Here is a 57,009-nt window from a genome sequence, read left to right on the forward strand (position 1 = left end):
CTGGAGCGCCGCATAAAATCGCTGATCTGCAGCCCACTGAAATGGCGGCCTGAGCGGCCCGTCGGCAATTCGTGGCTCGGCCCGGCAACAAAATCGCCTAGAGCGGTAGCAGACCAAGCTCCTTGCATGATGGCTCCGGCCGTGTTGATCGACTTGATTAGCTTATTAAACTGCTTGGGATCTACTTCCAACTCCATGTGCTCCGGAGCCACGAAGTTTGCAACCGCAGCCGCTTCCTCGTAGTCGCTAACCACAACCGAGAAAAAGCCATCTTTCAAAACCGACTTGATGGCATCCTTGCGTGGGAGGCTTTTCATTTGCTCGCGGATCGCAGTGCGAATCGCTTTCGTCTTTTCCTTAGAGAGGCTAACCAAAAAGATCTTTTCGCGACCAGATCCGTGTTCGGCTTGGGCCAGCAAATCGGAGGCCACGAAATCTGGATCTGCGTGGTCGTCGGCGATAACGAGCAATTCACTCGGTCCTGGAAGCAAATCGACGCCTACGGTTCCAAAAACCTGACGCTTCGCTTCCACTACGAATGCGTTGCCAGGTCCATAGACCTTAAGCGTAGGACGAATTGTTTCTGTGCCGTAAGCGGCCGCACCGATGGCCATCACTCCACCAAATCGGTATGCTTCAGTCACTCCACTCAAATACATCGCAGCGAGACAGCCATCGTTCACCTTCCCGTTTTCGCCACAAGGGGTGAACGCTACGATCTCCTTAACTCCAGCCAGTTTGGCCAAAGAAGCTGTCATAACGACGGTCGAAACTAAATCGCGAGGGATGTAGAGCCCGACTCTCTCCAGAGGATAGAACCGCTCTCCGATCGTAGCGCCATGGGCGTTTTTCGCGGTCCAAGACTTTGGTAGAGCGTGCTTGTGAAACTCTCTGACGGACGAGACCGCATCTTTGATGGCCTGCACGTCTCCCTTCGGAAGACGCCTAACGGCCGCTTTCATTTCCTCTCGGCTGATAAGAAAGGCCTCTGGATGCAGCTTAACTCCGTCAATCCGCTCCAAAGCGGCCGCTACGCCTTGGCCTCCACCTTGACGCACCTCGCCTAAAATGGCGGATACGGTATCGACTATGGTTTGCGGAACTTCCGCTGATTTACAAAAAGCGGATAGCTTATCCCAAAAGGTCCGTGAACTGTAGGCTAGATCTGCCATGTGCTGTTTATTTGTCGCCTTGCTTCCTCAAGGCAAAGTCTAATTTCCGAGAACAGAAAACGGATAAGTTTGCCTGCTACTCTCCTGCGCTTGGAACCCGGAAACGTTCCGCATCCATTGGCCCATTTAGGACAATGTTCGAAAAGGAAATCTCCATGCTCTGCTGTCCGTACTGAGTGACCACTCTGACAATTGTGCGCTCTGGAAACTTGATTCCTCCGGCTTCGATTTCGCCTTCATAGGAAAAGACAATCCCCTTGTCGTTAACCATGTGTAGCACGCGGCCGGTTTCCGGATCGATATAGCGACGAAACCAAATCCTATCACTGTGGATGTAAAGCAGCACGATTGTATCCTGCCCATCTACCACACTCGTACCAAGATACTCGATACGGCCTTTTCGGGTGGGAGGAGTTTTTAAAAACGAAAGGTAGTCGCTAACAGTAGCAGCCAAATGCCTCACATCGTCGGGCTCATAGAAGCTCATCGTGTAAGAATTGGGAGTGCGTAGGTCCTCAATTTTCCTCCAAGCTTCGTTTCTATCCAAAGTGGAGGTCTCCTTGGTCCCTTGGAAGACAGAGATGAATTGGTGGTAATTCGGGCTTTTGTAGTAAGCCTCGACCGTTCCGGAGGCCCCATTTCCATAGACGAGAACGCCATCCATCTTAATCGAAGACACGCCATCCAATGCTTTCTCGGCTCCTAAATAGGAGCGAGCGAGTTCTACTGCTTCATCCTTCTTCTGAGCTCGCTCCGCATCTGAAAGTTCGGGAACAGGTTCTCCATCTTGAGCGTGGAGGGACAGAGCAGAAGAAAAGAGAAACGCGATCGAACAAAGCGTTTTTAAACGAGAGATAATCATAATCTTTTTTTTTGAGGCTTGGGCTTGATACAGTAAAAAGCGGAACGAGTTCACAAACTCGCTCCGCCAAAATTTCCGATTAGACGGGAAGCGATCCTGCTACTCCCACTCGATTGTGCCCGGAGGCTTCGAGCTCAAATCGTATACGACGCGATTGACGCCTTCCACTTCATTGATGATTCGAGTCGAAACGCGTTGCAGCACTTCATAAGGAACGCGCGACCAATCAGCGGTCATTGCGTCCTTGCTCTCGACGATTCTGAGGGCGATCACATTGTCATAGGTACGCTCGTCTCCCATCACACCGACAGTGCGAACCGGTAGGAAAACGCAGAACGACTGCCAGACTTTGTAGTACAATTCCGACTCCATCATCTCTTCGTGCAGCACTGCGTCTGCCTTGCGAAGGATATCGAGATTCCGCTTGTTGATTTCGCCCAAAACTCGAACTCCCAAACCGGGACCTGGGAAAGGCTGGCGCCAAACGACTTCCTTAGGAAGGCCAAGGGCGGACCCCAGCGCACGAACTTCGTCTTTGAACAGTTCACGGAGCGGTTCGAGCAACTCAAACTTCATGCTCTTAGGCAGACCACCTACGTTGTGGTGGCTCTTGATAGTCGCCGCTGGATTACCGTCGATCGCAATGCTTTCAATCACATCGGGATAAAGCGTTCCCTGAGCGAGGTACTTGGCATCTCCAATTCGCTTAAGCGAATCCTGGAAAACGTTAACAAAGGTCTTGCCGATGATCTTACGCTTCTTTTCAGGATCAGTGACACCCTTCAAAGCCTTTAAGAACTTGCTACCGGCACGAGCAACCCGAACATCCATGTTGAAGTTGCGCTTGTAGAGGTCGACTACCAACTCGCGTTCATGGAGGCGAAGCAAACCGTTGTCTACGAACACGCAAGTCAGCTGACGTCCGATAGCCTTGTGTATGAGCGCCGCTGCTACGGAAGAATCGACACCACCACTCAAACCAAGTAGCACGCGATCAGTTCCTACCTTTTCACGGATTTTCTCGATGGACTCGCGAGCCAAGTCAGCCATCGACCAGTCGCCTTTGCAGCCACAGATCTTACGGAGGAAGTTCTCCAAAATATTGATTCCGCCCTCTGAGTGATCCACTTCAGGGTGGAACTGGATTCCGTAGATTTTGCGCTTCTCGTCTGCGATAGCAGCGTAACTGGAGTTTTCAGTCGAAGCTATAGCTGAAAAGCCAGTCGGCATCTTCGCTAGACGATCGCCGTGCGAATTCCAAACGCGCAATTTGGTGGGCAAGCCACGGAACAGACTACCCTTTTTCGCAACCTTCAAGGTTCCATGCCCGTATTCGCGTTCCTTGCTCTTCTCAACCTTGCCGTCTAGCAAGTGAGCAATCAACTGCACACCATAGCAGATCCCCAATACAGGAACACCGAGCGAAAAAATCTTGGGATCAGCTTTCGGCGAATTAGCAGCTAATACGCTGGATGGACCACCAGAAAGGATAACTCCAATCACTCCGTCTTTCTTAAGCTGCTTGGCGCTCGTCTTGTAGGAATAGATCTTAGAGTAGACATTGCACTCACGTATCCGCCTAGCGATTACTTGAGTATATTGGGATCCAAAATCGAGGACCGCGATCGTTTGGTGATTCATAGTAGAGGTGTGGATTAGGCTAGGATTCTCAGACTGTGATCGTTGTGGGGGATCTCAGAATTAGTCTAAAAAGATAGTTCGAAGTTATTGTATTGGCATTTTGGGCATTCCTCGCCCTCGGATACATCGCGTTTTCGAACAGAATACAAATTGCCACATTTCACGCAGTGGAAGATGCGACGTTTTCTTCTTACGTCGAAAACCCTCTTTTCCCTACGCTCATAATAACACCATAATCCGGATACAACAACGAGAGCTGAGCCGGTATATAGAATTAGAAACCAGGTGAAAGGATGCACGAATGTACTCGGTTTTTAAAACGCGAAAATGCGTTCTTCGCGGAAGAACGCATTCTCAAAAAAGTTAAAGATGAGCGATGGACCAGGCCTTACTTGGCTTCGTCTTCCTGCTTTTCTGCTTCACCTTCGGTTGCTTCTTCCGCAACGACTGGAGCTTCTTCCGCTACAGGAGCCTCAGCCTTCTTAGCCTTGGGCTTGGACTTCTTCGCATAACCTTCGTCGTCTGCGTCGATTAGTTCGATCAAAGCCATTTCAGCTGCGTCGCCACGGCGTGTACCGATCTTGTAGATGCGTGTGTAACCGCCGTTACGTTCCTTGAACTGCTCAACCTTTTCTTCGAAAAGTTCATTCACAGCCGCTACGTCGCGAACGCGAGAAATCGCGATACGACGATCATGCAAGGAACCCTTCTTGGCCAAGGTGATTACCTTTTCTACGAAAGGACGAAGAGCCTTCGCCTTCTTGAGGGTAGTCTTGATGCGGCCGTGTTGGATAAGGGCGGTTGAGAGGTTGGCGAGAAGAGCTTCGCGGTGCTCCTTCTTTACGCCGAGTTGATTACGATGCTTGCGGTGACGCATGGCGGTCTAAGAGTAATAGGTTACGTTTATAGCTCCTTCTTGGAATCGAGGAGGCGTTCGTCAAATTTCATTCCAAGCGAGAGTCCGAGAGACTCCAACTTGTCTTTGATTTCATTGAGGGACTTCTTACCGAAGTTACGATACTTGAGCATTTCTTGCTCACTCTTCATCGCGAGTTCACCCACAGTGGTGATGTTCGCGTTGTTGAGACAGTTGGCAGCACGGACAGAAAGCTCGATTTCGTTAACGCTCATGTTGAGGAGCTTACGGAGCTTATTCTGCTCTTCGCTTACTTCTCCACCTTCGTCTTCGAACTCATAATTTTCGTCGGAAACGTTATCAAACACGTCCAAGTGATGCTTGAGGATCGCTCCTGCTTGCTTCAAAGCATCGTCCGGTGTGATACGTCCGTCAGTCCAAACTTCCAATAGGAGCTTGTCGTAGTCAGTGATTTGACCAACGCGGGTCGCTTCAACTGAGTACTTTACCAAGCTAACTGGGGAAAAGAGGGAGTCGATTGCGATAACCCCGATAGGATCATCTTCATCCTTATTCTCCTCACCTGGCCAGTAGCCACGTCCTACCTTTACTTCCAATTCCGCCGTGAATGGCATCTCACGATCGAGCGTGCAGATGATTTGGTCTGGGTTGACTATTTCTACGTTGGAATCCGGTTGGATATCCGCCGCAGTGATCGCTCCAGCACGGTTGGTATTGATCATCAGCTTAACCCCTTCGCGCTTATGGCAAACGAGGAGCACCTTCTTGAGGTTCAAAACAATGTCAGTGATATCTTCGACGATACCATCTACACTCTGAAACTCATGGCTAACGCCTTCGATCTTAACCGAAGAGATAGCAGCACCTTCGATGGAGCTGAGGAGTACGCGACGCAATGAATTGCCAATCGTGTGACCATAACCCGCTTCGAAGGGTTCTGCATGAAACATCGCATAGGTAGATGAGGATCCCTCCTCTACTTTTACGAGGCGGTTTGGCAGTTCGAACTTTCCAATACGTTTCGGCATGTTGCGTTAAGGTCTACGAATGACTAAATTAAGTTGGTCGGAATAAAAGGTAAGGATGGAAAACAGTCGCAATTAGAAGCGGCTGTAGAACTCAACGATCAGCTGTTCGTTGATGCTTGGCTCGAGTTCTTCGCGGGTTGGCTCGCGGTTTACGACTCCACGGAATGCTTCGTCTTGGCGAGTCATCCAGTCCGGAACATTGCGGAGACGATTCGCTTCCATATTGCGAGTAGCCAACTGGCGGGAGGAAGTGGTGTTGCGAACTTCGATTTCGTCACCAACTTTAACTTGGAAGCTAGCGATGTCGACTTTCTGTCCGTTCACGCAGATGTGACCGTGGTTGACGAACTGACGAGCAGCCTTGCGAGTCTTGGTAAAACCGAGGTTGTACACGATGCTATCCAAGCGAGTCTCGAGTAACTGGAGGAAGATGGTACCAGTTACGCCACGAGTTGCCTTAGCACGGTCGAAAGTACGGCGGAACTGCTTCTCCATCAGCCCGTACATGAAGCGAAGCTTCTGCTTTTCGCCTAGACCAATCGAGTATTCGGACTGCTTACGGCGGAGGCGTGGTCCGTGCTGTCCAGGTGGGTAGTTGCGCTTCTCTAGAGACTTCGACGAGCCGAAAATTGGCTGTCCGAAACGTCTGCTGATCTTTGTAGTTGGGCCGGTATAGCGAGCCATGATCTTCTTAAATTTTGAGAGTTCAGAGTTTGAAGCAATCCGCGATTAGACGCGACGACGCTTTGGTGGACGGCAACCGTTGTGCGGTATCGGCGTAGTGTCGGTAATTGAAGAGATTTCCAAACCGAGAGTTTGGAAGGCGCGGATGGCGGAATCACGTCCCATACCTGGGCCCTTCACCTCGATGACGACTTCCTTCAGACCGTGAGCCATTGCGGCTTTGGCAGCATTCTGCGTTACGACTTGAGCGGCGTAAGCAGTGGACTTGCGGGAACCACGGAAATTCATTTTTCCGGCGCTAGCCCATGAAATAGTGTTACCCTTCAAATCAGTGATCGTGACGATCGTGTTGTTGAAGGTCGCGCTAACCTTGGCGATGCCAGTGGTTACGTTCTTGCTGCCCTTCGCCTTACGGATCTTGAGATCTCCGATCTCCTCCTTGAGTAGGTCTTGTGCGGTTGGCTGCTTCTTTACACCACCAATCAGCTCTTCCTCGACAGGAGCCTCCGCGGAGACGTCCTTAGCTTCTTCTTCTTCAGCTTTTACGTTTTCTTCAGACATGACGTGATGGTCCTAAATTATTTGCGGAGTGAACCCTGCGTTTTAACCTTACCCTTGCGAGTGCGAGCATTGGTCTTGGTGCGTTGACCGCGAACCGGTAGACCACGACGATGGCGAAGGCCGCGGTAGCTATTGATAGCCTGCAGACGCTTCATGTTGGCTGTGAGCTCACGACGGAGATCACCCTCTACCACGAACTGCAGATCCTGAATCTTGCTCATGATAGCATTGATCTGCTCTTCGTTAAGATCCTTAGCGCGCATGTCTGGGTCGATACCAGTTTCTGCGAGTATGGTCTTTGAACGAGTTGGTCCGATACCGTAAATGTAACGGAGAGAATATTCGAGCTTCTTGTTGGCTGGAATGTCAACGCCTAGGATACGTGGCATAGTGTTCTAGCAAGTTATTGGTTAAAAGGTATTTGTATCAGTCAACAGCTATGAGGAGAATGACTTTTTTCTCACCGTTGAAACAATGTTCGATTAAGTCGTTAAATTGGCAGAGAGGTCGCCAAAGGAAAAAAGAGCAACGGAATGGACCCTCTTCACCCGAAAGTAAAGAATTAATTTGTTGCGATCTGTATGAAATATGCCGCGAGACCAACGAGAAAGATGGCCAACACTGCAGCATAGAGGGCTCCGACGTTTTTGAGTTCAGTTGCGCCGGTAAGTGCAGCGTCCGAGCCTTTAGCTTGGTTGCGTCCACGAATGCGACCTTTCTTAAGGAAGCCATCGTAGTGGCGCTGTAGCAGATGAGTCTCGATTTGCTTCATTGTATCCAAAGCAACACCCACTGTGATCAACATACCTGTTCCCCCGAAGAAGATCGCGACACGCATCGGAATCTCGTAGAGGAAAAGCAAAACGTCCGGAAATACCGTAATGATCGTCAAGAATATGGCGCCCGCTAGAGTCAGACGTGTCATGACGAAATCGAGAAATTTCGCGGTGGGCTGACCAGGACGCACTCCCGGAACGTAGCCACCGTACTTTTTCAAATCATCAGCAATCTGGATAGGACGGAACATAACCGAGACCCAAAAGTAGCTGAAGAAGAGAATCATCAAACCAAAGATGACGTAGTAGGTGGTGGAACCACGAACGAGGAAATTGGCCGCATCGACCATCCATGGCAAATTGAGGGACGCCCCAATTTGTGAGATGATCTGCTGTGGAAAGGACAATAACGCCGAAGCAAAGATGACAGGCATAACACCCGCGTAATTCACCTTCAGCGGCATGAATGAGCTTTGTCCTCCGTAAACCTTACGGCCAACAACACGCTTAGCATACTGGACCGGAATCTTGCGCATCGCTTGAATCACCGCTACCAATCCGGCGGTAACCAAGACGAGCAACCCAGCCATCAGGATACCATGTCCGAAAACGAGCTTCTGCACGCCAACAGGACCAAAGAACAAGTCATAGGTGGCCTTCGCAGCGCCAGGAAGGTCTGAAATGATACCAATGGTGATCAGTATCGAAATACCATTTCCGATCCCAAGCTTAGTGATCTGCTCACCGATCCACATCAATAGCACCGTACCAGCGGTAAGGAACACAGTGGACGAAACGAGGAACCAGAACTTATTGACGATAACGATTTGACCGTAGGTGTCTCCAGAAAAACCAGGAAACAGCGTGCCCGGGTTTTGCAAACCGAGGATGAGCAAAACCGCTTGAACAGCACAGATTACAACCGTGGCGTAGCGAGTATACTGAGAAAGCTTTTCGCGCCCTGACTCCCCTTCCTGCTGCAAACGGGCAAGAGCGGGAAAAACGGCACCCATCAACTGAAAAATGATAGATGCCGAAATATACGGCATGATCCCCAAAGCGAATACGGCACCACGCAGAAACGCGCCACCGGTGAACATGTTATACAAACCTACCAAACTGCCACCGCCTGTCGCGGTTTGATCAGCGAAATAATCCTGCAGCGGTTTCATATCGAGACCTGGAAGCGGGATATTAGCGCCGATACGCGCGATAAACAGAAGAGAGAGCATCAGAAAGATTTTCTGACGTAGCTCAGGAATCTTCAGACAGTTGGTAAATGCGGATAGCATGCCTATTGGTTTCGGGGATCAGTACAAGATTTACGCTTCGGCTACGATAGCTTCACCACCAGCCTTTTCGATCTTCTCCTTAGCGGAGCCGCTGAACTTGGCAGCCTTGATCTTGAGAGCTTTGGTGATTTCGCCTTCGCCGAGGATCTTGAGTGGCTTGTCGTTCAAACGAACGAGCCCAGCAACCGCAAGAGCGTCGCGATCAACCTCAGTTACCGAATCATCAAGCCTGGCGAGTTCGCCGACGTTGACGGTTTCGTATTCAGTACGGAAGTTCTTGTTGTTGAAGCCGCGAATAGGAAGACGACGGAAGATAGGCATCTGACCACCTTCGAAACCGATACGGATACCTCCCCCGGAACGAGCCGTCTGCCCCTTGCCACCGCGACCAGAAGTCTTACCGTGGCCACCGCCTTCACCACAACCGACGCGCTTGCGACGGTGGGTTGCACCTTTAACGTTAGATAGATTGTGGAGTCTCATTTTGAGCTTTTCCTTTCAAAGTTTAGATTAACCGCGCAGGCGCTTGTAATCCTCGAGAGTCTTGAGCTGCTTTAGCCCGTCCAAGGTAGCAAGAACGATTGCGTTAGGGTTGTTAGAGCCAAGAGACTTGGTGAGTACGTTCTGAACGCCTGCAGCCTCTAGTACGGCACGCACACCGCCACCAGCGATGATACCGGTACCCGTTGTCGCAGGACGCAAGAGAACCTTACCTCCATCGAACTCGCCGAGTACTTCGTGAGGGATGGTGTCACCCTTGAGCTTAACTGGCTCGAGGTTCTTACGTGCTTGCTCAGTGCCCTTGCGGATCGCTTCAGGAACTTCGTTCGCCTTGCCGTAGCCGATACCGACCTTGCCAGCTTGGTCACCTGCCACCACGAGAGCGGAGAAACTGAAACGACGTCCACCTTTAACAACCTTGGCACAACGATTGATGAATACTACCTTTTCGGAGATTCCATCGTCTTCGCGCTCTTCACGTTGTCCACGAGGTCCGCCACGGTTGCCACCTGGTCCACGGTTTCCACCTGGTCCACGATTACCACCTGGTCCACGATTGCCACCTGGTCCACGGCTACCGCCTGGTCCGCGATTACCACCTGGTCCAGACTTAGCAGGACCGTTAGAATTTTGCTGTGTCATCATAGGGCAATTAGAAGTCTAGGCCGGCCTCGCGAGCGGCTTCTGCGAATGTTTTGACGCAGCCATGATACTTACGTCCGTTACGGTCGAAAACGACCTTGCTAACTCCAGCTTCCTTGGCCTTTTCGCCAAAGAGCTTACCAAGGGCAGCTGCACCGGCGTTGTTTGCCTTGAGGTTCTGTGAACGCACGTCTTTGCCGAGGCTGGAAACGAAGGTTACGGTGGTGCCGGATTCGTCGTTGATCGCTTGAGCGTAGATGTGCTTGTTGCTGAGATGAAGGCTAAGGCGTGGACGCTCTGAAGTGCCAACTACCTTTTTGCGTACGCGCCAGCGGCGCTTTTGCAGGAGCTCGTTTTTCTTTTGAATTTTCATCTGTTAACTCTTCTTTCTGAGTTTGAGGTTAGCATCTAAGCCCTAGCTTAGACGGACTTACCTTCCTTGCGGATTACGTGTTCGCCAACGATGCGAACGCCCTTGCCCTTGTAAGGTTCGATTGGAGCGAACTTCTTGATAGAAGCTGCTGCCTGTCCGACCATGTGCTTGTCGATGCCTGAAACCTTAACTTTGGTACCGCCGTCAACAGTGATGGTAACACCCTCTGGGATGTCGTAGTTACAATCGTGCGAATAGCCGAGCTTTAGGTTCAAAACCTTGCCCTTGAGGTTCGCCTGGAAACCAACGCCGGAGATCTCAAGATCCTTTGAGTACCCTTCGACTACGCCCTGCACCATGTTGCTGATGATAGAGCGGGCTGTTCCGTACATGGAGTTGGCGAAACGTGTTGAGTCCGCTGGGCTGACCTTGACCTGCCCGTCTTCGATGACGACCGCGACTGCTGAGTTGAAAGTTTTTTCGAGCTTACCCTTCGGGCCTTCGACCTTAACGGTGGTTCCGCTTACGTCGACTTTGACACCCGCTGGGATCTCTACTGGTAATTTTCCGATTCTGCTCATTTCTGGAGTCCCTTTCTTACCAAACGTTGCAGATCAGTTCGCCACCAAGTTTCTGGCGGCGAGCTTCGCGATCGCGCATGACGCCCTTCGGCGTGGTGAGGATACAAACTCCAAGTCCGTTGAGGACGCGTGGAATTTCGTTGCTCTTCGCGTAAAGGCGAAGACCTGGCTTAGAGACGCGCTCGATTCCATTGATGGAGGCCTCGCCGTCTACGTACTTGAGAGCGACGACGATGGTCTTGTGACCCTTGGCGTCGGTGCCCTCTTTCACTTCGCTTACGAAGCCTTCGTCGAGAAGGATCTTGGCGATAGCAGCCTTGAGCTTTGAATGCGGCGCTGCGCACTCGGCCTTTCCGGCCGAAGACGCGTTTCTAATGCGCGTTAAGAAGTCGCTGATTGGATCAGTGTGCATACTATTATATTAGGTTGAGGGCCACGCGATATCCAAACTCGTGGCCCGAGATGATTTTTTTGGAAAAGCGGACGATTTGATCGCCAAAAGGCAGATCGTCAACGCCCAATCGCTTACCAGGACGACTTAGTTACGCCTGGGATCTTTCCTTCCAGAGCGAGCTCACGGAAAGTAAGACGAGAAAGTCCGTAGCGGCGGATGTAAGCGCGAGGACGTCCAGTGATGTTGCAGCGATTCTTCACACGAATTGGAGAAGAGTTGCGAGGCAACTTGCAGAGCTTGCGCTGTGCTGCGTAGAACTCTTCGTCGGTGCTGTCCGGATTGGCCATGATAGCCTTCAGGTTAGCACGCTTTTCAGCGTACTGAGCGACCAGACGTTCGCGCTTCTTGTTACGGGCGATAGCTGATTTCTTTGCCATGTTCTAAATAAATTAAGCTGCGGTTTCCGCTTCCTTCTTTTCTTGCTTGCGGAAAGGCATTCCGAGAAGCGTGAGCAACTCCTTACCTTCTTCGTTGGTGGACGCGGAAGTCACGATGGTAAACTCGAGACCGGACTGGTACTTGAGAGCATCGGTGGTGATTTCCGGGAAGATTGTGATATCGGTGATGCCGAGTGAGTAGTTGCCATTGCCGTCGAAACGGGAATGAACTCCACGGAAGTCACGAATGGAAGGGAGGCCTACTGCGAGCAAACGGTAGAGGAAGTCCCACATGCGGTTGCCACGAAGGGTAACCTTGCATCCGATTGGCATTCCTTCACGAAGCTTGAAGTTCGCGATGCTCTTGCGAGCGTAGGTGCGGACCGCTGCTTGACCAGCGATGGCGCTGAGGTTCTTGACCGCCTCTTCGAGGACGGACTTGTCTGCGGAAGCATTGACGCCGATGTTCAAAACGACCTTTTCGATCACAGGGATCTGCATGTCGTTCTTAAAGCCCAAAGACTTCTTGAGGCCTGGCGCAACTACGTCAGCGTAGTGCTTCTTGAGTACTGGAGTTTGTTGAGAGCTCATTGGTTTTTACGAATTCGGATTTCCGTCCCGAATTTCTTGGTTCTCGTGTCTATACTAGACTGATTAATATTAGGTGAATTACTTGGAGCGGCGGGAATCCCACTTCTCTGCAGCCATGAGGTTGGATACGTGGATGGAGCCTTCGCGTTCTACGATGGCGCCTTCCGGCTTTTCCTCTGACTTCTTTTCGTGACGCTTGACCATCATCAAACCTTCGACGATCGCGCGGTTCTTGGAAGGAAGCAGCTGCAAAACCTTGCCGCGCTTCCCCTTTTCCTTGCCAGCGAGTACGATTACTTCCTCGCCCTTTTTAATGTGTGCCTTGGCCATCTTAGAGAACCTCCGGTGCTAGGGATACGATTTTCATGAACTTCTTACCACGAAGTTCGCGAGCGACTGGGCCGAAGATGCGAGTGCCCTTCGGGTTGCCGTTGTTGTCGAGGATAACGATAGCGTTGGAGTCGAAACGCAGGTAGCTTCCGTCCTTGCGGCGGATTGGAGCTTTGGTGCGAACGACTACCGCCTTAACGACAGACCCCTTCTTCACAGAGGAATCAACGCTAGCTTCCTTGATGTTTACGACGATAACGTCGCCTACATCAGCGGTCTTCTTGTTTTGACCAAGTCGACGGATCATGCTGGCGCGCTTGGCTCCAGTGTTGTCCGCGATTTGGAGAGATGAACGTAGTTGAATCATTTTAAGTTACCCTCCTCTGCTTATGCTTCCGTACCGGATTCCGCTGCGTGAGCTTCCTGTTCGGCTTCGACCTCTGCGAGTGTCTTCTTGCCGAGCATTGGAGCGCGCTCAACGACAGAAACGAGGCGCCAGCGCTTTAGGCGGCTGAGTGGACGTGTCTCCATGATCTCAACTTTGTCGCCTAGACGAGCTGTGTTTTCCTCGTCGTGTACGTGAACGACGGTCTTACGGTTGATCACCTTGCGGTAGCGAGGGTGAGCCTTCTTGTAGCTGTAGGTGACCTTGATGGACTTATCGCCCATGATGCTGGTCACTACGCCGGTGAGATCTTTTCTCTTGTTACGTGAATTTTCCATTGCCTGGTAGTATTAGGTGTTAGGCGGACTTCTTCTCAGCGGCGATCTTCGCGGAACGGATGGTTTCCATCCGAGCGATATCCTTGCGAGCTTCCGTGATCTTGTGGGTCTTCTCCACTTGGCCAGTCTGTTTCTTGAGACGTAGATCGAGCAGTTCGGCGCGGGTATCGCGGATCTTCTTTTCGATCTCGGCAACGGAAAGTTCCTGAATGTCTTTTGTCTTCATTTTCTTGTAGTTCCTTCCGGTTTAGTCGCGGTCGCGCTCGATGAAACGAGTTCTGAACGGGATCTTTGCATCTGCGAGTGACATCGCCTGACGAGCTACTGCAAGTGGTACACCTGCAAGCTCGAAAAGGATGGTACCTGGCTTGATGGCAGCGACGTAGTGGTCAACTGGCCCCTTACCCTTACCCATACGAGTTTCGAGAGGCTTCTTGGTGATTGGCTTGTGCGGGAAAACGCGGATCCAAAGCTTACCCTTACGCTTCATGTGACGAGTGATAGCGACACGAGAAGCTTCGATTTGACGACCGGTGAAGTGACCACGGTCGAGAGCTTGGATTGCGAAGTCACCGAAAGCGATGGTGTCGCCACCCTTCGCGTTTCCGCGGAGGCGACCCTTCATTACCTTACGGTATTTAGTGCGAGATGGTGTTAATGGAGGCATGGCTTGTTACCCTTTCGGCTTAGTCTTCCTTGTTGAATACCCAGCACTTGATACCGATAATACCGTAAACGGTACGCGCTTCGGCAGTGCCATAATCGATTTCTTCACGGAGCGTGTGGAGAGGCACGGAACCCTGACGCTGTACTTCCGTACGAGCGATGTCCGCGCCGCCGAGACGACCACCAACTTGAATCTTGATACCCTTCGCGCCCAAAGACATGGCCATCTGGACAGCCTTCTTCATGGCGCGACGGAAAGCGATACGACGCTCAAGCTGCAAGGCCACGTTCTCAGCTACCAAAGTAGCGTCGAGCTCGGGCTTCTTGACTTCTTGAATGTCGAGAAGGATCTCCTTGCCAGTTGCCTTGGCGAGCTCGTCCTTGATCTTTTCGATTTCCTGTCCCTTACGACCGATAACGATACCAGGACGGGCGGTGAAGATCTTGACGCGGACGCGGGCAGAAGCGCGCTCGATGAAGATGCGCGGTACGCTGGCGAACTTGAGCTTTTCCATCAACTTCTCGCGAATGATGTAGTCCTCGTGAAGCGTGTCCGCAAAATCGTTTTTGCGAGCGAACCAGCGTGACTGCCAGTTACGATTTACAGCGAGGCGAAATCCGATCGGATGTGTTTTTTGACCCATTTTGCGTAATTCCTTTAGGCGTTATCAGACAGTACGATGCGGATGTGAGACATACGCTTCTTGCGCTTGGCAACCCCACCACGAGCAGCAGCCTTGAAGCGCTTGAGCGCGGGGCCTTGTTCGACGGTAGCGAGCTCCACGGTGAGTGAATCACCGGAGAGGTCGTGGTTGTTTTCAGCGTTAGCGATTGCGGACTGAAGTGTCTTAGAAAGAAGGAAAGCCGACTTTCTCGGGATGAACTTGAGCAGTTCGAGAGCGTCGTTGGCGTTCTTTCCGCGGATGGCGCGAGCGACCTCGATCACCTTCTTAGGCGACATCCGAGCGTATTTTGTGCGTGCTTGTACTTGCATTGCTATTCGATGCTCCTCGCTTACTTCTTACCACCACCGTGGGCCTTGAAAGTACGAGTCTGTGAGAACTCGCCCAACTTGTGGCCAACCATGTTTTCGGTCACGTGGACAGGGATAAACGCCTTGCCGTTGTGTACGTTAATATTCAATCCAACGAACTCAGGAGTGATGGTTGAACGGCGGGACCAAGTCTGGATCGGCTTGCGATCGTTGGCGGCTTGGGCAGCGTCCACCTTCTTGAGAAGGCTGGGGTCTACGAAAAATCCTTTTTTTATGGAACGAGCCATTTTCTATTTCCTCGCTTATCTGTTCTTCATTTTCCGTCCGTTGCGACGGACGAGGATGAGGCTGTTGCTCTCCTTCGACTTGCGACGAGTTGGGAAACCCTTCGCCAACTGACCCCAAGGGGATACCAGCATCTGGCGTCCGCCACCACCCTTGGACTTCGCTTCACCACCACCATTGGGGTGGTCAACCGGGTTCATGACAACACCACGAACACGAGGACGCTTGCCGAGCCAGCGGCTGCGACCAGCCTTGCCTACCACTACGTTCTTCTTCTCGGCGTTGCTGACCAAACCAATCGTCGCCATGCACTTCTTAGATACGAGGCGGATTTCACCACTTGGCATCTTGATTTGAGCGGAATCTCCATCGATACCGATCAACTCGACTGCATTGCCCGCTGCACGAGCGATCTGCGCACCCTTACCTGGGAGCAACTCGACGGCGTGCAACTTGGTGCTTGGTGGAATGAACTCGAGAGGCATCGCGTTGCCTGCGTCGAAAGCGATCATCTTTTGCGAGGACAAAACCGTGTCGCCTGTCTTCACTCCGGCTGGAGCGATGATGTAGCGCTTTTCACCATCTGCATAAGCGATCAAGGCGATGTAAGCAGAACGATTTGGATCGTACTCGATGGCCTGTACCTTAGCTGGGATATCAAACTTGTTACGCTTGAAATCGATGATGCGGTAAAGCTGCTTGTGACCGCCACCGCGACGACGCATCGTGATACGTCCGTAGCAGTTGCGACCCGCTTGCTTGCCCTTTGACTCGGTAAGCGCCTTTTCAGGACGCTTGTTCGCTACATCCTTAACCTGGATCGCCGCAAAGCGCTGGGTCGGAGTAACTGGATTAAAACTTTTGATAGCCATTGTGTCTGGTCTCCTCGTTTAGGCGGTGAAGTCGATCACGTCGCCCTGCTTGAGGGTCACGATCGCTTTTTTCAAACCGGATCCACTAGAGGTCTTACCGGTCTTGCGGTTGCGGCTTGGCTTGCCGATCTGGTTGATCACGTTCACGCGCTTAACAGTGACGTCGAATGCCTTTTCAACAGCAGCCTTGATGGTGTCCTTGGTTGCGGTCTTGAAAACCTGGAAGGTGTACTGACCAATCTCGGAAGATTGGATGTTGCTCTTCTCGGTTAGGTGAACGGATTTGATGATCTTATCTGGCTGAATCATTTCGAGCCTCCTTTCGCACGCTCGACGAGAACTTCGAGACCTGCACGTGTAACGATGATTGTTTTGAACTGACAGAGGTCAGTTACGCTTACGAGTGGCGCTTCCTCGAGGTCTACACCGGCGAGGTTACGCAGCGACAAGATTGCGGTTTCGCTGAATTCCTTGTCGATAACGAGCACCTTTCCTACGGGGGCGATGCCGCGGACGATGGATTCGGCAACCTTAGTCTTGGCAGGAGCGATGTCCAAAGCGTCTACCACCACGAGAGACTCGTCGGAGATGCGGTCGAACAAGGCGCGGCTGAATGCCAAGGTCTTTACCTTCTTGTTAACCTTCTTGGAGTAGTCGCGAGGACGTGGTCCGAAGACGATACCACCGCCAACCCAAATTGGGGAGCGAGTAGAACCTGCACGAGCGCGGCCGGTGCCCTTCTGGCGCCATGGCTTCTTGCCACCGCCGCGAACTTCGCCGCGAGTCTTGGTGTTTGCACTGCCTTGGCGAGCGTTGGCCGCCTGAGCTACAACTACTTCTTTTACAGCTTGCAGGCCCTTGTCACCTTCGAAGACGGGAAGTCCGTCTACTTCAGTTTCGCCGTTTGCGCTGCCGTCGTTTTTGAAAAGCTTAAGTTTCATGGTCGATCAGTCCTTTCCTATTTCTTGGCTTTGATCGAAGAACGGATCATCACAGTGTCGCCATTTGCGCCTGGGATGCCACCCTTGACCAAGATCAGGTTCTTCTCGGCGTCGATGCTGACGATCTCGAGATTTTGAATAGTGCGTTGCTTCGCACCCATGTGACCCGGCATCTTCTGGTTCTTGAAAACGTGTCCTGGCCATTGGCAAAGACCGATCGAACCGATGCGGCGGTGGAACATGGAACCATGAGAAGCAGGTCCGCCCTTGGTGTTGAATCGCTTCATAACACCCGCGAATCCCTTACCTTTAGTGTTTCCGATGATGTCGACCTTCTTGCCGACCTCGAACTTGGAAACATCGAGGACGTCGCCAGCAGTCGCGTCAATCGCGTCGCTGCTGCGGACTTCCTTGATCACGCGTGGAGCGTGAGCAACGCCAGCCTTCTTGGCATGCCCGAGAGCTGCCTTGCTTGCGTTCTTGTCCTTCTTGGTTTCGAAACCGATCTGGATCGCATTGTATCCGTCGGACTCAACCGTCTTAACTTGTAGCACTGGGCAAGGACCTGCCTGCAGTACGGTGACAGGGACAACCTGGTTGTCGCTGCCATAAACCTGGGTCATTCCCAGCTTTTTGCCTAATAGCGTATAGTTCATATTTCTAAGAGGTAGGTGAAGACATTCGCCTTCGTTTTTATTAGACCCACATTAGCGCCCGGCGGAGTTGCCGAACGAAATTACTGTGTATTCTAGAATCCGGATAGATTAGACGTTGATGCTGATATCTACGCCGGAAGGTAGGTTTAGCTTCTTGAGTTCGTCCACGGTCTGGGCAGTTGGCTCGATGATGTCGAGCAAACGCTTGTGCGTGCGGATCTCAAACTGCTCCATAGACTTTTTGTCTACGTGCGGAGAGCGGTTAACGGATATCTTCTCGATACGAGTCGGAAGGGGTACAGGCCCAGAGACACGAGCTCCGGAACGCTTAGCTGTATCCACGATTTCTGACGCGGACTGATCGATTACTCGATAGTCGAAACCTTGAAGTCTGATGCGGATTTTTTGTCCTGTCATGATTGTTCGGTAGAAAAGTTGCGGCGGGGATTACCAACCTTGGTTTAGAATCTCTTCGAGGAGCTTTGGCGCAACAACCTCGTAGTTTGACCACTCCATGGTGTAACTGGCACGTCCCTTGGAGAGTGAACGAACGTCTGTCGCATAACCAAACATGGTTTTGAGAGGGACGGTCGCGTATATGTAACCCAGATCTCCTTTTGTCTCCAAATTTTGGATCTGGCCTCTGCGGCGATTTAGGTCTCCGACCACATCGCCTTGAAATTCGTTAGGAGTAACAACCTCCACCTTCATCACCGGTTCGAGCAAAACTGGCGAGGCCTGTTTCATCGCTTCTTTCAGAGCGAAGATACCAGCCATCTTGAATGAGGTTTCGGAGGAATCCACTTCATGAAAAGAACCATCAACAAGGCGAACCTTGAGGTCGATCACCGGATAGCTCGCTACCACACCGTTCAGTGTAGCCTCGCGGATACCATCCATAGTTGGCTTGATGAACTCACGAGGTATAGAGCCACCAACAGTTTCGTCGACGATCTCAATCCCCTTGCCCACTTCCTGAGGTTCGATCTCGATCACCGCGTGACCGTATTGCCCCTTACCTCCGGTCTGACGAATAAACTTACCTTCAGCCTTCGCCTTGGCAGTAATCGTTTCGCGGTAGGCGATTTGTGGTTCTCCCGAGCGTGCGCTTACCTTGAACTCGCGGAACAAACGGTCGCGAATAATTTCAAGGTGCAACTCGCCCATACCGGAGATGATAGTTTGTCCAGTTTCAGGGTTGGAACTGACAACAAAAGTTGGATCCTCTTCGGCAAGACGCGCCAAACCTGCAGCCAGCTTATCTTGGTCTGCGGAGGTCTTTGGCTCGATCGTCATGGAGATGACTGGCTCTGGGAAACTAGGTGGAATCAGAGAAACGTCATAACCCTTGGGTACGAGCGTATCGCCTGTCGCCACATTCTTGATACCAACCAAAGCGCAGATGTCGCCTGAACGCACAATCTCGAGATCTTCGCGACTATCCGCCTTCATCTGAAGGATGCGGCTGACTCGCTCACCCTTGCCAGTGCGAGGGTTGAACAACATATCGCCCTTTTTGATCGAGCCAGAATAAACCCGAACGAAAACGAGCTTACCAACGTAAGGATCGCTCCAAAGCTTGAAAGCCAAGGCAGAGGATTTTGCTGCATCGTCCGCCTCGATTTCGACGATAGATTCGTCTTGGGCGTGGCCTTGAGTGGCTGGCAAATCAAGCGGGCTTGGCAAGTAATTCACAACCGAATCAAGTACACTCTGCACACCCTTATTCTTGAAGGCTGAACCTGGGATAACACCCACGAATTTGAGAGCTATGGTAGCCTTGCGGATCGCTAGAATCAGCTGCTCGACGGAAATCTCTTCTCCTCCGAGATAAGCCTCAGCCAATTCATCGTCAAAGTCCGCAACGGATTCGATAAGCGACTCGCGTAGCGCCGAAGCTTCATCTGCTAACTCGGTAGGAATTTCAGCGTCAATGGTCTGAACTCCCATTTCATCGGATTCGTCGAACAAGAAGGCCTTGTTGCGAACGAGGTCGACCAAGCCTTTGAAGTTTTCTTCGGAACCGATGTTCAGGAAAAGCGGATGGGCGTTTGCGCCTAGCTTTGCCCGCATGTCTTCCAAAGTCGCTTGGAAGTTAGCTCCCACACGGTCCATCTTGTTGACGAACGCAATGCGAGGTACCTTGTACTTGTCGGCTTGGCGCCAGACGGTTTCGGATTGCGGCTGAACGCCTGCTACCGCGCAAAAAACCGCGACAGCTCCATCCAAAACGCGAAGGGACCGCTCTACTTCGGCGGTGAAATCGACGTGCCCGGGGGTGTCGATGATGTTAACCAAGTGGTTAACGTTTTCGAAAGGTCCGTACTTTGCCTTCCAATTGCAGGAAATGGCAGCGGAGGTGATGGTAATACCACGCTCACGCTCCTGCTCCATGAAGTCCGTGACGGCGTTTCCGTCATGAACTTCCCCTACTTTGTGAACTACACCTGTATAATAAAGAATGCGCTCTGTAGTCGTAGTCTTCCCCGCGTCAATATGGGCGGCGATGCCTATATTGCGCATCCACTCCATCGGCACCGGTCTGTCGGCGCCGTTTCGTGGCGAATGAGCTGTAAGGGAGACTGACATTTACAAAGAACAAAACAGGCTAAGCTGCAGAGAGCTGCGGTTGATTACCAGCGGAGGTGGGCAAAGGCTCGGTTAGACTGAGCCATCTTGTGAGTATCTTCCTTCTTCTTAACAACAGTACCCGTGTTGTTGTAAGCGTCGACGATCTCGGCAGCGAGAGCATCTTTCATAGGAAGACCACGACGGGAAGCGGCACTGTTCACGATCCAACGGAACGCGAGCGACTCCTGACGATCGTAAGAGATCTCGACTGGTACCTGATAAGTTGCACCACCAACGCGGCGGCTCTTAACTTCGAGGCGTGGACGAGCGTTTTCCAAAGCACCGAGGAGGAGATCAATCGGATCACCCTTACCGAGCTTTTCGGCAACCTTTTCGAATGCGGAGTAGACGATACGCTCAGCGACAGTCTTTTTGCCGTCACGCATGACGGTGTTAACGAGGCGACCTACGAGTACGCTGCCGTAGCGGGCGTCTGGCTTAGCTGGTCTTTTAGTAGCTCTTCTGCGACGTGACATGGCTTAAAATAGTTGGCTTACTTCTTATCCTTAGGACGCTTAACTCCGTATTTGGAGCGGCTGCGGCGACGCTTATCCACACCCTGGGCGTCAAGAGTGCCACGGACGATGTGGTAACGAACACCTGGAAGGTCCTTAACACGACCACCACGCACGAGAACGATGCTGTGTTCCTGAAGGTTGTGACCTTCGTCAGGAATGTAAGCGATCACTTCGTAACCGTTGGTCAGACGAACCTTAGCTACCTTACGGATAGCGGAGTTCGGCTTCTTAGGCGTACGCGTCATAACTTGTACGCACACACCGCGTCGGAACGGGTTTGCTTCGAGGGCACGTGACTTGGACTTCGCCTTGATCACTTTGCGGCCCAATCGGACTAACTGGTTAATTGTAGGCATGGTGTGAAATTTTGAGAAAAGAGCGTGAACGTATCGTTTGAAGGTGGTTCGGCAAGTATTTTCTCACCGAAAGAGAACAAAAAGCAGCTCCAGCCCGTTCACCGGCTGAATCTGCTCATTTTCCTACACTGTTGTTTGGGCGGGGAGCCCTTTGGGAGCCCCCTATGTGACGGGAAATTTTAAAGGACGAACGGTTTGGGGCGCTGTCCCCTCGTCTTCAAGAAGAATTGTCACAGAAAACACACTTTTTCGCTTCCAGCACGAGGCAACCGTCTAAATCCGGCCTTTGCACCCTCAAACCAACACTAGTCCAGGCGGCAAGGCCTCGCCAAAGCTGGTATTCTGGTCTGAAACCGAACGGGCCACGTATATTTCCAAAGGACGAAGTTTGGAATGTTCGACGCCAGACTTCTCAAGCTTGGATCGGATTTTGCGAGCGAGTCCGCTGGAGAGGTCCAGATGCCTATCGTCCACGATCCGCCCTGCCCTCAGAAACAAGTTTTTTGCTCCCGCGAAACGCGAGTTCGTCCAATCCTCCTTTTTGAGGAGTCCGAAAATAGTCTCCACTCGGTTTGGCGGCACGACCCGATCCAAACCTGTCCGAAAAGGCAGCCGGGAAAGCAAGATTGCCATACCCGTCAGGAAGGACCCGACTTCCCCAGAACTCTGCATCGAAATTCTCAACCTCTGCGACAATTCCTCGAACAATCGGCCTTTCCTTTCCAAATCGACCGCCTCCAAACTACAGAGTAGCCGAATACGTTCCGGCTCGGACTTGGGGGATCCGATAAGCAATTCGAAATGCTTGTCGAAAAGACTAGCCTGTTCTTCCTCCGAAAGCCCGAAGCAAACTCGCCTCAGAAAGATGAGCTGTTGCACCTCTACTCTTCGTGGCTGGGCGGCCGGATCGCCTAACAATTCAAAAAACAAATCCAGTCGCCTGCGATCCCTAGGTGTACCGAACCCGGGTCTCATCAAATAACCCGCGAGCTGGAACCAGGCTTCAAGCGCAGAATTGTTCTCAACTGGGACCACTCCCTTCGCTAGCAATCCGTCGATGAGGGCCCTACAAAGCGGTAAATTCCAGTCCGGTTTGGGCAAAGCCAGACTCGACTCCAATTCTTTGAAGATCCTCGATGCTTTTAGGTTCGGATCCTTGCTGAACAATCGCCCGAGGAGAATCGACTCGGCTTTTTGAGCACGCTTTAAGTCGTAAGCCTGCACCCCTTTGTCAGCCTGTGTCGATGCAGTGGTCGCCACCGAAACATCCCCACGCAGGTTAAATTCCAACTCCCACTCCCCTTCACGCTCGGGATCCGTGGACTCGCACACCACCGTGACCAGGCCCAATTCGTTTAAACACGCACGTAGACGAACCGGAACCGAGTCGCTTCCGTCCATTTCCACTTCCGTCTCGAGCGCGGGCAGAGTCCGCAGACGACTGGCATCCGAGAAGCGTCGCTCTCCCGCTGAAAGACTCATGTCAGCATCCCCAAGCGCTGCTTCGAAGCGAGCCACTTTATTCAGCTGCAAATGGAGGCCGTCAACTTCAGCGACGAAGACCTCGAGCGGCTGTGCCCCTTTGGGCAAAACACAGACATATTCTGCCCTCTCATCAATCGCCAGCTTAAGCAATACACAGCGGGATGCCCCGGAATCGATCACCCTTTCTTTTCTATAGGATAGTGCACCGAAGTAAGCAGCGCCGCGGGCAACCGCCAAATCAGTTTCCGAGCTTGCCATCAAAAAAGGTGTTTCGCCGCCTTGCCAGTTTGCCAGTAGCTCGAGCAAGCGCTGCTGAACTACAGTCGTCGAAAGGCTGCCTCCATTAAACAAGACAGCGTCCACACGAGGTTCCGCTCCCAAAAACTCAGAAATATGATGAGTGACCGCGCAATCCACCGCGTAGGGCAAGCCCCACTCCCGCATGCCCTCCTGAGCTTTCTCTGCAACGGTCCCCGCTGAACACAACGGATAGAATCCCTCCAGAACCAGCTCGCGAGCTTGCGACAGAGAAATTTCCGCTGAGAGCGTTCCAGCCAGCAAGCCCGCACCTTTACTAGGAATCGCTACCTTGAAGGAGCCATCTGACTCCGCTTCTAGACTCGCCTCTTTCAACTCTCGAGCTCGACTCAGCAAAAAGCCCCATTGGTCTACACTCAGTTCCTCACTCGCCCCAACCAGCTCCGACTCCAAGGCATACGAAAGGGCCAAATCCATATTATCGCCGCCCAAAAGCAAATGTTCGCTCACCGACTCCCGCTTGATTGAAAAGGTCCCGTCATCATCTCTCGCAACGGAAAACAGGCTGAAATCTGAGGTACCCCCTCCCACATCAACCACAAGAATTCGACTTCCGACTTCCAACTCCGACAGCGTGACTGACTGGGACTCAAGCCAGCGGTAAAATGCGGCTTGCGGCTCTTCCACAATACGCACTCCCGCCGGATATCCGGCTTGCTTGGCAGCTTGAAGCGTCGCGGCCTGCGAAGCGGGATCGAAGGAGGCAGGAACGGTTATGACCACAGACTGGCTGCCAAAGGGGGCGGATTCTCCAAACTTGCGATTCCACGCATCTCTCAAGGTTGCCAGCAGCAACGCGGAGGCGCCCATCGGTGTTAATTTCTCACTCTCAGGTACGGCTCTAGACTTCCAAGGGAGAATTCCAGAGCTCGGGCTTAGCGAAAGATTGCCCAACCAAGATTTGGCGGAATGTGCGACCAAGTCGGGAGTTTCACGGGCTAAACGCTTTGCGTAGGCCCCAACCAACCAACGCCCCTCTGACTCGTAGGCGAGAAACGAAGGCAACGAGGTTCGCTCGACCTCCGTAGCCCGCTGCTCGAGCTGGGGAATCATCAAAACCTGGGATTCGCCATCCGTCCGGCTCAAATCGACATAAGCGAGCGAGCAGTTGGTGGTCCCAAGATCGATTCCAATACTATAGCGTGGAAAACCGGCCATACCCTCACTCCATGCGAACCTGGAATTCTATCTTCCAGCTCCGATCGGAATCCACGTGCTGCATCCAAAGCTCCAAATTGCCGAGCTCTGTCACCACCGAGTTCAAACGCACCGGAATAGGCTGGCCTTCCGGAAACTCTTCCATCGGCGGCAAAGTAATTTCCAGTTTGCTGGTTTCTTCCAACTCCTTGTCCGCTTTGGGCACCAAGTCTCCCGGTTTGTCGCCGCTGCGAATTTCAGAAGCGAAAAAGCGGAAAACGGCAGGCTTCCCAGTGACCAAACCAAAGGAACGCCCCTCAAGCGTGAGCGAGGATCCTTCTTCCATACCTTGAGGCACAACACACACCGCCTTAATCGGTGGCTTAAACCCGGGAACTGCGGGACGCGAAGATTCGAGACCGAGGTAATAGGACCTCGCCGTTCCCGCTCGGATTCTCAGCCCCTGTCCGGTCACCCGATTTCGTCCGTAACTGGCCGCTCCCTTCGCGACCGCCAAGTCCGGCTGAAATCCTTCTAGTTCACGAGGAGCTGTTCCGCACCAAGATGCCAGCAAATCGAGAACCCGCTGGCGCAAGGCATCAGCCTTGAAAACGCCTCCATTGAACAGGACAGCGGTGGGCTTAAGCAGGTCACCCACCAGAGCTTCTTCCGCTTGCCCGATCAAGGCAGACAGATTTTCGCTAGCCTTCACATTCTTGAGGCTGCGTGACAAGAAGCGGGCCAAGTGCTTGCTCACCACCGCATCAGAAGCGTAGGGCAAACCAAATTCTTGCAGAGCCGCCCCGCCATCTTCCACCGGCATTTCACTCGCTGCAGTCAGTTCGAAAAAGCCATCTATCACCACCGCTTCCAACGTCTCGCGGGAGAGCGTTGTGGTAACCGTCCCAGCGAAGAGGCTGGAACCACGAGAGGGCACAGAAATGCTCAACTCACCGAGCGACTTATCTTCGAAGAGTTTCGCTTTGGCCACGCTAGCCGAGTGAACTAAGGCCATGAACTGCCAATCGTCAATCTCGGTACCTTCCTCTTCCAGCTGAGCCTGCAAGGTGTAGGCCAGGGCCAAATCCATGTTATCTCCGCCTAATAGGATGTGTTCGCCCACCGCGATTCGCTCGACTGCAAGATTCCCCTCTTCCTCACTTACCGCGATGAGGCTGAAATCGGCCGTGCCCCCACCGACATCACAAACAAGAATCACGTCTCCCGCCGAGACCTGCTTACGCCAATCGCTCCCGACTTTATCAGTCCAGGCATAAAAGGCAGCTTGCGGTTCCTCCAACAAAACCGGCTCCGGGAAACCAGCCGCCTTGGCGGCGTCGGAGGTTAGTTTACGGGCAACTTCATCGAAAGATGCCGGAACAGTGAGCACCAGTTCCCCTTGTTCAAAATCCCACTCTCGCCCCTCCAAACGCTCCGCGTAGAGGAAACCTTGCTTGAGATGGGACAGATAGCGACGCGATGCCTCCACGGCGGAAACTTTGCCCTCCCCTATCTCCGAATTCCACGGAAGCACTGCAGCCTGCGGGTCGACGTGCGGATTGGACAACCAAGACTTGGCGGAAGTCACAAGGCGATCGGGAACCTGAGCTCCATGTTCGCGAGCGAAAACACCTACGATATCGCTGGCCTCCCCCTCGCGCCAAGGTACGCGGACCGCGTCAGCCGAAAATTCACCCTGGCCCGGCAAGTAAAGAGCAGAGGGCAGCGAACTCCTTTCTCCGACTTGGCTGGGGGCGAGGATCTGAGTAACTTCTACGACGCGGCTTTCACCTGATTCCAGGTCGTAAAGCGTCACAGCGCTGTTGCTGGTTCCCAGATCGATTCCTAAAACAAAATTCTTTTCCATTATTGTGGCTTTGATTTGGTCGCCCCGGACTCCTCGTTCGAATGGATGAGAGATACGAAATACGGGCGACCTTGCTCTATTTTCAAAAATTGGACTGCGAGCTTGTTCGGATTAAAAGCCCGATGGACGCGGTTTAATCAAACCTCAGTCCCGCGAGTCCAACCGAAAAGCAGTTCTCGAGCCGCATTCGGGTTACGGTAGTTCTATCAGGCTAGTCTAGATTGAATTCCCAATTCAAAAAACCCGCCGATCAATTGAGCGGGCTACACGTTCGAAGAAACGGGGTAAGCCGAGCGCCCGACAGTGGAGAAAGCGCCTACTTGGATAAGATCGTCAGCTGAATTTCGATTGATTTCCTATCGAGGCAAAATCGGCTGGCATTTTTTCACCAGGAGGCTCACGGGTAATTCTACCGGTAACAATCCAAGATGCCTGTTCTCATCTTGGGATCAAATTGCCCTTAACGGGCTGATTGAACTAAAAACTGAATCGAGAGCAAAACGGCAGGTACTATACCGTAGCTAGATGACGTTTGTAACTAGCAGGTGACAGGCGATTATTTCACCTCTACTTGGGCAGGCGCGAGCGGAGGCAGATTTCCTTTTTCCAAGGCAGTGACACGGGGCAAGTTTAGCTTGTTGGTCATCCAACCCTTGTGCACCAACTTGCCACTATGGGGTCCTTCTCCCGCAATCGAACCCGACAAACTGTAGAATGCACTCAAAGCCTTCGGCACCGTCACTGTTTCGCCCTCTTTTTCGGACGCCACCGGCACAACGCTCGCAATCTCGTCTAGAGCGCTCTTGCAACCCTGATGCACGACGCGAGCCGCTCCGCCGACTTGGGCGTCGCTGTACTTGCTGATATCATCCATCAGAAAATCGATAAACCGGCCTTTGCTCTGGAGAGCCGCCAAAACGGCAACCACTTCCGCCTCTGCATTGTTTTTTTTCTCTGGAGCAGGTGTGCTCGCCGCGGAAACAGGCTTCTCCTTGATCTGCTTTTCTGGCGGAGCGACGACGACCTTAAGCACTAGCCAGAGTGCCATAGCCAAGGCTCCAGCGATCATGTAGGTGCCATACTGTTCGAAGCCAGGGACAAAAAGCAGGCCGTTGAGTATTGCGATTAAAACTCCAGCGATAAGGGCTTGGTTTTTCATAGGATAAACTGGTTTGGTAAAAGTTTAGGTCAGATTCAAAAGATCAATTTGCGACCGGTTCACCCTAGCCTATTGGCGGCGATTCCATCGGTGTCCACACCGAAAACGAAACCTAGCGAATCGTGGGCCGACAATCAAAGAGCCTACAGTCTAAACAACGAAGACCGGCAAAGACCGATTTAACAGAGCACAAAAAAGCCGTATCCCTGATCAGGATACGGCTTGAAAGTATTAGTCTTACCAGTCTTTAGCTCGCTTCTGGAGTCGCTGTTGGAGCAGAGACCTCTTCGGCAGCTTCCGCAGTGTCTACGTTGTCCTCGATATCGCCACCAAATGGGAGCGTGATGCGAAGGTCGCGGTAGGTGCGAAGACCGGTACCCGCTGGGATCAAGTGACCCATGATTACGTTTTCCTTGAAACCGTGCAGCTTATCGATCTTCGACAATGTCGACGCATCGGTAAGTACGCGGGTGGTTTCCTGGAAGGATGCAGCGGAGATGAAGGACTCTGTCTCGATCGACGCCTTGGTGATACCGAGGAGAACTGGCTCAGCTTCGGCAGGTTTACCACCCGCTTCGATGATCTCGTTGTTCTCACGGATGAAGGTCGTACGCTCGATTTGCTCACCCCAGAAGAATTCAGTGTCACCTGGATCGGTGATACGAACCTTGCGGAGCATCTGACGGATGATGAGCTCGATGTGCTTGTCGTTGATGGTAACACCCTGCAGACGGTAAACCTCTTGAACCTCGTTGATGAGGAACTCGTACAAGCGGTTTGGTCCGAGGATATCGAGGATTTCGTGCGGATCGGCGGAACCTTCTGTGAGGTGCTGCCCCTTGTGCACGACGTCGCCAACTTGGACGATGATTTGCTTGTTGTGAGGAATGAGGTGCTCTTCCGCTTCGCCAGACTCTTCGTCGGTAACGATGAGCTTGCGCTTGGAGCGAACGGTTCCACCCAAGGAAACGACACCATCGATACGGGCCATTTCAGCAGCTTCCTTCGGACGACGAGCTTCGAATAGCTCAGCAACACGAGGAAGACCACCGGTGATGTCCTTGGTCTTAGAAGCCTGACGTGGTGTTTTCGCAAGCAATGCACCCTGAGCGATTTCGTCGCCTTCGGTTACTGCTACCTGAGCTCCCGTTGGAATGCTGTAGACCGCGAGTACCTTACCAGAAGCGTCCTTGACCTCAACGGATGGATTCAAGTCTTCCTTGTGCTCGATGACCACGATGGCGATACGACCGGAGGACTCGTCGAGTTCCTTCTTGATAGTAACACCTGGGATCATGTCGCGGAAACCGATGACACCTGGCTTTTCGGAAAGAACCGGGATGTTGTAAGGGTCCCACTCTGCGAGCAATTGGCCGGCTTCGATTTCGCCACCGTCTGGAACGCGTAGTAGCGAACCAACTACGATATCGTAAGCTTCCAATTCGCGCCCAGTACCGTCAACGATTTGGACAGAACCCGTCTTATTGAGAACAACGCTTACACCTGGGGCGATCTCAACGAGACGCAGACCGCGGTACTTGACGGTACCACCGTTACGAACCGAGATGCGTGGGTCAGTAACAACCGAAGACGCGATACCACCAATGTGGAAGGTACGCATGGTCAGCTGTGTACCAGGCTCACCGATCGACTGCGCAGCGATGATGCCGACTGAGTCACCAATCTTAGCCAAATCGTTGGAAGCCGGGTTGATGCCGTAAGACTTCGCATCGATACCGTATGGAGCGGTACAGGTGAGCGGAGACATTACCTTGAGACGCTCGATTCCGAGCTCTTCAACACGCTTAGCGATTTGCTCGGTGATCAACTCACCCGAACCGACGACCAATTCGTCCGGTTCGATTGGGTTGTAGACGTCGTCGCAAGAGCAACGGCCTTCGATACGCTCACGCAAGCCAACGATCTCGTCGTCACCTTCAAAGATAGCCTTCTTCCAGATACCTTCACGGGTTCCGCAATCCTGTTCAGTGATGATAACATCCATCGCCACGTCACAAAGCTTACGAGTGAGGTAACCTGCGTCCGCAGTCTTAAGAGCGGTATCCGCGAGACCCTTACGAGCGCCGTGAGTAGAGATGAAGTACTCAAGAACGGTGAGACCTTCACGGAAGGAAGAAAGAATCGGACGTTCGATGATTTCACCAGATGGCTTAGCCATCAGACCACGAGTACCGCAAAGCTGACGAACCTGGTTCGGGTTACCACGAGCACCGGAGTCCATCATCACGTAAACTGGGTTTACGCCTGGCTTGCCGCCATTGGTCTTCAATTGCTCGAACACCGCTTGCTTGATCTCGTCGGTCGCTACGGTCCAGATGTCGATGATCTTGTTGTAGCGCTCACCTGCGGTGATGATACCCTTCTGGTACTGCCCATCAACGTCAGCGATCTTGCCGAACGCGCGGTCAACGATATCAACCTTGGCATCAGGGATGATCATGTCGTCGATACCGATCGAAATACCAGCCATGGTCGCAACGTCGAAGCCAAGCTTCTTTAGCTTGTCCAAAGAAACAACCGTCGCTTCAGGACCAGCCACCTTATAGGTGTTGTTGATCACATCGCCGAGTTCCTTCTTACCAACCTGGAAGTTGATGAAACCAAGCTCGTCTGGCCAAATTTCGCTGTAGCGGATACGGCCAACTGTGGTGGTGATCGTCTTTTGGTCCGAGTTGCCAAAAATGGTTTCACGTCCGTAATCCGGATTCGGGATACGAACCCAGTCGTGAGTGTGAAGAGCTCCGTCCAAGTTGGCGAAAATCGCCTCTGTCTTGTTTCCAACAAGCGGGATACGACTCAATTCTTCCGATCCCTGACGTGGAGTCATGGATAGGTAGTAAGAACCGAGGATAACGTCCTGCGAAGGAGTGAGAATTGGCTTACCGGATGAGGGCGAGAAGATGTTACCTGTCGCCATCATGAGCATCTTACACTCGAGCGTCGCTTCGAGCGAAAGAGGCACGTGAACCGCCATTTGGTCACCGTCGAAGTCAGCGTTATACGCAGTACAAACGAGCGGGTGAACGCGGATCGCCTCACCTTCGATCAAAGTTGGCTCGAAAGCCTGGATCGAAAGACGGTGAAGAGTCGGAGCGCGGTTGAGAAGAACTGGGTGTCCCTTGGTAACTTCTTCCAAAATATCCCAAACTTCTGGCGAGCGCTTCTCGATCATGCGGCGAGCGCCACGGACCGTGTGAACGAAGCCAAGCTCCTTGAGACGGCGGATGATGAATGGCTCGAAAAGAACGAGAGCCATCTTCTTAGGAAGACCACACTGGTTCAGTTTCAGCTCAGGACCGATAACGATAACGGAACGACCGGAGTAGTCGACGCGCTTACCGAGAAGGTTCTGACGGAAGCGTCCTTGCTTACCCTTGAGCATGTCGCTAAGGGACTTGAGCGGACGGTTGCCAGCGCCAGTTACCGGACGGCCGTGACGACCATTGTCGAAGAGCGCGTCAACAGCTTCCTGCAGCATGCGCTTTTCGTTGTGGATGATCACGTCCGGCGTCTTCAACTGCATCAAGTTCTTGAGGCGGTTGTTACGGTTGATTACGCGGCGGTAGAGGTCGTTAAGGTCGGAAGTCGCGAAACGGCCACCTTCGAGTGGAACAAGTGGGCGAAGGTCTGGTGGGATAACCGGCAGGACTTCGAGCACCATCCACTCTGGACGAGAGGAGGACTTGATGAAGCCTTGGATAACCTTGAGACGCTTAGCCAACTTCTTCTTGATCTGCTTCGACTTGGTCGAGCGCATCGCTTCCTGCAGTTCGAGAACGGTGACTTCGAGGTCGGTGTTTACGAGAACATCGCGGAGAGCTTCGGCACCCATTTTGGCCACGAAGGAATCGTCGCCGTACTCGGCCATCGCCTCGAGGTACTCTTGGTCGGTGAGAAGCTGCTTCTCTTCGAGTGGAGTACGGCCTGGATCGGTGACCATGTACGCTTCGTAGTAGATCACGCGCTCGAGACTGCGAGCAGTCATATCGAGCAAGAGACCCAAACGCGAAGGCATGCTCTTGAGGAACCAGATGTGAGTGACAGGAACTGCCAACTCGATGTGGCCCATGCGCTGACGGCGGACGCGAGATACAGTTACCTCAACGCCACAACGGTCGCATATGACACCCTTGTACTTGATTCGCTTGTACTTACCGCAGGCACATTCGTAGTCGCGTACTGGACCGAAGATTCGCTGGCAGAAAAGTCCGCCTGGCTCCGGCTTGAAAGTACGGTAGTTGATGGTCTCCGGGTTCTTGACTTCGCCACGTGACCAGGAACGGATGATTTCTGGTGACGAGACATTAATCGTAACGCAGTCGAAATTCGACTCACGTTCCGCGCTGAGCACTTGTTGAGCTTCTTGCGTAGACATTATATAAAATCCTCAGTCGGTTTGGTTGATTACTTGTAGTCGAGTTCGCTTTGGCGGCCGAGCTTAACATCAAGACCGAGGGATTGGATTTCCTTGATCAAAACGTTGAATGATTCCGGCGTACCGGCCTGCAGCGTGGAGTCGCCCTTGACCAGTGATTCGTAGATTTTGGTACGTCCTTGGACGTCGTCAGACTTAACAGTGAGCAACTCCTGGAGAGTATACGCGGCACCGTAAGCTTCAAGGGCCCAAACTTCCATTTCCCCGAAACGCTGACCACCGTACTGGGCTTTACCACCCAATGGCTGCTGCGTAACGAGCGAGTATGGACCAACTGCACGAGCGTGAATCTTGTGCGAGACAAGGTGATTCAGCTTCAGCATGTACACCCAACCGACAACCACTTCGTTATCGAGCTTTTCACCGGTACGACCGTCGTAAACAGCGGACTTACCTGTGGTTGGGAGACCGGCGTCTGCCAAGTGCTGACGAACAACCTTTTCGGGAATACCGTCGAAGACTGGAGTCGACACCTTCATGCCCAGAACCTTACAGGCCCAACCCATATGGGTTTCGAGAACCTGACCAACGTTCATACGGGAAGGTACACCCAGAGGGTTCAAACAGATCTGGATCGGAGTGCCATCTGGAAGATAAGGCATATCCTCTTCGGGAACGATCTTAGCGACAACACCCTTATTTCCGTGGCGTCCCGCCATCTTGTCACCGACCTTGAGCTTTTCCTTGGTAGCAACGTAGACCTTAACCTGCTTGATAACTCCGGTTGCTGCATCATCACCAGACTCGATGTTAGCAGTCTTACGCTCACGGTCGCCTTCGAGCTCGTCGAACTTGCTCTGGTAGGAACCGATGATCTCCATGATCTTGATACGAACTGGAGATGGGTCGATTTCGACGTGCTTGGAAACCGCAGCGAGCTTACGGAGAAGCGTCTTAGTGATCTTGCGGTTGGCAGGAATGATGATTTCGCCATTCTGACCGTTGACCACGTCGAGAGGAATCTTTTCACCCAAAAGGATGTTGGAGAGAGCCTCGGTGAGACCTTCGCGCAACTTGTCCATCTGAGTCTTGTAGTCCTCATTGATCTGCTTCACCTGACGGCGACGATCCGATGGGCTCAGACGCTCCCGCTCGTAATCGAGACGGCTGGAAACCTTCACATCCATAACGATGCCATCGACACCAGATGGTACGATCAGCGAGGTGTCCTTAACATCGGCAGCCTTTTCACCGAAGATCGCACGGAGAAGCTTTTCTTCCGGAGCGAGCTCAGTTTCGGACTTTGGAGTGATCTTACCAACGAGAATGTCGCCTGGCTTAACTTCCGCACCGACGCGAATAACACCATCGTGGTTGAGGTGCTTGAGAGCTTCCTCACCGACGTTTGGAATATCGCGAGTGATTTCTTCCGGTCCGAGCTTTGTGTCACGGGCAGTAACTTCGAATTCAGAAATGTGGATCGAAGTATAGATGTCGTCCTTGAGAACCTTTTCGGAGATCAGAATCGCATCCTCAAAGTTGTAACCATTCCACGGCATGAACGCGACGAGGATATTCTTACCAATGGCAAGCTCACCATTTTGCGTACAAGGACCATCGGCTATAATCTGCTCCGCCTTGATTGGCTGTCCCTTGGCGACGATCGGCTTCTGGTTGAAACAGGTTCCCGCATTCGAACGCATGAACTTGCGCAACTCGTATACGTGGATGCCAGCCTTTACGTCAGTGTAAGGCTTGCGATCGAAGTTGGCGGGTAATTCGCCGTCCTTGGAAATTACGATTCTCTTGGAGTCAACCGAAGCGACGATACCGTCGATGTCGGAAACTGACACAGTCTTCGAATCGCGGGCAACGCGCTCTTCAATTCCGGTGCCCACAAAAGGAGAGTCGGCTTGAAGGAGAGGAACGCCCTGGCGTTGCATGTTCGATCCCATCAAAGCACGGTTAGCATCATCGTGCTCGAGGAACGGGATAAGACCCGCCGCGACAGATACAACTTGCTTGGTGGAAACGTCCATGAAATCGACTTGATCTGGATCGACTTCCAAGAACTCGCCGGATTGACGGACGGTAACCTTACCCATGAAATTGCCGCTCTCGTCGACCTCAGAATTAGCCTGAGCGATGATCTTCCCCTCTTCCATATCGGCATTGAGGTACTTGATCTCTTCGGTCACGCGCCCATCGACGACTACACGGTACGGAGTTTCGATGAAACCGAATTCGTTAACACGCGAGTATGTCGACAACGAGTTGATCAGACCGATGTTCGGACCTTCAGGAGTCTCAATCGGACAAATACGGCCGTAGTGGGATGGATGAACGTCACGAACTTCAAAACCAGCACGCTCACGATTCAAACCACCAGGACCAAGAGCAGAAAGACGACGCTTGTGCGTGAGTTCTGCGAGCGGGTTGATTTGGTCCATGAACTGCGATAGCTGCGAACGAGCGAAGAAGTCACGGATAACAGTGGTCAAAGCCTTCGGGTTGATCAGCTTCTGAGGAGTGATCGAATCGACGCTTTGATCGTAAAGTGTCATACGCTCACGAACGAGACGTTCGGTACGGGCGAGGCCTAAACGACACTGGTTAGCAAGCAATTCGCCAACGGTACGAACGCGACGTGAACCGAGGTGGTCGATATCGTCGAGGTACCCCTCTCCTGCCTTCAGCTTGATGAGATACTTGGTGGCGAGAACGATGTCTTCGCCTTGCAGCGTGCGTTGCTCAACGTCCACATCCATCTCGAGCTTCTGGTTGATCTTGTAGCGACCAACGCGACCGAGGTCGTAGCGCTTTGGATCAAAAAACAGACGTTTGAGCAGGGCCTTGGCGTTTGCGGTTGTAGGTGGTTCACCTGGACGCAGACGCTTGTAAATTTCCTTGAGGGCCTCCTCTTCATTTTGAGAGGTGTCCTTCTTCATAGCGCGAACAATCGCGCCATCGTCGACTGTTGTGTCGATGACCTTCAGAGTTGGAATACCGTGACCTTCGAACTCGCGAACGATCGCCTTGGTAAGAGGTTCAAAAGCACGTGCAATGACGACACCCTTCTCAGCATCGATGGCGTCTTCAACCAATACGTACTGGGAGACGTTTTCCTTGGCCAAGGCTTCTGAGGTGCCGAGGTCTTCGATCGTGTAAAAGAGCTTTAGGATGTCTACGTCGGAACTGTAGCCAACCGCACGAAGAAGCGTAGTGATAAGGAACTTACGACGACGGCGGCGACGATCGAGGTAAACGTAGAGCAGATCGTTGTTATCAAACTGAACTTCGAGCCAAGTGCCGCGGTCCGGAATGATACGGAAAGCGTGGAGAGGTTTGCCATTTGTGTGTGGAGTTACCTCGTAGGCGATACCAGGGGAGCGGTGAAGCTGAGAAACGACAACACGTTCCGCTCCGTTAATGATGAAAGAGCCGCGCGCCGAAACCATTGGGATCTCTCCCATGTAGATTTCCTCATCCTTGATGTTATCCTCTTCACGAAGACGAAGCTTAACATAGAGAGGAACTGAGTAAGTGATGCCCTCGCGGATACACTCGATTTCGGTAGCCTTAGGATCGCCAACTGTGTAAGAGACAAACTCCAACACCAAGCGCCCGTCGTAACTTTCGATTGGGAAAACTTCCCTAAATACGGCTTCGATACCGTCGTTTTTACGCTCGGATATCGGGGTGTCCTTTTGCAGGAAGTCGAGATACGAGTTTATCTGGATCTCGATAAGATTGGGCGGCGTGATAACGTCCTTAAGTTTTCCGAAATTGATACGGTCTGCCATGTGAATCTCTGCTAGATGTGGGCGAAAATGTGATGAGTCGGCTTGGTGTAAAACGAGGTGGAGTTAACTAAAAAACCCCTCGGTAAATAAACGCAGGAAAGACAGGCGCGTTAAAACGCGCCTGCCTCACGTGAAAAGCTGTAAAAAGCAGCGTGCAACAATGTCTACTTAACTTCGACCTTAGCGCCAGCAGCTTCGAGCTTGGACTTGAGTTCTTCTGCTTCTTCCTTGGAGCAAGCTTCCTTGACAGGCTTTGGTGCGCCTTCAACGAGGTCCTTTGCTTCCTTGAGGCCAAGACCAGTGATCGAACGTACTTCCTTGATCACATTGATCTTCTTGTCGCCAGCAGCGGCGAGGATTACGTCGAACTCAGTCTTTTCTTCAGCAGGAGCAGCAGCGTCGCCACCAGCAGGAGCAGCAGCTACAGCTACGGGAGCAGCAGCGGATACGCCCCACTTTTCTTCGAGGTCCTTAACAAGACCTGCGATGTCGAGTACAGTCTGGCCGCTGAGCCATTCGATTACGTCTTCTTTAGTGATGTCTGCCATCTTCGTAGTGATCGGCTAGTTCAGAGAGATATCTCCTCTTTTAAGACGACGTATCGTCCTAGCCTGTATCTTTTTGTTATGGTGTTTAGAGACGAAGGCATCCAAGCCCTCAAAAATGTGTGTGGTGAATAAAGGGCTACTCGCCCTTGTCGGCCTTGGCCTGGAGCACGTTGAGCATTGCGGTTGGTACGCCGTTGAGAACGAATACCAAGCTTTGAGCTGGTTGGCTGAGCAATCCAAGGAGCTGAGCGCGAAGGGAGTCCAGGTTTGGAAGCTTCGACAAAGCGACAACCTCATCCTTTTCAAGGCGCTGAGAGCTGAGAATGCCTACCTTAACGTCCATCTTGTCCTTCTTGTCGAAGAACTTGGTCAATACCTTCGCAACGCCTGATGGATTGTTGCCACCGATAACGATCGCGTTCTGACCATTAAGGTGCTCGTCAATCTCAGGATAACCACGCTCGCGAGCGGCTACTCTCAGGATGTTGTTCTTAACAACGTGGAACTCTGCCTCTTCCTTTACGAGCTCGGCACGCAATTCGGCGATGTCGATAACGGTCGAACGCTCGTAGTCGGCCAAGAACAAGTAGTCCGACTTGTCGAGGTGAGTGTTGATTTCTTCAACGAGAAATTTCTTTTCGGGTCTCATTTTCTGTAAGCTCCTCTATTTTAGTACTTAGCGAACTCGGAGCTCGAAAGCTTCAAGCTTGGAGTTTGAGTGGCCGAAATGTAAGCGCTCTTGATGTAGCGGCCCTTGAAAGCGGAAGGCCGAGCCTTACCGATTGCTTCCATGATCGCTGTCAAGTTGCCCAGCACTTCTTCGTTGCCGAAGGAACGCTTACCAACGCCAACACCGAGAGAGGCGTTTTTGTCTACCTTGTATTCAACACGACCAGCCATCACTTCCTTGATGGCCTTGGAAATGTCGTCTGAAACGGTACCGGCCTTTGGGTTTGGCATTAGTCCCTTTGGACCGAGGACGCGGGCGATCTTACGAACGTCTTTCATCGCGTCAGGAGTCGCGACAGCTACGTCGAAATCGAACCAGCCGCCTTGAACCTTGGCGATCATATCTTCGAGACCGGCCTCGGTAGCACCCGCTGCCTTAGCAGCTTCCGCATCAGCGGTGAACGCCAGAACACGAACAGTCTTACCGCTACCGTGTGGAAGCATTACTGTACCACGAACCATTTCGTCACCCTTGCGTGGGTCGACGCCCAGCTTGAGAGACACTTCGATAGTCTCGTCAAACTTTGCCTTCGGCAATTTGGCGAGAACTTCAACCGCTTCTGCGATTGTGTATTCTTTACTAAGATCGGCCGCCTCTGAAGCAGCGCGAAACTTTTTGGATAGTTTAACCATTTAGTACTCCTTGCGGTGCAAACGCCTTGCGGCTCCCGCGTTGAGGTTCTTTTCTATTTAACCTTCTACTTCGATACCCATCGAGCGAGCTGTACCTTCGATGATACGTGACGCCGCCTCTGGATCCGTAGCGTTGAGATCGGCCTTTTTCATTTCGACGATCTCGAGAATCTGAGCTTTCGTTACCTTACCTACCTTGTCGCGGTTAGGTACACCAGAGCCCTTAGCCAATCCAGCAGCCTTCTTGAGAAGGACCGCAGCTGGTGGGGACTTTAGAACGAAAGTGAAAGACTTGTCTTGGTAGACAGTGATTACGACAGGAAGGATAAGCCCTGCCTTGTCTTGTGTCTTCGCGTTGTACTCCTTACAGAATGCCATGATGTTGACACCAGCTGCACCAAGAGCTGGGCCGACAGGAGGCGCTGGGTTTGCGCCGCCGGCTGGGAGTTGTAGGCGAATGGTTCCTGTAACTTTCTTTGCCATTTGTTTAGCTTGTTAAGCGTTCGACTTGCCAATACTCCAGCTCTACTGGAGTGAATCTTCCAAAGATCGAAACCGACACCTTGAGCTTGCCCTTTTCCGGGTCTATCTCGTCGATGCGGCCATTGAGATTCAAGAATGGGCCATCCGTAATTTTGACTTCTTCTCCGATCTCGAACTGGACCTTCGGTGTTTCCTTGCCCGTGGCGGCTTCCACTTGGCTGAGAATCGTATCGATCTCAGCCTTTTTGAGAGGCGTTGGACGGTCTCCGCCTACGAAATTGATGACGCCCGCAGTCTCGCGGACGAAATACCAAGGCTTGTTGAGTAGCTTTCCATTCTCGTCGTAAAGACGCATGTGAATGAAAGCGTAGCCTGGATAAAACTTACGCACGATCTGAGACTTCTTGCCGTTTTTAACTTCGGTCACAGTCTCGGTCGGCACGAGGACTTCGAAAACGAACTCCTCCATCTCCTCTTCTTTGATGAACTTGTCTAGGTACCGCTTAACCTTACCCTCTTGATTCGAAAGGGTTTGGATGACGTACCAGGCGGCGCCGGTCTTTGCGCTTAATTCAGACATGGGAACTATAGAACTGGGAGATAATCAGGGGACTAGCGCATCCAACTCGTGAAAAGATTCACGACGTTCGCTATAGAGAAATCCGCAACCGCCACGAAGAGTCCCATGATTGCGATCGCAACAAGTACGACAAAGGTCGACTCGCGCAGCTCAGAAAACGAAGGCCAGCTTGCCTTCTTGAGCTCCGTGATCGTCTCACTTGTGAATATGCGAATACTGCGGAACGGATTTTTCATTTAATAAAAAAATGGCAGGGCAGGAGGGACTCGAACCCCCAACCCTCGGTTTTGGAGACCGATGCTCTACCAATTGAGCCACTACCCTATGCCAAAAAAAACTAAATACAATCGCCGGAACCCGAGGGACGGGCTCCGGCAAAGGATAAAAACTTTAAAACGAAGCTTACTCGACAATCGCAGTGATACGGCCAGCACCGATAGTGCGACCACCTTCACGGATTGCGAAACGCTGACCAGCCTCCATTGCGATAGGCTTGGTGAGGTCAACTTCGATAGAGATGTTGTCACCTGGCATAACCATCTCAACACCTTCTGGAAGCTTGCACACGCCAGTTACGTCCGTGGTACGGAAGTAGAACTGTGGACGGTAGCCATCGAAGAATGGAGTGTGGCGGCCACCTTCGTCCTTAGAAAGAACGTAGATCTCAGCCTTGCCCTTGGTGTGAGGAGTGATCGAACCTGGCTTGGCCAAAACTTGACCACGCTCGATAGCATCCTTGTCGATACCACGGAGAAGGATACCAACGTTGTCGCCAGCCTGACCTTGGTCGAGCATCTTGCGGAACATTTCCACACCAGTAACTGTAGACTTCTGAGTGTCCTTAAGACCAACGATTTCGATTTCTTCGCCAACCTTGATTACACCACGCTCGATACGTCCAGTTGCAACAGTACCACGACCAGTGATCGAGAACACGTCTTCAACAGACATCAAGAAGGGCTTGTCAACTTCACGCTCTGGCTCAGGGATATCGGTGTCGATCGCATCCATTAGTTCTTGGATACATGCCTTACCGAAGTCAGTACCTTCGAGAGCTTGGAGAGCGGAACCACGAACAACAGTTGTGCCGTCGCCATCGAAGTCGTACTTGTCGAGAAGTTCGCGAACTTCCATTTCAACGAGCTCGAGAAGCTCTTCGTCGTCGATGAGGTCACACTTGTTGAGGAATACAACGATCTTAGGTACACCTACCTGACGAGCGAGAAGGATGTGCTCGCGAGTCTGTGGCATAGGTCCATCAGAAGCGGAACATACGAGGATCGCGCCGTCCATCTGAGCCGCACCAGTGATCATGTTCTTTACGAAGTCGGCGTGACCTGGGCAGTCAACGTGAGCGTAGTGACGCTTGTCGGACTCGTACTCAACGTGAGCAACGGAGATTGTTACAACCTTAGTTTCGTCACGAACGGTACCACCCTTGGCGATGTCAGAGTAAGACTTGAGCTCAGCCAAGCCCTTCCCAGCCTGTACAGCCAAGATGGAAGTTGTAAGCGTAGTCTTACCGTGGTCAACGTGTCCAATCGTGCCAACGTTTACGTGTGGTTTCGTTCTTTCGAAGGTTCCTTTAGCCATTTTTGATTCTGAGTTAGGTGTGTATTAAAATTGGTTTCTTGAGAAAAGGTGACCCATCGATGAAACCGATCGACCTCGAAGTGGAGCCCTCGAGCGGATTTGAACCGCCGACCTCGTCCTTACCAAGGACGCGCTCTGCCAACTGAGCTACAAGGGCCTTCCGAGAAGTGGATCTGGAAAAAAAGAAGTGAGAACATGCGCAGGCCGATTTTCCCCGTCAACTACAATATCAACAAAATTCAAAGGCTTTTCACGGTACAATTTCCAGCAGGTAAACCCCGTCCGCAAGCGGCCCGAAGCCCGCTAAATTACCATACACGATACGGGTCAAAAGCCTGTCGGCCTCGATAAAGCCGGTCCCCTCCACCACCGAAACCCCTCCTACAGGAAAACTGCTCTCAACCGTAGCGAGCAAAACTGCCGGTCGCATGTCAGGCCATGAAGCGAAGAGACGCTCTACCGCATCATTATATATAGTAGTAGCTAAAATCGTAGCGCCATTTTCTGGCTTCTGCAAAGCAAGCGACAACCCCTTGCCATCGACAAATTCCCTTTCGCTGATCTCCCTGCCGAGCTCGCGGAACGGCGGGTAACCGAATTCCACCTGAGCACGGGACAGCCTATCGTAACTCGCGGTGACATTACCAAAATCATCGATGTAGTTTCCGTCCTCCAATTCGAACTCGGGAGGAAACTCAGGAAAGATCTCCTCCTCCTCCTGCCAATAGCCCACGAAATTGGCAGCATTGGACGAATTCCAACGCGTCGGAAGCAACATAGGCCGCGGATCAAAGAGCGACATCTCTTCAGTGGCGGAATCCAAATACTGGATTTCCGCAAATTGTCGGCTTTGCCGCTTCAGCTCCTGCTTACTGTCACGAGTCAAAGCCACGCTCCAATATAGAACGAGATGAAAAAGAACCGCCGCGACTGCCGCCCAAGTCCAGCGAATCGTCCGGCCAAACGTGGTCTTCGCCTCTTGCTTCAAGGCCCGAATACCTCTCCGGTCGACTTTTTCGTCTCCGTGGCAAGCTGTACGCGCTCGTAGCCATTTGCGATAGCCAGCTCTACTAGAGAGCTGAGCGTTGTCATTGAAACAGCCTTGTCTGCTTTCACCAACAACGTTGCCTTCTCCGGTGCAGCGCCACGCGACTCGAAGAGCTTCGCCAACGAATCTAGATCGAGCACACTATCCTGGTAAAAGATCATTTCCTGCCCCTTCACCTCCGAGACACTGACCACTTCATAAACGGCCGAAATCGCGACCTGCGATGATTCCACTTCCGGAAGAGCAAGCGTAAGCCCTGGAGCCATCACGAACTTCGAACTGAAAAGGGTAAAAAACAGCCCGATCGCGCAAAGGTCCAAAAAGGGCCAAAACGTAAGCTTAGCTCTCTTTGGCAACTCCGCTTCCAGCTTCAGCATCGTCCCCTCCCTCCTGAGATTCGGCCAAACCGACAAGGTCTTCGCGGCCCTTCACGCGGGTAAAAATCACGACTAGCTCCTGCGCCAACCACTCCATCTCTAGAACGACGGTCCTAATCCGCCCCACGAGAAAGTGATGCGCCATAATCGCAGCTGCTGCTAAAGCGAGTCCGGTCGCAGTGCTGACCAATGCCTGCCAACCGCCGGATGCAAGATGTCCCGCATGGACATACACACCTTGCTGCTCGTACTGCATGAAACTGTCGATCATGCCGATAATCGTTCCCAGCAAACCGAAAATGGGGGCCACTTGAGCGACCGCGTACAAGGCCCCCACCCGACGCTTGACTGGAGCGAGCTCTACCACCGCAGCCTCCCGAACCACTTCGCGGATCTCGGCGTTGCTCTCGCGAAAACTCATCAGACCAGCCTTCACCATGGAAGCGGCGGGACCCGGGGTGTCCTGGCAAATGGTTAGAGCTTCGATCAGTCGCCCTTTCCGAAGAGAATTCTCGATCCCCGACAGAAACTCCTTCGAGCGAATCTGATTACGGTGGAGAAACAAGGCTCGCTCCACAAAAACTACGAGGGCAACCAAGCTGAGAGCAAACAGAGGCCACATGACCAGCCCTCCCTGCCTAAACGTTTCGAACAACTCTAACTGAAGCGATTCCATCTATGATTCCAATTCCTAGAAAAAACGGTCCATTAACCCGGTGTAAGCAAATCAATTCGCCAAGGAAGCCCCTACCGAAGTCTCGAGCAATTGCAGCCGGTCCCTCGCGAGCTCCGCGCCATTGAGGCCGTGCTTAATTATCTCACGGTAAAACAGATTCGCCTTATCGATATCCCCCTCTTCACCGCTTAACTCAGCTAGGCTGAAAAGAGCGCGAGCGAGCCAGTACCGCCCCTTCGCATTCAACTCTCGGATCCTCAGTTCCTCGACAAGCATTTTGTCGTAAAGCACCCAAAAGATTTGCTTCGCCCTCAGAGCTTCGCCGCGGGAACGCCTGACTTGCCCCAGCTTGAACCCCGCTTCGATTCGCAGATCCAACGGAGCCTCCGGCAAATCCGCCAAATGCTCGAATCGCGAAATGGCCCCGTCGAATTTCACAGGATTACGATCAGCCTGAGCCAGTAGGGTTTCGGCCATGGACATTTGAGCCAAAAACCGATCGGGGCGGTCCGAGTATTCGTTTTCCAAACGGTAGTAGATTTGCTCCGCAGAACTGAACTTATTAAGGCGCCGCAGCAAGTCAGCCTGCATCAGACGAGCTCGGAACACGATATCGGAATCGGGATAGTCCGTCGCGATCCGCTGCAAAAGCTTAGTCGCCTCGTCCAAGTAAGCGTCTTGCCCGCGTTGTTCCGCATTCAAGGCAGCCTCAAACAAGGCCAACGGAGCCAGCCTGTGCTCACTGTAGCGGTCGGCCAGAGACACCAAAAGCTGCTGAGCCTCTACCGTGCGGTTGATCTTGGTGAGATAACGAGCCTCCGAGATGAAGGATAATAGCGACGCCTCTTTCCCGGGATACTCCGTCCGCAATTCCTTGAGGATCTCCACCGCTTCCTCGGGCTCTCCCAAGGCGAAATATGCTTCGGACAACGAAAGCTGGCTGCTCGCCAAAACCTTACCAAGCAAGTCTTCCTCTTCCTCGGTCCAAATTTCGCCATCAACAAAAGACTCTATCTCTCGCACCCAATCGATCGTGTACTCGGGATCTCCCGAGACCACCGACAAGCGTGCAGTCAGCCACAGGAGCCGAAGCTTGAGCAAACGGGTAGTCGACTCTGACAAGACCGCCTCTTGGGCACGGTCGTAGGCCTCTGATCCACGACCCTGTCGCCTCATCTCCCTCAACACAAGCCACTGGGCCTGCCAAATCATTTCAGATTCCGCCAAGGATCGGAGCCGATCATCGTCGACCGCTTCGATCGCCAGATCGAGCTGACCCGCTTTAAGCCGCGAGTAGATCAGCTGAAAAAACAAACGGCCACCTTGCCCGAGCGAGGTTACATTGGCCAAGGCAGTGGCGTAGGCTTCGGCGGCGTTACGGAAGTCATCCCGCGTATTCGAATGCAGCCCTGCATGGAGGTAACAATCCGCGATCAATGACGAAAGCCGGTAATCTGCCCTCAAGTCGGCATACTCCGTCCGCATCTGTTGGAGTCGACTGGCTGCAGTCCGGTAACGCTCTCGATTCCAAGACGAGGAAGCCTGCAGGGCCAACATTCCGCGGCGGTACGGAGAGCGCGGAAACCTTCTTTGCAATTCGGCGGCATCCTCCTCCGCTTCGACAAAGTCATCGTCCAGGAAGCGAAACACCGCTCGATAGTACAAAGCTTGGTCCAACAGCAAATGCTCCCGGCTCGCCCCTATCATTTGGTCTAATGTCTGACGGATGATATCCTGAGTTCCAGCCCCCTCGGTGCGGGCCTGACTAAAGGCCTGCTGCAGAGCGATGCTCATCAGGTCTGGGAAATCATTGGCAGAAATCAACTCCGTTAAAGCCTGCCTCCCCTCCGACCTTTCGAGGCCCGCCGCCATGGTCGCAAGCAACTGAAATTGGGCTTTCTCCAAGCCCATGCCTTCGGGGATTTCCATCAAACTCCTCGAGATCAGATCGATCGCCGCCTCCCGGTCTCCAGAGTCGTAGAGCAACGCTGCCAATTGCTGGGCATATACAAACCAAATTTCACGCCCCTCATTCTCGAGAAGCGCGCTTTGAAGTTGTGGAATGGTGGCAACCGAAGCGGCGCTAGAGTCCAACAAGCTACGAAAAATCAAATATCCAATCTGAGAGGATAATGCCGGAGAGGTGCCATATGCGGCTTTACGAGCTTCGGCAAAATGCTTCTGTGAATCGTCGAAATTACCGGCTGACAAATCCCCCCAACCAAGCAAAAACCAGTACCAAGCCCCTTCCCCTCCTTGCAGGCTTTCCATAGATACGTCAGCAAGGTTCGTCATTACGCCCGCGTCATCGCCCTCGGCATAAGCCATCATTGCTTCGCGGAGTGCGATGCGTTCCAAAGCTTGCCCTTCCGAGTACTCGCCAGCGAGCTCGAGCAGGCGAGCCCGAGCCTCTACCCATTGCGTGGTGGCCAACAGGGAATCCAAAACCACCAAAGAATTTTCGAAGGCCGCATCCTCTTCCTCCACATAAGACTCCGCTTCGACCGCGAGTTCGTAGCTCAGGTCATAAGCTCCCACAGCCAAAGCACGGCGAGCGCTTCCCGCTAGCCAGTAACCTTTCGCCAGAAGCGAAAGATCCTCTTCGATCGATTCGCTCTCTGAGAAGGGAGCCGGATCTTCCGCAACCGGGATCGCCAAATCCTCCGGCTCGATAGCCCTTAAGCCTATAGGGCCAGCCATAAGGCAAACTACGCTGAGTATGCAAAAACGCATTCGCTTCTCTAAGTCAGCAAAGACCAGACGAGGTTTCAGCCCAATGCCGAATACGGCAACGCTTAAATATGGCGAGAATCCGCCTCGTCCTTGACCGTATATCCGCTGTCCTGCCGCTGATGGTTCACCTTGTTCTTAGCAACATAGGCTTCATAGACATCATCCGCAGACATTCCCAAGGTTTGGGCTAGCGAAATCAGGAAGTGAAACAGGTCGATCACTTCAACCTTGGCGTTCTGCTTGTCAAATTCCTGGTACTTGGCCCACCACTTCCAAGGGACCGAATCGATCAGCTCAGCCATCTCTTGCTGCATGGCCCGCGAATAGTTTAAAACCCACTTCGTTTGCTCCTCCTCATCGATCTCCTTGAGATTCACGCCGATGCGCGCGTTGAGCTCTTCCTGCATTTCAAATATCCGCTGAAGCTTATCCATAAGGACCTGCTTGCTAGCCAGCATCCCGCCGTCACGCAAGGACCAAGGCATTTAAGTTTGAACTTTTCATTTCATTAGTAAAGTACCTCTCCCGCGGTATAGAAGGGCCCCCACCCAACGACTCGCCGGGTCCTCCGCATTTCTCACCGCGAGTCGCACGCCAGATCGATGACTAAATACCGACTGGCAAATGAGTAACACCATGTCACACACAGAAGAAAAAAACACTCCGTCGCAGCAGCCGGAGGCGCAAAACGATCCCGTCGCTGAATTCGCAGACGAACTCCATATCGTTGACGCCATGAAGCCCAGCGCTGCCCCGACGTCGAACAACAAGCCGCTCCGATACGGCACCCGTAGAAAAAAGGCCGGCGAAGCCGGGCCTGTCATCCAAAACCTCAGCTCATTCAGCGAAGCCGAAGAAGAAGAGATCGAAATGGACGATCTCCCAATCCGAGCCAACGCGCCGGAAGAGCTGATCGATACGAGACCTAACCCGAGCGAATCTCGCGAAGAGTCCGGCGAACGCCGTCCTCGCCGCAACGATCGCTCGCGCGGAGAGCGACGCGAACGCAAGCCACGTGAACGCGCTCCGAAAAAGACAAACGAAGCAGAAACGGCTGAAACCTCCGGTTCCGAAGAGATCGCGGAATCCGAGCGCCCCGCCCGCTTCGGCACCGTAGCTCCAACAGACTCGAGCTCGAAATCCGATGTGGTAGAATTCCGCCCATCTCGCGATGGACGCACCGCCAAGAAACGAGCTCGCAAGCCTCGCGAGGAAACAGCAACTGCCAAACCAAGCAGCAAAGCGACTCCGCCCAAGAAAAAAGGACTTCTTTCCAAAATCATCGCCTTCTTCACCGGCGGCGAAAAGGAAGAGGAAAGCAAGCCAAGTCGCGGTGGCAAGCGAGGTGGTCCCAACTCTCGCCGCGATCGCGAGCGCAGAGGACCTAAGAACCGCCAAAATCGTGAGGGCGAAAACAAGGACAGCGAAGGGGGAGAAAACCGCCGCCGCCGTCGTCGCCCACGCAACCGTAATCGCAAACCGCGCCCAGATGGCGAGAATGGCGAGCAAAAGCAACAAGGCGAACGCCAGAGCCGCGAAGGCGGTGGCAATCGCCGTCGACGCCCGCGTCGCCCACGTCGTGAGGGCGGCCCGAGAGGAGAAAGTTCCGCTCGAGCCGAAGGCCGTCGCGCCCGACAAGAAAGCGAAACCAAGTAACCGTTCGCGTTAAGAATCACCTCAAGCCCTGCAGCCAAAAGCTGCAGGGCTTTTTAGTACCTCGGCACTATCTTTAAGACATTCCGCCCAAAAAGATCCGCCCGGAATACACCCTAGTCTACCACCAACGTTTCGTATTCATCCTACTAATACACTACAAAAGCAGTACTAAAATAGGGATATTTCCTGCGTTTTTCTATCTCCTTCATCCTAAGGATCGAAGGTTACCCACCCAGATTTGTAATTATGATTCCCCTACAAAGATATGCCTTTGTAAAACAATTCTGAGGATGCCCGTCCTCTGTACACTAATACCTAAGCAGGACGAACTAGATGCCTACTAATATTCTCAAATAATCGTTCGTCATCAGCAACTTACGATTCCCGGCTGAACAACAAGCCAATATCCACCCTTCCCACGCTAAGCGCATGCCGCCCAACTCTATTAACAATCACCTTATCGGTATACCACGAATTGCCCGTCTATTTCGATTAGAGCCACGGGTATCGCTCCGCAGGCGAAAACACCGATTCAAACTATCCGAAGCACTTCGCAGGTCAGAAAGAGAGTTGGAGAAGTCGAATAAGTTGGTCCAAGACGTCTTCATAAGTCTGGGCGACCACTTCAAGCACCAGGTATTTTTGACTGACAAATTATTGGAACAAGGGAGAGCGATAACCTCACACCAAGATTCAGGTGAAAAATCCGGCATCTTTGACCAAGCCTTAGAACTCGTAACTAGCTCTATTGACTTCGCCGTCACTTCCTCCGCAAGCAACACCCGTCTCGTCGAGGCGTTCACTCGATATAGCGAGCAATACAATATCGTGAAAAAGGGCGAAGCCCAGCTAGCGAAAACTGTCGTCCCTCTCCAAATCATAGAACGCCTGTTCCGAATCGAGGCGTCCAACCTTCCCCAAGAGCTACAAAGCTCCTTCGATTCTCTATCAAAGGAGATAGCGAGTCTCCACGGTGAAATGCGACTAATTCTGGATGACCAATTCGCAGCCCTGCGCGCGACGGGGCAAAAGATCACAAGCGCAAAGTCTCAGCTCTCGGAACACTCTCGGCAATTGAGCGAACTCGTCGCGAAGACTCGGGTGGAAATTGATTCCACCCTCGTAAACATCCGAGAAAACATCGAGTTGAACCAGCTTCGAAATCAGAAGCTGTTAGAGATCACACATAAAATCTCCGTTCAAAACGAACAAGTTATGGTCGGGCTTCAGCAGCAGGACTTCATGAACCAACGCTGCCAACACGTGATTCAAGGAATCAATCGGATCATTGAAGGGCTGAACGACAAAAACGGCCTCTTGAATCAAACGGGCCTTAACGCCATAGCTCCCCTACTTTTTGTTGAAAGCAAGCAACTGCAATCTATTCAAACCGAGCTAGATGGTGCTTACGCATCAATAGAGCAAGGCTTCCAAAACACTTCCGACTTACTCGAGGGTTTCGGCGAAAAGCAGCTATCCCACGTCAACCTAGAGGAAACTAAAAATTCGATTACCGTCGTAGTTGATTCCCTATTACAGGCAATTGAACAAGCCAATCATCTAGCTAAAACAGCCGGAGAAGGTACATCTGCGATCTCACAAGCAGTTGACTCATTTAGCGGCACAGCAAGCGATGTAACTCGCAATCTGTTCACCATCGCTTCTGGGATTAAATTGATCGCCCTCAACGCACAAATCCAGGCCGCCAAAATGGGAGAAGGAACCGGACTCGAGGTTCTCTCAGGGCGTACTTGCGAGCTCTCATCTGAAACTGAGACGCATACCCGTCAAATAGGGAGCGAGCTTGAAAACCTTTCCAGCCTCTTGGAGTCAGTAATAAGCGAATGTTCCTCATTGCAGTCGGCATCCGCTCAGAAGTCAGGCTTCTTGCAAGCCAAAGGAGACAAAATCAGAGAAGGATTAAGTGGATACAGGCGACAAACCTCTGAATCTCTAAACGCTTTTTCTCAATCGCTAAAGGACAGCTACCAGAACGCTAAGAGAATGGTAGTTGCATCAAAACTACCGAGAGCTCCCCAAGAGACAATTTCACTTATACGAGCAAAGCTAGAGGAAGCCGAACTCTGCCTTCCGCAACGTTTGGGTAGTCTCAAGCCAAGCGGCATATCGCATACAGTCCAACATAACTATACCATGGAATCAGAACGGAAAGTGCATGAGGAAGCCTTGAAAATTTTCGAAAACCGAGAGTTGAAAAACCTGCAAGGGTTAAATCCAGCAACTCCTCCCGGGGATCTCCAAACATCATTCGCAGCAAGCAACAATATAGAACTCTTTTGAGGATGAAACAGAACCAAGAAGGCGATAACACCAGATACCAAACAGGAGAACACCTCATAGTAGAAGACGTTCTGGAAGCGAAAGAAAAGATACTAAAAGCGTTAGGCAGAAACTCTAAGCTCATCCTCGATCTATCGCAGCTAAATCAAGTCGATACCTTCGGTATACAACTTCTCGCGTCAGCTCTTAAATCAAGCTCCGCCGACTATATAAAAATCGAAAATCCAACCGAAGACTTTCGAGCGACCTGCCGCAAGGTCGGACTGTTCTCAATTTGTACAGAAACCCCTTAACAGCACGAAAATGAGCAAAACAATAATGACTGTAGACGACTCTCCCAGCGTCCGGCAAATGGTGGGACTTGCCCTCATGCAAGCCGGACACAAGGTCGTCGAAGCAGCAGATGGGCGACAGGCTTTAGAGAAGCTTAAGAGCAATCCCGTCAATATGGTCATCACTGACCTCAATATGCCGAATATGAACGGTATCGAGCTGATAAGAAACCTTCGAGCAAACCCAGCCTTCAAGTACACGCCAATCATAATGCTCACCACCGAAACACAGGCGGAGAAAAAAGCGGCAGGAAAGGCGGCTGGGGCCACAGGTTGGATCGTGAAGCCATTTTCCGGAGAGCAACTCCGTGGCGTAGTTACAAAGGTACTACGTTAGGCCAAAAAACGAAACACTACCCCATGAGAAAGATCGACCCCAGCGAAACGTTTCTTCAGGAAGCCGAGGAACTTCTGCTCGTCATAGAGGGAAGTGCCTTGGATTTGGCTAACGACGATAGCGACGAAGAAGCGATCAACCAGCTATTCCGAGCCTTTCACACCCTCAAAGGCTCAAGCGCCATGTTCGGCTTCGATAAGGTTTCCGGTTTCACCCATCACGTTGAATTCATTCTCGAGGAGGCGCGCGACGGCAAACTCAAGCTTAGCGATGAGTTGATTAATTTGATACTGGAATCAAAAGACCAAATAAAAGGCCTTCTAGAGGGCGAGGAATCGGAGGCCTGCAAACGTATTGTCGATCGGCTAAGAGCGATTCAAGGAAGCCCAGAGGACACCGCATCACCCGAAAATCTGGACAATGTCCCAACAGCAGCGAAAGCAGAACTAACCACCTACAGGATTGTTTTCAAACCATCGCCAGACATAGCTCTCAGTGGCCAAGACCCCGCTCACCTCCTCGAGGACCTCAGGGGACTTGGCGAATGTAATATTCAATCGGATACAGATAGCATTCCACCAATTGAAGAGATCACACCCGACATTTGCTACCTAGCTTGGACGATAGAGCTAACGACCGAGGTAGACGAGAACGCGATTCGAGATGTCTTTATTTTCGTAGAAGATGAAAGCCAGATTTCGATAGAAAAACTCGAGTCAAAAAATGTGCCCACCCCCCAAGATGAGTCGCCTGAAGAAAAAGCTGAGACAATCTCAGCAAAGAAACACTCCAGCCACCCACAATCCACAGTACGCGTACCATCCGAGAAACTGGATCGCCTAGTAAATTTAGTGGGAGAATTGGTGATGAACCAATCCCGGCTCACTCAAGTCGCAAGTTCCATAGAATCCAGTGAACTAGGAGTTCCGGTTGAGGAGATAGAGCGACTCGTATCCGAACTTCGTGACAGCGTTTTGGGAATTCGCATGATGCCCATCGGATCCACCTTCAATCGCTTTCGTCGCCTAGTACATGACCTATCCTGCGAGCTCGGTAAAAAGATAGACCTGACCACTGAGGGAGAGGAAACTGAGCTCGATAAGACCGTTTTGGACCAGTTAGGAGATCCACTCGTTCACCTAATCAGAAACAGTATCGACCATGGCATCGAATCTCCCGCGGAGCGAGTCGCCAACGGCAAAGAAGACACGGGAAACATCCGACTCGCCGCAACACACGAGGGAGCTCACGTCGTAGTGACGATCGAAGACGACGGTCACGGAATCGACGAAGAACGCGTCCTGGAAAAAGCCCGCGAGCGAGGCTTGATTAACAACGACTCAAACCTTTCTAAAACAGAAATCTTCGACCTTATTTTCCAACCTGGTTTTTCGACTGCGAAAGACCTTACCAACGTATCCGGTCGAGGAGTGGGAATGGATGTCGTCAAACGGCAACTAGAAGGACTCGGGGGCTCGATAAAGATTACCAGCAATCAAGGTAAAGGTACCCGAATCGATCTGACTCTACCGCTTACCTTGGCCATTATCGACGGACTCCTCGTGGAGGTAGACGGGGATCGATTAATCATTCCCATGTCTGCGGTGACAGAGAATGTAGAGATAACGCCAACGGAACGTGCTGCGGATAATGGCCGAAACATCGTCAATGTGCGCGGAGAGCAGGTTCCTTACATTCGCCTGAGAAATCTCTTCAACAGACCCGAAAACGGACCGGCTATCGAAAAGGTAGTCATCGCCAATCACGAACGCCAAAGGATCGGCTTTGTCGTGGATCGAGTCCTCGGCAGTCACCAAACAGTAATCCAATCGCTGGGTAAATTGTATGATGATATCGAAGTCGTATCCGGTTCCACTATCATGGGGGACGGTAGCGTCGCCCTGATCGTAGATGTAGCCGGCATCATACGGTACGACACGAAAACTTTTCGTCCGGAACAATCGCGAAGACCAAGTCCGGATCAGCCACACCCCGACCAGCTCCTCCACAACTAGAGGAAGCTAGAAAAACAAACGTACCAGGAACCCATGAGTATCGAATCAAAAGAACCCACTCAGTACATCACCTTTAAGCTGGGGGACGAAATCTTCGCGATCAACGTTTCCCAAGTCAGAGAGGTACTGGACCTAACAAAAATAACCCGCGTCCCCACTGCCCCGCCCTATATGAGAGGCGTGGTAAACGTCCGAGGAGCCGCTATCCCAGTCGTCGACCTCAGGCTCAAATTCGGGCTCCCGCAAGCCGAGAATACCGTCAATAGCCGCATCCTCGTTCTAGAGTTAGAGCTCGATGGAGAGACCTGCGTCCTAGGCGGCATCGCCGACAGCGTGCACGAAGTCATCGAACTTGAGGAAGACCAAGTCAAAGCGCCTCCATCCATCGCCATGCGCTGGAGGAGTGAGTTCATCCGCGGCATGGGCAAGCGAGACGAGCAATTCATCATTCTGCTCGATATCGACGCAGTCTTCGCCTGCGACGAGGCCATTATAGCTGATGCCGCCAAGGAAGCCCGTCAACTGGCCTCCGCCACGGAGTAGCACTCTCACCACACCTCTAAAGAAAACAATATCTCCCCCCATTAACAATGAGCTTAAAAGATAAAATAAACGACCTCCCGATCGGCAAAAAGATCGGATACGGATTCGCCAGCGTGATGCTAGTCTTCATCGCGACCGGCGGGTATTCGATTCTCAACATGAGAAGCAATGCCACCGAATCCAAGCACCTCGCAGAAGAATTCGTTCCCGAACTCAACCTCTCAATCGCTCTTAGCGCTGAAATGGCAGAGGCAAACCTCAATACCCGAAGCTACGCCACCACCGGCAAGCCCGAATACCTCAAGCTCGCATATGAATCTATCTCAAAGCTAGAGGAAACGCTTGAGGAAACCGAGGAGCTCGCCGCTAGGGCCACGCAACTTCAGAAGCTAAAGAAGAGCATCACCGAAGCTCCCCAGCTACTCAAAGAATTCGAGGACGGACTTGAGGGTATAGACAAGGCAAATGCAGAGTTGGATAAATACTACAACACTGCTGCTGGTGACGGAAAAATCGCTACACAAGGCATAAACGATATTATAGATGGCCAATACGCCAAAATGAATGCCGAACTGGAGAAAGGTGCTCCAACTTCCTCCCTACAAGAACGCCAATTCAAAATCTCAGAATTCAACAATATTCGCCTTCTGTTTCTAGGAGCGCGCATGGAGAATCTTCGTTCCATGGCTTTGGATGATGCGTCGATACTCGAACGTTCCTTGAACAATTTCGAGCGAATCGGACACATCGTTTCAGAAATCAGACCATTGCTAAGAGTCCAAGCCGATATTGATGAGCTCGAGAAAATCTCTTCGGCGTTCGACAACTACAACAAGACACTAATCAAGCAGGCCGAAAGTATGGAAGCCTTGAGCGAAGCGATACTCATGTGCTCCGAAGCAAGCGAAGCCTTTGAAGAATTCGCTGTCAGCCTGAGCGCAGCAGCGAAAGAGGAAGTCGCGACCACTTCATCCCACGCAGCGGCTCAACTATCGATGACCTCTATCTTCGCCCTGGTAGGCATCATAGCCTCCATCGCAATCGGAATTTTCGTATCAATTGGTATCACTCGCTTGGTTACAGTCCCCCTTTCTCTCGCTATGGAGTTAGTGAACAAAGTTTCCGAGGGCGACCTCACTCACTCCGCCGATGTTCGCTCTGACGACGAAATCGGACGAATGGTTCACTCCCTCAACAACATGGTTATCTCCATCCGCAAGGTCGTGGGAGAAGTCACGGTGGCCGCCGACAATGTAGCATCAGGAAGCGAAGAACTCAGCTCCTCCGCAGAAGAACTCTCCCAAGGCGCAGCAGAGCAAGCATCCTCTACCGAAGAGACAACTTCCTCCATGGAACAGATGACCTCTTCCATCCAGCAAAATTCGGACAACGCTCGCCAGACCGATCAGATCGCCTCCAAGGCAGCGGAAGACGCCGAGCGGAGCGGCCAATCCGTTAATCAGACAGTCGCCTCCATGCGTAACATCGCCGAGAAGATCTCCATCATTGAAGAGATCTCCCGAAAGACCGACCTACTCGCCCTCAACGCAGCCGTGGAAGCGGCTCGAGCAGGCGAACATGGCAAGGGCTTCGCTGTAGTTGCCAGCGAAGTACGCAAGCTGGCCGAACGCAGCCAGACCGCCGCGGCGGAGATCAGCAAGATCACCGGAGATGGGGTGGAAGTTGCGGAACAGGCGGGACAAATGCTCGCCGCCTTGGTGCCCGATATTCGTCGCACCGCTGAGCTAGTGCAGGAGATCAACGCCTCCAGCGCAGAACAGGCAACCGGAGCAAATCAGGTTAACAAAGCAATCCAGCAGCTCGACCAAGTCACACAGCAGAACTCCACTGCGTCTGAAGAAATGGCATCGACCGCTGAGGAACTCTCCAGCCAAGCTGAGCAGCTCCAATCCTCCATTGCCTTCTTCAGAGTAGATGAAAGTTCGAGCACTGGAAATATCGCCCAACGCAAGCCTCAACGGAAAAGCTCAGGCGCAGTAAACCGGGTCACCTCGGCAGGCGGATCAGCAAGGCATAAAGGGCTCGATTTAGCCCTGAACCGATCTGCATCGCCTAGAGGAGCTTCGATCTCATTAGAGGATAAGGGAGCGGACAATCTAGACTCCGACTTCCAGCCGTACTGATAAAACAGATACACAATATTTATCAGCAAGAATTCTCAGTGGGTTCTGAACGATAAAACGATTTCCGCGGTCCGGTTCGCCATTGGCTGGCCGGGCTGCGCATTAATCCAAGCTTGCACCCGCCATGAGGCTAACAAACGCAACAAGAGAAGGCCTATCTTCCTCGAGTTTCCAAACCTTTGCTGAGGTAATTCAGCGAGAACTAGGCATCAAAATGCCTAGCGGAAAAGTAAACATGCTGCGAAGTCGTCTCCAAAGACGCCTCCGTCAACTCGGGCTCGATTCCTTCGAGGAATACGAAGAGCTTCTTTTGGATTCCCCACAAGCGACCGAAGAGTTCGTACATTTCACCGATGCAGTCACGACGAACAAGACGGAGTTTTTTCGGGAATCTGCCCACTTCGATTACCTGACCGAAAACTGTTTGCCCGAACTGGACCGAAACAGAAACATCCCATGGCATTTTAAGCTGTGGTGCGCAGGCTGCTCATCAGGAGAGGAACCCTACTCCTTATCGATGGTGCTGAACGAATACGCTAGTTTCAGGCCCGGGTTCGATCATTCGATCCTTGGCACGGATATTTCCAGTCAGGTCCTAGAGAACTCGAAACGAGCGATCTACCATCACGACCGCATCGGACCAATCCCTGAGAATTTCCGAAAGAAATATCTACTACGCGGCAAGGATACATCCTTAGGTCTTTTTCGGATCGCCCCAAATGCGAGGACCAAGGTCTCGTTCAGTAGCCTAAACTTCATGAGAGACAGCTATCCGATCAGGGAAACGTTCGACATTGTCTTTTTCAGAAACGTCCTGATCTACTTCGACCGTCCCACGCAAGAGGCCGTAGTGAACAAAATTTGCGAGCACTTAAGGCCAGGCGGATATTTGTTCATCAGCCATTCCGAATCGCTCAACGGCCTAGACGTACCGCTTAACCTAGTCGGTTCATCTGTATTCAAAAAATGGTAAGCGTCCCTTCTTCGAACATGACCTCACCTCGTAAAATTCGCGTCCTCATAGTGGACGACTCCGCATCAGTCCGGCAAATACTGTCGACCATCCTATCCACAGATTCGGAGATCGAAGTGATGGCCACTGCCTCCGATCCCTACATCGCTGTCGAGCGAATCAAGAAGGAAGTCCCCGACGTCATCTTACTAGACATAGAAATGCCTCGCATGGATGGGCTTACCTTTCTGGACCGCATAATGAGCCAGCACCCTATTCCGGTCATCATTTGCTCCAGTCTTACTGACTCTGGCTCTCAATCCGCACTCGCTGCTCTCGAAAAGGGAGCAGTAGAGATCATCTGCAAACCGAAAGTCGGCACCAGGCAGTTTTTCGAGGAGTCATCCATACAGATATGCGATGCAGTCAAATCAGCGAGCCGCGCCGGAACGAAGAGGCGTCCCTCCCTCCCAGCCACAAACGGAATCCGTCCGATCCAGCCCAAGCTCACTGCTGACGCTGTGATCGAAAGAGGCAACTCCAAGGCCATGATCGAAACCACGGAGAAAATCATCGCTGTTGGCGCTTCGACAGGAGGGACCGAAGCGCTCAGGGTCTTCCTGCAATCGTTTCCCGCCGACTGCCCTGGCATCGTTGTCGTCCAGCACATGCCAGAGAAATTTACCGCCAGCTTCGCTGAGCGACTAGACTCCATCTGCTCCATCAACGTCAGGGAGGCAAAGGATGGCGACTCCGTCCTTCGTGGCCAAGCCCTCATAGCCCCCGGAAACAAGCACCTTTTACTAAAGCGAAGCGGAGCTCGCTACTATGTGGAGGTTCGGAACGGTCCACTCGTCAGCAGGCATCGCCCCTCCGTGGACGTGCTTTTCCGTTCCGCAGCTCGTTACGCCGGAAGAAATGCCGTCGGCGTTATCATGACGGGAATGGGCGACGACGGAGCTCGCGGCATGCTTGAGATGCATGAAGCAGGATCCTTCAATCTCGCCCAAGATCAGGCAAGTTGCGTCGTTTTCGGCATGCCCAAAGAGGCCATCGAGCACGGGGGCGTGAATAAAGTGGTCGGACTCGACCAGCTAGCTCGCGAAGTGACTCTCGCCTCCCGGAACTGAACTACCGGGCAAAACTTGTCCAAATAATCATTGGCGTCTCGGATCCCTTTGCCGATCATCGACGCCACTATGAACGAACCGGACACCAAAGGAGTCGATTACCTCAGCAGCGCCCTTTCAAATCAGCTGAATACCCAAACGGAATCCCTCCTTAGACCTCCGTCGTTCGACGAATTCGTCGGCCAATCCAAGACTGTCGAACGCCTCAAGATCATGGCCGGAGCGGCCAAAAAGCGTGGCGAAGCTCTCAACCATATCTTGTTATCCGGCCCTCCTGGCCTGGGGAAGACATCCCTCTCTTTCATCCTCGGAGCGGAGATGGGTCGCAACGTCCGCATCACTTCCGGTCCAGTGGTAGAAAAGGCGGGCGACCTTGCCGGCATGCTTACCAATCTCGAAGAGGGAGATATCCTCTTCATAGACGAAATCCATCGGATTCCCAAAACGGTCGAAGAGTATCTCTACTCAGCGATGGAGGACTACTGTATCGACATCATGATCGACCAGGGCCCCAACGCCCGCTCCGTCAGGCTCAACATCCCACGCTTTACCTTAGTCGGAGCGACCACCCGAAACGGTCTGCTTACTGCCCCGCTGCGCTCGCGCTTCACTCTGCAAACACGACTCGATTACTACGGCCCCGAAGACCT

Annotated in this window: 58 protein-coding genes, 2 tRNA genes and 1 pseudogene (2 of these 61 only partly in view); 10 read left to right on the plus strand and 51 right to left on the minus strand. The window is 52.3% G+C overall.

Translation table 11 applies throughout. The features are described from left to right. From hisD to H5P27_RS10265, 51 genes and pseudogenes are all read right to left on the minus strand, one after another. Positions 1-1,172: the 5' portion of a histidinol dehydrogenase gene (hisD, locus tag H5P27_RS10015; RefSeq protein ID WP_185660261.1), read on the minus strand. It extends 124 nt beyond the left edge of the window; the window shows 1,172 of its 1,296 coding nt (coding positions 1-1,172); the start codon lies at positions 1,170-1,172; the stop codon falls past the left edge of the window. 76 nt (positions 1,173-1,248) lie between these two features. After that, the gene (locus H5P27_RS10020) at positions 1,249-2,034 is read right to left on the minus strand and encodes a hypothetical protein (RefSeq protein WP_185660262.1); all 786 of its coding nucleotides are present in this window, start codon (positions 2,032-2,034) and stop codon (positions 1,249-1,251) included. Between the two features lie 99 nt (positions 2,035-2,133). After that, entirely contained in the window at positions 2,134-3,675 is a 1,542-nt protein-coding gene (gene guaA, locus H5P27_RS10025) for a glutamine-hydrolyzing GMP synthase (RefSeq protein ID WP_185660263.1), read from the minus strand. 388 nt (positions 3,676-4,063) lie between these two features. Further along, positions 4,064-4,552: a 50S ribosomal protein L17 gene (gene rplQ, locus H5P27_RS10030; protein ID WP_185660264.1), complete on the minus strand. Its 489-nt coding sequence runs from the start codon at positions 4,550-4,552 to the stop codon at positions 4,064-4,066. Between the two features lie 26 nt (positions 4,553-4,578). Then, on the minus strand, positions 4,579-5,580 hold the full coding sequence (locus tag H5P27_RS10035; protein WP_185660265.1) for a DNA-directed RNA polymerase subunit alpha: 1,002 nt from the start codon (positions 5,578-5,580) through the stop codon (positions 4,579-4,581). 72 nt (positions 5,581-5,652) lie between these two features. Then, positions 5,653-6,264, minus strand: a complete 612-nt coding sequence (gene rpsD / locus H5P27_RS10040) for a 30S ribosomal protein S4 (RefSeq protein ID WP_185660266.1) — start codon at positions 6,262-6,264, stop codon at positions 5,653-5,655. A 45-nt stretch (positions 6,265-6,309) separates the two neighbouring features. Further along, on the minus strand, positions 6,310-6,825 hold the full coding sequence (gene rpsK, locus H5P27_RS10045; RefSeq protein ID WP_221774672.1) for a 30S ribosomal protein S11: 516 nt from the start codon (positions 6,823-6,825) through the stop codon (positions 6,310-6,312). Between the two features lie 17 nt (positions 6,826-6,842). Further along, complete coding sequence (rpsM, locus tag H5P27_RS10050; RefSeq protein ID WP_185660267.1) at positions 6,843-7,214, minus strand: 30S ribosomal protein S13; 372 nt, start codon at positions 7,212-7,214, stop codon at positions 6,843-6,845. A gap of 173 nt (positions 7,215-7,387) precedes the next feature. Beyond that, positions 7,388-8,893, minus strand: coding sequence for a preprotein translocase subunit SecY (secY, locus tag H5P27_RS10055; protein ID WP_185660268.1), 1,506 nt, complete (start codon positions 8,891-8,893; stop codon positions 7,388-7,390). A gap of 30 nt (positions 8,894-8,923) precedes the next feature. Further along, complete coding sequence (rplO, locus tag H5P27_RS10060) at positions 8,924-9,376, minus strand: 50S ribosomal protein L15 (RefSeq protein ID WP_185660269.1); 453 nt, start codon at positions 9,374-9,376, stop codon at positions 8,924-8,926. Between the two features lie 27 nt (positions 9,377-9,403). Next, a complete protein-coding gene (gene rpsE / locus H5P27_RS10065) occupies positions 9,404-10,036 on the minus strand; it encodes a 30S ribosomal protein S5 (protein ID WP_221774733.1) in 633 nt (210 codons plus the stop codon). 10 nt (positions 10,037-10,046) lie between these two features. Next, the gene (rplR, locus tag H5P27_RS10070; protein ID WP_185660270.1) at positions 10,047-10,409 is read right to left on the minus strand and encodes a 50S ribosomal protein L18; all 363 of its coding nucleotides are present in this window, start codon (positions 10,407-10,409) and stop codon (positions 10,047-10,049) included. Between the two features lie 47 nt (positions 10,410-10,456). After that, the gene (rplF, locus tag H5P27_RS10075) at positions 10,457-10,990 is read right to left on the minus strand and encodes a 50S ribosomal protein L6 (protein WP_185660271.1); all 534 of its coding nucleotides are present in this window, start codon (positions 10,988-10,990) and stop codon (positions 10,457-10,459) included. Between the two features lie 16 nt (positions 10,991-11,006). Next, positions 11,007-11,402, minus strand: coding sequence for a 30S ribosomal protein S8 (gene rpsH / locus H5P27_RS10080; RefSeq protein ID WP_185660272.1), 396 nt, complete (start codon positions 11,400-11,402; stop codon positions 11,007-11,009). 113 nt (positions 11,403-11,515) lie between these two features. Further along, on the minus strand, positions 11,516-11,821 hold the full coding sequence (gene rpsN, locus H5P27_RS10085) for a 30S ribosomal protein S14 (protein WP_185660273.1): 306 nt from the start codon (positions 11,819-11,821) through the stop codon (positions 11,516-11,518). A 12-nt stretch (positions 11,822-11,833) separates the two neighbouring features. Then, entirely contained in the window at positions 11,834-12,412 is a 579-nt protein-coding gene (gene rplE, locus H5P27_RS10090) for a 50S ribosomal protein L5 (RefSeq protein ID WP_185660274.1), read from the minus strand. 78 nt (positions 12,413-12,490) lie between these two features. Next, complete coding sequence (gene rplX, locus H5P27_RS10095) at positions 12,491-12,742, minus strand: 50S ribosomal protein L24 (RefSeq protein ID WP_185660275.1); 252 nt, start codon at positions 12,740-12,742, stop codon at positions 12,491-12,493. 1 nt (position 12,743) lies between these two features. Then, positions 12,744-13,109: a 50S ribosomal protein L14 gene (gene rplN / locus H5P27_RS10100; RefSeq protein WP_185660276.1), complete on the minus strand. Its 366-nt coding sequence runs from the start codon at positions 13,107-13,109 to the stop codon at positions 12,744-12,746. 101 nt (positions 13,110-13,210) lie between these two features. Then, a pseudogene (gene rpsQ, locus H5P27_RS10105) lies at positions 13,211-13,465 on the minus strand (30S ribosomal protein S17); the annotation flags it as partial. Positions 13,466-13,484: 19 nt separating this feature from the next. Then, complete coding sequence (gene rpmC, locus H5P27_RS10110; protein ID WP_185660278.1) at positions 13,485-13,691, minus strand: 50S ribosomal protein L29; 207 nt, start codon at positions 13,689-13,691, stop codon at positions 13,485-13,487. 21 nt (positions 13,692-13,712) lie between these two features. Then, on the minus strand, positions 13,713-14,132 hold the full coding sequence (rplP, locus tag H5P27_RS10115) for a 50S ribosomal protein L16 (RefSeq protein ID WP_185660279.1): 420 nt from the start codon (positions 14,130-14,132) through the stop codon (positions 13,713-13,715). A 19-nt stretch (positions 14,133-14,151) separates the two neighbouring features. After that, positions 14,152-14,775: a 30S ribosomal protein S3 gene (rpsC, locus tag H5P27_RS10120; RefSeq protein WP_185660280.1), complete on the minus strand. Its 624-nt coding sequence runs from the start codon at positions 14,773-14,775 to the stop codon at positions 14,152-14,154. A gap of 14 nt (positions 14,776-14,789) precedes the next feature. Further along, positions 14,790-15,125 carry a 50S ribosomal protein L22 gene (gene rplV, locus H5P27_RS10125; RefSeq protein WP_185660281.1) on the minus strand — a complete coding sequence of 112 codons (336 nt, stop codon included), beginning with the start codon at positions 15,123-15,125 and terminating at the stop codon, positions 14,790-14,792. 20 nt (positions 15,126-15,145) lie between these two features. Further along, positions 15,146-15,412 (minus strand): 30S ribosomal protein S19, encoded by a 267-nt coding sequence (gene rpsS / locus H5P27_RS10130; RefSeq protein ID WP_185660282.1) that lies wholly within the window; start codon positions 15,410-15,412, stop codon positions 15,146-15,148. Between the two features lie 15 nt (positions 15,413-15,427). Next, positions 15,428-16,282, minus strand: a complete 855-nt coding sequence (gene rplB, locus H5P27_RS10135; RefSeq protein ID WP_185660283.1) for a 50S ribosomal protein L2 — start codon at positions 16,280-16,282, stop codon at positions 15,428-15,430. Positions 16,283-16,300: 18 nt separating this feature from the next. Further along, positions 16,301-16,591 (minus strand): 50S ribosomal protein L23, encoded by a 291-nt coding sequence (gene rplW, locus H5P27_RS10140; protein ID WP_185660284.1) that lies wholly within the window; start codon positions 16,589-16,591, stop codon positions 16,301-16,303. Further along, the gene (gene rplD, locus H5P27_RS10145) at positions 16,588-17,223 is read right to left on the minus strand and encodes a 50S ribosomal protein L4 (RefSeq protein ID WP_185660285.1); all 636 of its coding nucleotides are present in this window, start codon (positions 17,221-17,223) and stop codon (positions 16,588-16,590) included. The genes rplW and rplD overlap by 4 nt, the downstream gene beginning before the upstream one ends. Positions 17,224-17,240: 17 nt before the next feature. Continuing rightward, complete coding sequence (gene rplC, locus H5P27_RS10150) at positions 17,241-17,879, minus strand: 50S ribosomal protein L3 (RefSeq protein ID WP_185660286.1); 639 nt, start codon at positions 17,877-17,879, stop codon at positions 17,241-17,243. 108 nt (positions 17,880-17,987) lie between these two features. Continuing rightward, positions 17,988-18,296 carry a 30S ribosomal protein S10 gene (gene rpsJ, locus H5P27_RS10155; RefSeq protein WP_040898353.1) on the minus strand — a complete coding sequence of 103 codons (309 nt, stop codon included), beginning with the start codon at positions 18,294-18,296 and terminating at the stop codon, positions 17,988-17,990. A gap of 30 nt (positions 18,297-18,326) precedes the next feature. Then, positions 18,327-20,468 carry an elongation factor G gene (fusA, locus tag H5P27_RS10160; RefSeq protein WP_246462613.1) on the minus strand — a complete coding sequence of 714 codons (2,142 nt, stop codon included), beginning with the start codon at positions 20,466-20,468 and terminating at the stop codon, positions 18,327-18,329. A 44-nt stretch (positions 20,469-20,512) separates the two neighbouring features. Continuing rightward, positions 20,513-20,986 carry a 30S ribosomal protein S7 gene (gene rpsG, locus H5P27_RS10165; protein ID WP_185660287.1) on the minus strand — a complete coding sequence of 158 codons (474 nt, stop codon included), beginning with the start codon at positions 20,984-20,986 and terminating at the stop codon, positions 20,513-20,515. Positions 20,987-21,003: 17 nt separating this feature from the next. Continuing rightward, entirely contained in the window at positions 21,004-21,384 is a 381-nt protein-coding gene (rpsL, locus tag H5P27_RS10170; RefSeq protein ID WP_185660288.1) for a 30S ribosomal protein S12, read from the minus strand. Between the two features lie 294 nt (positions 21,385-21,678). Further along, positions 21,679-24,345: a hsp70 family protein gene (locus H5P27_RS10175; protein ID WP_185660289.1), complete on the minus strand. Its 2,667-nt coding sequence runs from the start codon at positions 24,343-24,345 to the stop codon at positions 21,679-21,681. Between the two features lie 4 nt (positions 24,346-24,349). Further along, complete coding sequence (locus H5P27_RS10180; RefSeq protein WP_185660290.1) at positions 24,350-26,191, minus strand: Hsp70 family protein; 1,842 nt, start codon at positions 26,189-26,191, stop codon at positions 24,350-24,352. 556 nt (positions 26,192-26,747) lie between these two features. Beyond that, positions 26,748-27,350 (minus strand): DUF2760 domain-containing protein, encoded by a 603-nt coding sequence (locus H5P27_RS10185; protein WP_221774673.1) that lies wholly within the window; start codon positions 27,348-27,350, stop codon positions 26,748-26,750. Between the two features lie 247 nt (positions 27,351-27,597). Then, entirely contained in the window at positions 27,598-31,746 is a 4,149-nt protein-coding gene (rpoC, locus tag H5P27_RS10190) for a DNA-directed RNA polymerase subunit beta' (RefSeq protein ID WP_185660291.1), read from the minus strand. 29 nt (positions 31,747-31,775) lie between these two features. Continuing rightward, positions 31,776-35,549 (minus strand): DNA-directed RNA polymerase subunit beta, encoded by a 3,774-nt coding sequence (gene rpoB / locus H5P27_RS10195; RefSeq protein WP_185660292.1) that lies wholly within the window; start codon positions 35,547-35,549, stop codon positions 31,776-31,778. Between the two features lie 164 nt (positions 35,550-35,713). Then, positions 35,714-36,097: a 50S ribosomal protein L7/L12 gene (gene rplL, locus H5P27_RS10200; RefSeq protein WP_221774674.1), complete on the minus strand. Its 384-nt coding sequence runs from the start codon at positions 36,095-36,097 to the stop codon at positions 35,714-35,716. Between the two features lie 136 nt (positions 36,098-36,233). Beyond that, the gene (gene rplJ, locus H5P27_RS10205) at positions 36,234-36,746 is read right to left on the minus strand and encodes a 50S ribosomal protein L10 (RefSeq protein ID WP_185660293.1); all 513 of its coding nucleotides are present in this window, start codon (positions 36,744-36,746) and stop codon (positions 36,234-36,236) included. A 20-nt stretch (positions 36,747-36,766) separates the two neighbouring features. Next, positions 36,767-37,459 carry a 50S ribosomal protein L1 gene (gene rplA, locus H5P27_RS10210; protein ID WP_185660294.1) on the minus strand — a complete coding sequence of 231 codons (693 nt, stop codon included), beginning with the start codon at positions 37,457-37,459 and terminating at the stop codon, positions 36,767-36,769. Between the two features lie 57 nt (positions 37,460-37,516). Further along, positions 37,517-37,942 carry a 50S ribosomal protein L11 gene (rplK, locus tag H5P27_RS10215; protein WP_185660295.1) on the minus strand — a complete coding sequence of 142 codons (426 nt, stop codon included), beginning with the start codon at positions 37,940-37,942 and terminating at the stop codon, positions 37,517-37,519. Between the two features lie 4 nt (positions 37,943-37,946). Then, positions 37,947-38,522, minus strand: a complete 576-nt coding sequence (nusG, locus tag H5P27_RS10220; RefSeq protein WP_185660296.1) for a transcription termination/antitermination protein NusG — start codon at positions 38,520-38,522, stop codon at positions 37,947-37,949. Positions 38,523-38,554: 32 nt separating this feature from the next. Beyond that, positions 38,555-38,758: a preprotein translocase subunit SecE gene (secE, locus tag H5P27_RS10225; protein WP_185660297.1), complete on the minus strand. Its 204-nt coding sequence runs from the start codon at positions 38,756-38,758 to the stop codon at positions 38,555-38,557. A 12-nt stretch (positions 38,759-38,770) separates the two neighbouring features. Beyond that, a tRNA-Trp gene (locus H5P27_RS10230) sits at positions 38,771-38,846 on the minus strand. A 78-nt stretch (positions 38,847-38,924) separates the two neighbouring features. Further along, positions 38,925-40,115 carry an elongation factor Tu gene (gene tuf / locus H5P27_RS10235; protein ID WP_185660298.1) on the minus strand — a complete coding sequence of 397 codons (1,191 nt, stop codon included), beginning with the start codon at positions 40,113-40,115 and terminating at the stop codon, positions 38,925-38,927. 81 nt (positions 40,116-40,196) lie between these two features. Further along, positions 40,197-40,272, minus strand: a tRNA-Thr gene (locus tag H5P27_RS10240). Positions 40,273-40,365: 93 nt separating this feature from the next. After that, positions 40,366-41,103 carry a hypothetical protein gene (locus H5P27_RS10245; RefSeq protein ID WP_185660299.1) on the minus strand — a complete coding sequence of 246 codons (738 nt, stop codon included), beginning with the start codon at positions 41,101-41,103 and terminating at the stop codon, positions 40,366-40,368. Then, the gene (locus H5P27_RS10250) at positions 41,100-41,540 is read right to left on the minus strand and encodes an ExbD/TolR family protein (protein WP_185660300.1); all 441 of its coding nucleotides are present in this window, start codon (positions 41,538-41,540) and stop codon (positions 41,100-41,102) included. The genes H5P27_RS10245 and H5P27_RS10250 overlap by 4 nt, the downstream gene beginning before the upstream one ends. After that, positions 41,503-42,216 (minus strand): MotA/TolQ/ExbB proton channel family protein, encoded by a 714-nt coding sequence (locus tag H5P27_RS10255; RefSeq protein WP_221774675.1) that lies wholly within the window; start codon positions 42,214-42,216, stop codon positions 41,503-41,505. The genes H5P27_RS10250 and H5P27_RS10255 overlap by 38 nt, the downstream gene beginning before the upstream one ends. Before the next feature lie 51 nt (positions 42,217-42,267). Then, positions 42,268-44,916, minus strand: a complete 2,649-nt coding sequence (locus H5P27_RS10260; RefSeq protein ID WP_185660301.1) for a tetratricopeptide repeat protein — start codon at positions 44,914-44,916, stop codon at positions 42,268-42,270. A 95-nt stretch (positions 44,917-45,011) separates the two neighbouring features. Continuing rightward, positions 45,012-45,383, minus strand: a complete 372-nt coding sequence (locus H5P27_RS10265; RefSeq protein WP_185661277.1) for a dUTP diphosphatase — start codon at positions 45,381-45,383, stop codon at positions 45,012-45,014. A 190-nt stretch (positions 45,384-45,573) separates the two neighbouring features. On the opposite strand from H5P27_RS10265, the gene H5P27_RS10270 reads away from it, so the two are divergent. The 10 genes from H5P27_RS10270 to ruvB form a co-directional block, all read left to right on the plus strand. Continuing rightward, a complete protein-coding gene (locus H5P27_RS10270) occupies positions 45,574-46,605 on the plus strand; it encodes a hypothetical protein (protein WP_185660302.1) in 1,032 nt (343 codons plus the stop codon). Positions 46,606-47,247: 642 nt separating this feature from the next. Further along, on the plus strand, positions 47,248-48,906 hold the full coding sequence (locus H5P27_RS10275) for a methyl-accepting chemotaxis protein (protein ID WP_185660303.1): 1,659 nt from the start codon (positions 47,248-47,250) through the stop codon (positions 48,904-48,906). Positions 48,907-48,908: 2 nt separating this feature from the next. Further along, on the plus strand, positions 48,909-49,199 hold the full coding sequence (locus H5P27_RS10280; RefSeq protein WP_185660304.1) for an STAS domain-containing protein: 291 nt from the start codon (positions 48,909-48,911) through the stop codon (positions 49,197-49,199). Positions 49,200-49,209: 10 nt separating this feature from the next. Beyond that, positions 49,210-49,575: a response regulator gene (locus H5P27_RS10285; RefSeq protein ID WP_185660305.1), complete on the plus strand. Its 366-nt coding sequence runs from the start codon at positions 49,210-49,212 to the stop codon at positions 49,573-49,575. A gap of 23 nt (positions 49,576-49,598) precedes the next feature. After that, on the plus strand, positions 49,599-51,590 hold the full coding sequence (locus H5P27_RS10290; protein ID WP_185660306.1) for a chemotaxis protein CheA: 1,992 nt from the start codon (positions 49,599-49,601) through the stop codon (positions 51,588-51,590). A 33-nt stretch (positions 51,591-51,623) separates the two neighbouring features. Further along, complete coding sequence (locus H5P27_RS10295) at positions 51,624-52,133, plus strand: chemotaxis protein CheW (protein ID WP_185660307.1); 510 nt, start codon at positions 51,624-51,626, stop codon at positions 52,131-52,133. Between the two features lie 47 nt (positions 52,134-52,180). Beyond that, positions 52,181-54,277 carry a methyl-accepting chemotaxis protein gene (locus tag H5P27_RS10300; protein ID WP_221774676.1) on the plus strand — a complete coding sequence of 699 codons (2,097 nt, stop codon included), beginning with the start codon at positions 52,181-52,183 and terminating at the stop codon, positions 54,275-54,277. Positions 54,278-54,401: 124 nt separating this feature from the next. Beyond that, entirely contained in the window at positions 54,402-55,250 is an 849-nt protein-coding gene (locus H5P27_RS10305; protein WP_185660308.1) for a CheR family methyltransferase, read from the plus strand. A gap of 17 nt (positions 55,251-55,267) precedes the next feature. Then, positions 55,268-56,359: a protein-glutamate methylesterase/protein-glutamine glutaminase gene (locus H5P27_RS10310; RefSeq protein WP_185660309.1), complete on the plus strand. Its 1,092-nt coding sequence runs from the start codon at positions 55,268-55,270 to the stop codon at positions 56,357-56,359. A gap of 69 nt (positions 56,360-56,428) precedes the next feature. After that, positions 56,429-57,009: the 5' portion of a Holliday junction branch migration DNA helicase RuvB gene (gene ruvB / locus H5P27_RS10315; RefSeq protein ID WP_185660310.1), read on the plus strand. 442 nt of this gene lie beyond the right edge of the window; 581 of the gene's 1,023 nt are visible here — the first part of the coding sequence; it begins with the start codon at positions 56,429-56,431; its stop codon lies beyond the right edge, outside the window.

The organism is Pelagicoccus albus, from assembly GCF_014230145.1.
GTDB classification, from domain to species: Bacteria; Verrucomicrobiota; Verrucomicrobiia; order Opitutales; family Opitutaceae; genus Pelagicoccus; species Pelagicoccus albus.

Excerpts from the sequence above, each read along its gene's own strand:
- H5P27_RS10020 (WP_185660262.1), bottom strand. The coding sequence starts at position 2,034 with ATGATTATCTCTCGTTTAAAAACGCTTTGTTCGATCGCGTTTCTCTTT.
- guaA (WP_185660263.1), bottom strand. The coding sequence starts at position 3,675 with ATGAATCACCAAACGATCGCGGTCCTCGATTTTGGATCCCAATATACT.
- rplQ (WP_185660264.1), bottom strand. The coding sequence starts at position 4,552 with ATGCGTCACCGCAAGCATCGTAATCAACTCGGCGTAAAGAAGGAGCAC.
- H5P27_RS10035 (WP_185660265.1), bottom strand. The coding sequence starts at position 5,580 with ATGCCGAAACGTATTGGAAAGTTCGAACTGCCAAACCGCCTCGTAAAA.
- rpsD (WP_185660266.1), bottom strand. The coding sequence starts at position 6,264 with ATGGCTCGCTATACCGGCCCAACTACAAAGATCAGCAGACGTTTCGGA.
- rpsK (WP_221774672.1), bottom strand. The coding sequence starts at position 6,825 with ATGTCTGAAGAAAACGTAAAAGCTGAAGAAGAAGAAGCTAAGGACGTC.
- rpsM (WP_185660267.1), bottom strand. The coding sequence starts at position 7,214 with ATGCCACGTATCCTAGGCGTTGACATTCCAGCCAACAAGAAGCTCGAA.
- secY (WP_185660268.1), bottom strand. The coding sequence starts at position 8,893 with ATGCTATCCGCATTTACCAACTGTCTGAAGATTCCTGAGCTACGTCAG.
- rplO (WP_185660269.1), bottom strand. The coding sequence starts at position 9,376 with ATGAGACTCCACAATCTATCTAACGTTAAAGGTGCAACCCACCGTCGC.
- rpsE (WP_221774733.1), bottom strand. The coding sequence starts at position 10,036 with ATGACACAGCAAAATTCTAACGGTCCTGCTAAGTCTGGACCAGGTGGT.
- rplR (WP_185660270.1), bottom strand. The coding sequence starts at position 10,409 with ATGAAAATTCAAAAGAAAAACGAGCTCCTGCAAAAGCGCCGCTGGCGC.
- rplF (WP_185660271.1), bottom strand. The coding sequence starts at position 10,990 with ATGAGCAGAATCGGAAAATTACCAGTAGAGATCCCAGCGGGTGTCAAA.
- rpsH (WP_185660272.1), bottom strand. The coding sequence starts at position 11,402 with ATGCACACTGATCCAATCAGCGACTTCTTAACGCGCATTAGAAACGCG.
- rpsN (WP_185660273.1), bottom strand. The coding sequence starts at position 11,821 with ATGGCAAAGAAATCAGCTATCGCCCGTAACAAGAAGCGCGAACGTCTG.
- rplE (WP_185660274.1), bottom strand. The coding sequence starts at position 12,412 with ATGAGCTCTCAACAAACTCCAGTACTCAAGAAGCACTACGCTGACGTA.
- rplX (WP_185660275.1), bottom strand. The coding sequence starts at position 12,742 with ATGGCCAAGGCACACATTAAAAAGGGCGAGGAAGTAATCGTACTCGCT.
- rplN (WP_185660276.1), bottom strand. The coding sequence starts at position 13,109 with ATGATTCAACTACGTTCATCTCTCCAAATCGCGGACAACACTGGAGCC.
- rpmC (WP_185660278.1), bottom strand. The coding sequence starts at position 13,691 with ATGAAGACAAAAGACATTCAGGAACTTTCCGTTGCCGAGATCGAAAAG.
- rplP (WP_185660279.1), bottom strand. The coding sequence starts at position 14,132 with ATGCCTCCATTAACACCATCTCGCACTAAATACCGTAAGGTAATGAAG.
- rpsC (WP_185660280.1), bottom strand. The coding sequence starts at position 14,775 with ATGGGTCAAAAAACACATCCGATCGGATTTCGCCTCGCTGTAAATCGT.
- rplV (WP_185660281.1), bottom strand. The coding sequence starts at position 15,125 with ATGCAAGTACAAGCACGCACAAAATACGCTCGGATGTCGCCTAAGAAG.
- rpsS (WP_185660282.1), bottom strand. The coding sequence starts at position 15,412 with ATGGCTCGTTCCATAAAAAAAGGATTTTTCGTAGACCCCAGCCTTCTC.
- rplB (WP_185660283.1), bottom strand. The coding sequence starts at position 16,282 with ATGGCTATCAAAAGTTTTAATCCAGTTACTCCGACCCAGCGCTTTGCG.
- rplW (WP_185660284.1), bottom strand. The coding sequence starts at position 16,591 with ATGATTCAGCCAGATAAGATCATCAAATCCGTTCACCTAACCGAGAAG.
- rplD (WP_185660285.1), bottom strand. The coding sequence starts at position 17,223 with ATGAAACTTAAGCTTTTCAAAAACGACGGCAGCGCAAACGGCGAAACT.
- rplC (WP_185660286.1), bottom strand. The coding sequence starts at position 17,879 with ATGAACTATACGCTATTAGGCAAAAAGCTGGGAATGACCCAGGTTTAT.
- rpsJ (WP_040898353.1), bottom strand. The coding sequence starts at position 18,296 with ATGACAGGACAAAAAATCCGCATCAGACTTCAAGGTTTCGACTATCGA.
- fusA (WP_246462613.1), bottom strand. The coding sequence starts at position 20,468 with ATGTCAGTCTCCCTTACAGCTCATTCGCCACGAAACGGCGCCGACAGA.
- rpsG (WP_185660287.1), bottom strand. The coding sequence starts at position 20,986 with ATGTCACGTCGCAGAAGAGCTACTAAAAGACCAGCTAAGCCAGACGCC.
- rpsL (WP_185660288.1), bottom strand. The coding sequence starts at position 21,384 with ATGCCTACAATTAACCAGTTAGTCCGATTGGGCCGCAAAGTGATCAAG.
- H5P27_RS10175 (WP_185660289.1), bottom strand. The coding sequence starts at position 24,345 with ATGGCCGGTTTTCCACGCTATAGTATTGGAATCGATCTTGGGACCACC.
- H5P27_RS10180 (WP_185660290.1), bottom strand. The coding sequence starts at position 26,191 with ATGGAAAAGAATTTTGTTTTAGGAATCGATCTGGGAACCAGCAACAGC.
- H5P27_RS10185 (WP_221774673.1), bottom strand. The coding sequence starts at position 27,350 with ATGAAAAACCAAGCCCTTATCGCTGGAGTTTTAATCGCAATACTCAAC.
- rpoC (WP_185660291.1), bottom strand. The coding sequence starts at position 31,746 with ATGTCTACGCAAGAAGCTCAACAAGTGCTCAGCGCGGAACGTGAGTCG.
- rpoB (WP_185660292.1), bottom strand. The coding sequence starts at position 35,549 with ATGGCAGACCGTATCAATTTCGGAAAACTTAAGGACGTTATCACGCCG.
- rplL (WP_221774674.1), bottom strand. The coding sequence starts at position 36,097 with ATGGCAGACATCACTAAAGAAGACGTAATCGAATGGCTCAGCGGCCAG.
- rplJ (WP_185660293.1), bottom strand. The coding sequence starts at position 36,746 with ATGAGACCCGAAAAGAAATTTCTCGTTGAAGAAATCAACACTCACCTC.
- rplA (WP_185660294.1), bottom strand. The coding sequence starts at position 37,459 with ATGGTTAAACTATCCAAAAAGTTTCGCGCTGCTTCAGAGGCGGCCGAT.
- rplK (WP_185660295.1), bottom strand. The coding sequence starts at position 37,942 with ATGGCAAAGAAAGTTACAGGAACCATTCGCCTACAACTCCCAGCCGGC.
- nusG (WP_185660296.1), bottom strand. The coding sequence starts at position 38,522 with ATGTCTGAATTAAGCGCAAAGACCGGCGCCGCCTGGTACGTCATCCAA.
- secE (WP_185660297.1), bottom strand. The coding sequence starts at position 38,758 with ATGAAAAATCCGTTCCGCAGTATTCGCATATTCACAAGTGAGACGATC.
- tuf (WP_185660298.1), bottom strand. The coding sequence starts at position 40,115 with ATGGCTAAAGGAACCTTCGAAAGAACGAAACCACACGTAAACGTTGGC.
- H5P27_RS10250 (WP_185660300.1), bottom strand. The coding sequence starts at position 41,540 with ATGCTGAAGCTGGAAGCGGAGTTGCCAAAGAGAGCTAAGCTTACGTTT.
- H5P27_RS10255 (WP_221774675.1), bottom strand. The coding sequence starts at position 42,216 with ATGGAATCGCTTCAGTTAGAGTTGTTCGAAACGTTTAGGCAGGGAGGG.
- H5P27_RS10260 (WP_185660301.1), bottom strand. The coding sequence starts at position 44,916 with ATGGCTGGCCCTATAGGCTTAAGGGCTATCGAGCCGGAGGATTTGGCG.
- H5P27_RS10265 (WP_185661277.1), bottom strand. The coding sequence starts at position 45,383 with ATGGATAAGCTTCAGCGGATATTTGAAATGCAGGAAGAGCTCAACGCG.
- H5P27_RS10270 (WP_185660302.1), top strand. The coding sequence starts at position 45,574 with ATGAGTAACACCATGTCACACACAGAAGAAAAAAACACTCCGTCGCAG.
- H5P27_RS10280 (WP_185660304.1), top strand. The coding sequence starts at position 48,909 with ATGAAACAGAACCAAGAAGGCGATAACACCAGATACCAAACAGGAGAA.
- H5P27_RS10285 (WP_185660305.1), top strand. The coding sequence starts at position 49,210 with ATGAGCAAAACAATAATGACTGTAGACGACTCTCCCAGCGTCCGGCAA.
- H5P27_RS10290 (WP_185660306.1), top strand. The coding sequence starts at position 49,599 with ATGAGAAAGATCGACCCCAGCGAAACGTTTCTTCAGGAAGCCGAGGAA.
- H5P27_RS10295 (WP_185660307.1), top strand. The coding sequence starts at position 51,624 with ATGAGTATCGAATCAAAAGAACCCACTCAGTACATCACCTTTAAGCTG.
- H5P27_RS10300 (WP_221774676.1), top strand. The coding sequence starts at position 52,181 with ATGAGCTTAAAAGATAAAATAAACGACCTCCCGATCGGCAAAAAGATC.
- H5P27_RS10305 (WP_185660308.1), top strand. The coding sequence starts at position 54,402 with ATGAGGCTAACAAACGCAACAAGAGAAGGCCTATCTTCCTCGAGTTTC.
- H5P27_RS10310 (WP_185660309.1), top strand. The coding sequence starts at position 55,268 with ATGACCTCACCTCGTAAAATTCGCGTCCTCATAGTGGACGACTCCGCA.